This window comes from Cellulosimicrobium sp. E-16, from assembly GCF_049913115.1.
Lineage (GTDB): Bacteria > Actinomycetota > Actinomycetes > Actinomycetales > Cellulomonadaceae > Cellulosimicrobium.
Map to the genome: position 1 here is coordinate 4,508,297 of NZ_CP183974.1, position 55,015 is coordinate 4,563,311.

The 55,015-nt window shown below is 74.0% G+C and carries 55 protein-coding genes, 1 pseudogene and 1 riboswitch (2 of these 57 cut by a window edge); of the genes and pseudogenes, 24 read left to right on the forward strand and 32 right to left on the reverse strand.

Annotated elements, in window-relative coordinates; all coding sequences use genetic code 11:
• Window positions 1-874, reverse strand: partial view of a BTAD domain-containing putative transcriptional regulator gene (locus ACN9MS_RS19805; RefSeq protein ID WP_426310090.1) — the 5' portion only. 1,073 nt of this gene lie to the left of the window's left edge; 874 of the gene's 1,947 nt are visible here — the first part of the coding sequence; it begins with the start codon at window positions 872-874; the stop codon falls past the left edge of the window.
• A gap of 167 nt (window positions 875-1,041) precedes the next feature.
• On the opposite strand from ACN9MS_RS19805, the gene ACN9MS_RS19810 reads away from it, so the two are divergent.
• Window positions 1,042-1,914 (forward strand): alpha/beta hydrolase, encoded by an 873-nt coding sequence (locus tag ACN9MS_RS19810; protein ID WP_426310091.1) that lies wholly within the window; start codon window positions 1,042-1,044, stop codon window positions 1,912-1,914.
• Window positions 1,915-1,950: 36 nt separating this feature from the next.
• On the opposite strand, the gene ACN9MS_RS19815 is transcribed toward ACN9MS_RS19810, so the two are convergent.
• Together ACN9MS_RS19815 and ACN9MS_RS19820 are read right to left on the reverse strand one after the other, a co-directional pair.
• The gene (locus tag ACN9MS_RS19815; protein ID WP_426310092.1) at window positions 1,951-2,715 is read right to left on the reverse strand and encodes an SAM-dependent methyltransferase; all 765 of its coding nucleotides are present in this window, start codon (window positions 2,713-2,715) and stop codon (window positions 1,951-1,953) included.
• Between the two features lie 32 nt (window positions 2,716-2,747).
• Window positions 2,748-3,272 carry a carboxymuconolactone decarboxylase family protein gene (locus ACN9MS_RS19820; protein WP_426310093.1) on the reverse strand — a complete coding sequence of 175 codons (525 nt, stop codon included), beginning with the start codon at window positions 3,270-3,272 and terminating at the stop codon, window positions 2,748-2,750.
• Here ACN9MS_RS19820 and ACN9MS_RS19825 point away from each other — a divergent pair.
• Window positions 3,271-3,513 (forward strand): annotated as a pseudogene (locus ACN9MS_RS19825) (GntR family transcriptional regulator); the annotation flags it as partial. The gene ACN9MS_RS19820 and the pseudogene ACN9MS_RS19825 sit on opposite strands and share 2 nt — an antisense overlap.
• A 148-nt stretch (window positions 3,514-3,661) precedes the next feature.
• The gene (locus tag ACN9MS_RS19830) at window positions 3,662-4,864 is read left to right on the forward strand and encodes a PLP-dependent aminotransferase family protein (protein ID WP_426310094.1); all 1,203 of its coding nucleotides are present in this window, start codon (window positions 3,662-3,664) and stop codon (window positions 4,862-4,864) included.
• On the opposite strand, the gene ACN9MS_RS19835 is transcribed toward ACN9MS_RS19830, so the two are convergent.
• Together ACN9MS_RS19835 and ACN9MS_RS19840 are read right to left on the reverse strand one after the other, a co-directional pair.
• Window positions 4,779-5,444 (reverse strand): flavin reductase family protein, encoded by a 666-nt coding sequence (locus ACN9MS_RS19835; protein WP_426310095.1) that lies wholly within the window; start codon window positions 5,442-5,444, stop codon window positions 4,779-4,781. The two genes, ACN9MS_RS19830 and ACN9MS_RS19835, sit on opposite strands and share 86 nt — an antisense overlap.
• Window positions 5,445-5,520: 76 nt before the next feature.
• A complete protein-coding gene (locus tag ACN9MS_RS19840; protein ID WP_426310096.1) occupies window positions 5,521-6,150 on the reverse strand; it encodes a PAS and ANTAR domain-containing protein in 630 nt (209 codons plus the stop codon).
• Window positions 6,151-6,348: 198 nt separating this feature from the next.
• Between ACN9MS_RS19840 and ACN9MS_RS19845 the strand changes: the two genes are divergently transcribed.
• Window positions 6,349-7,056, forward strand: coding sequence for an ANTAR domain-containing protein (locus ACN9MS_RS19845; RefSeq protein ID WP_426310097.1), 708 nt, complete (start codon window positions 6,349-6,351; stop codon window positions 7,054-7,056).
• Window positions 7,057-7,149: 93 nt separating this feature from the next.
• Window positions 7,150-8,166, forward strand: coding sequence for a zinc-binding dehydrogenase (locus tag ACN9MS_RS19850; protein WP_426310098.1), 1,017 nt, complete (start codon window positions 7,150-7,152; stop codon window positions 8,164-8,166).
• 27 nt (window positions 8,167-8,193) lie between these two features.
• On the opposite strand, the gene catA is transcribed toward ACN9MS_RS19850, so the two are convergent.
• Window positions 8,194-8,847 carry a type A chloramphenicol O-acetyltransferase gene (gene catA, locus ACN9MS_RS19855; protein ID WP_426310099.1) on the reverse strand — a complete coding sequence of 218 codons (654 nt, stop codon included), beginning with the start codon at window positions 8,845-8,847 and terminating at the stop codon, window positions 8,194-8,196.
• A 147-nt stretch (window positions 8,848-8,994) separates the two neighbouring features.
• Window positions 8,995-11,157: a hypothetical protein gene (locus ACN9MS_RS19860; RefSeq protein WP_426310100.1), complete on the reverse strand. Its 2,163-nt coding sequence runs from the start codon at window positions 11,155-11,157 to the stop codon at window positions 8,995-8,997.
• Window positions 11,158-11,325: 168 nt separating this feature from the next.
• Between ACN9MS_RS19860 and ACN9MS_RS19865 the strand changes: the two genes are divergently transcribed.
• From ACN9MS_RS19865 to ACN9MS_RS19895, 7 genes are all read left to right on the forward strand, one after another.
• A complete protein-coding gene (locus tag ACN9MS_RS19865; RefSeq protein WP_426310101.1) occupies window positions 11,326-12,435 on the forward strand; it encodes a sensor histidine kinase in 1,110 nt (369 codons plus the stop codon).
• Window positions 12,432-13,085: a response regulator gene (locus tag ACN9MS_RS19870; protein WP_426310102.1), complete on the forward strand. Its 654-nt coding sequence runs from the start codon at window positions 12,432-12,434 to the stop codon at window positions 13,083-13,085. The genes ACN9MS_RS19865 and ACN9MS_RS19870 overlap by 4 nt, the downstream gene beginning before the upstream one ends.
• Before the next feature lie 66 nt (window positions 13,086-13,151).
• Window positions 13,152-13,652: a hypothetical protein gene (locus ACN9MS_RS19875; protein ID WP_426310103.1), complete on the forward strand. Its 501-nt coding sequence runs from the start codon at window positions 13,152-13,154 to the stop codon at window positions 13,650-13,652.
• Window positions 13,649-14,878, forward strand: coding sequence for an NRAMP family divalent metal transporter (locus ACN9MS_RS19880; RefSeq protein WP_426310104.1), 1,230 nt, complete (start codon window positions 13,649-13,651; stop codon window positions 14,876-14,878). Before ACN9MS_RS19875 ends, ACN9MS_RS19880 begins: the two co-directional genes overlap by 4 nt.
• Window positions 14,875-15,312, forward strand: coding sequence for a hypothetical protein (locus ACN9MS_RS19885; protein ID WP_426310105.1), 438 nt, complete (start codon window positions 14,875-14,877; stop codon window positions 15,310-15,312). Before ACN9MS_RS19880 ends, ACN9MS_RS19885 begins: the two co-directional genes overlap by 4 nt.
• Window positions 15,309-15,755, forward strand: coding sequence for a PRC-barrel domain-containing protein (locus ACN9MS_RS19890; RefSeq protein ID WP_426310106.1), 447 nt, complete (start codon window positions 15,309-15,311; stop codon window positions 15,753-15,755). Before ACN9MS_RS19885 ends, ACN9MS_RS19890 begins: the two co-directional genes overlap by 4 nt.
• Window positions 15,756-15,892: 137 nt before the next feature.
• Window positions 15,893-16,498 (forward strand): flavodoxin family protein, encoded by a 606-nt coding sequence (locus ACN9MS_RS19895; RefSeq protein WP_426310107.1) that lies wholly within the window; start codon window positions 15,893-15,895, stop codon window positions 16,496-16,498.
• 10 nt (window positions 16,499-16,508) lie between these two features.
• On the opposite strand, the gene ACN9MS_RS19900 is transcribed toward ACN9MS_RS19895, so the two are convergent.
• The 7 genes from ACN9MS_RS19900 to ACN9MS_RS19930 form a co-directional block, all read right to left on the reverse strand.
• Window positions 16,509-16,829 carry an ArsR/SmtB family transcription factor gene (locus ACN9MS_RS19900; protein WP_426310108.1) on the reverse strand — a complete coding sequence of 107 codons (321 nt, stop codon included), beginning with the start codon at window positions 16,827-16,829 and terminating at the stop codon, window positions 16,509-16,511.
• Entirely contained in the window at window positions 16,826-17,311 is a 486-nt protein-coding gene (locus ACN9MS_RS19905; RefSeq protein ID WP_378230172.1) for an SRPBCC domain-containing protein, read from the reverse strand. Before ACN9MS_RS19905 ends, ACN9MS_RS19900 begins: the two co-directional genes overlap by 4 nt.
• 105 nt (window positions 17,312-17,416) lie before the next feature.
• Window positions 17,417-17,791 carry a fluoride efflux transporter FluC gene (locus ACN9MS_RS19910; protein WP_426310109.1) on the reverse strand — a complete coding sequence of 125 codons (375 nt, stop codon included), beginning with the start codon at window positions 17,789-17,791 and terminating at the stop codon, window positions 17,417-17,419.
• On the reverse strand, window positions 17,788-18,234 hold the full coding sequence (locus ACN9MS_RS19915; RefSeq protein WP_426310110.1) for a fluoride efflux transporter FluC: 447 nt from the start codon (window positions 18,232-18,234) through the stop codon (window positions 17,788-17,790). Before ACN9MS_RS19915 ends, ACN9MS_RS19910 begins: the two co-directional genes overlap by 4 nt.
• Window positions 18,222-18,770, reverse strand: a complete 549-nt coding sequence (locus ACN9MS_RS19920) for a universal stress protein (protein ID WP_426310111.1) — start codon at window positions 18,768-18,770, stop codon at window positions 18,222-18,224. The genes ACN9MS_RS19915 and ACN9MS_RS19920 overlap by 13 nt, the downstream gene beginning before the upstream one ends.
• A 42-nt stretch (window positions 18,771-18,812) precedes the next feature.
• Window positions 18,813-18,887: riboswitch (Fluoride riboswitch) on the reverse strand.
• Window positions 18,888-18,911: 24 nt separating this feature from the next.
• The gene (locus ACN9MS_RS19925; protein WP_426310112.1) at window positions 18,912-20,222 is read right to left on the reverse strand and encodes a hypothetical protein; all 1,311 of its coding nucleotides are present in this window, start codon (window positions 20,220-20,222) and stop codon (window positions 18,912-18,914) included.
• A 94-nt stretch (window positions 20,223-20,316) separates the two neighbouring features.
• Window positions 20,317-21,057 (reverse strand): SDR family oxidoreductase, encoded by a 741-nt coding sequence (locus ACN9MS_RS19930; protein ID WP_426310113.1) that lies wholly within the window; start codon window positions 21,055-21,057, stop codon window positions 20,317-20,319.
• Window positions 21,058-21,104: 47 nt separating this feature from the next.
• Between ACN9MS_RS19930 and ACN9MS_RS19935 the strand changes: the two genes are divergently transcribed.
• Window positions 21,105-21,758 carry a TetR/AcrR family transcriptional regulator gene (locus ACN9MS_RS19935; RefSeq protein ID WP_426310114.1) on the forward strand — a complete coding sequence of 218 codons (654 nt, stop codon included), beginning with the start codon at window positions 21,105-21,107 and terminating at the stop codon, window positions 21,756-21,758.
• A gap of 148 nt (window positions 21,759-21,906) precedes the next feature.
• Window positions 21,907-22,344 (forward strand): hypothetical protein, encoded by a 438-nt coding sequence (locus ACN9MS_RS19940; protein ID WP_378230187.1) that lies wholly within the window; start codon window positions 21,907-21,909, stop codon window positions 22,342-22,344.
• Between the two features lie 36 nt (window positions 22,345-22,380).
• Here ACN9MS_RS19940 and ACN9MS_RS19945 read toward each other — a convergent pair whose 3' ends face one another.
• Window positions 22,381-23,037 (reverse strand): GntR family transcriptional regulator, encoded by a 657-nt coding sequence (locus ACN9MS_RS19945; protein ID WP_426310115.1) that lies wholly within the window; start codon window positions 23,035-23,037, stop codon window positions 22,381-22,383.
• 145 nt (window positions 23,038-23,182) lie between these two features.
• Between ACN9MS_RS19945 and ACN9MS_RS19950 the strand changes: the two genes are divergently transcribed.
• Together ACN9MS_RS19950 and ACN9MS_RS19955 are read left to right on the forward strand one after the other, a co-directional pair.
• On the forward strand, window positions 23,183-24,301 hold the full coding sequence (locus ACN9MS_RS19950) for a 3-keto-disaccharide hydrolase (protein WP_426310116.1): 1,119 nt from the start codon (window positions 23,183-23,185) through the stop codon (window positions 24,299-24,301).
• A 45-nt stretch (window positions 24,302-24,346) separates the two neighbouring features.
• A complete protein-coding gene (locus ACN9MS_RS19955) occupies window positions 24,347-25,147 on the forward strand; it encodes an SAM-dependent methyltransferase (RefSeq protein ID WP_426310117.1) in 801 nt (266 codons plus the stop codon).
• A 25-nt stretch (window positions 25,148-25,172) separates the two neighbouring features.
• Here the strand turns inward: ACN9MS_RS19955 and ACN9MS_RS19960 are convergent, their stop codons facing one another.
• The 3 genes from ACN9MS_RS19960 to ACN9MS_RS19970 all read right to left on the reverse strand — a co-directional run bounded on the left by ACN9MS_RS19960 (window position 25,173) and on the right by ACN9MS_RS19970 (window position 30,044).
• Window positions 25,173-25,766, reverse strand: a complete 594-nt coding sequence (locus ACN9MS_RS19960) for a hypothetical protein (protein WP_426310118.1) — start codon at window positions 25,764-25,766, stop codon at window positions 25,173-25,175.
• Window positions 25,767-25,875: 109 nt separating this feature from the next.
• Window positions 25,876-29,304 carry a GH36-type glycosyl hydrolase domain-containing protein gene (locus ACN9MS_RS19965; RefSeq protein ID WP_426310119.1) on the reverse strand — a complete coding sequence of 1,143 codons (3,429 nt, stop codon included), beginning with the start codon at window positions 29,302-29,304 and terminating at the stop codon, window positions 25,876-25,878.
• Window positions 29,301-30,044 carry a TetR/AcrR family transcriptional regulator gene (locus tag ACN9MS_RS19970; RefSeq protein WP_426310120.1) on the reverse strand — a complete coding sequence of 248 codons (744 nt, stop codon included), beginning with the start codon at window positions 30,042-30,044 and terminating at the stop codon, window positions 29,301-29,303. Before ACN9MS_RS19970 ends, ACN9MS_RS19965 begins: the two co-directional genes overlap by 4 nt.
• Window positions 30,045-30,185: 141 nt before the next feature.
• On the opposite strand from ACN9MS_RS19970, the gene ACN9MS_RS19975 reads away from it, so the two are divergent.
• From ACN9MS_RS19975 to ACN9MS_RS19990, 4 genes are read left to right on the forward strand one after another with little or no spacing between them, the layout of a single operon-like run.
• Entirely contained in the window at window positions 30,186-31,475 is a 1,290-nt protein-coding gene (locus tag ACN9MS_RS19975; protein WP_426310121.1) for an extracellular solute-binding protein, read from the forward strand.
• A gap of 15 nt (window positions 31,476-31,490) precedes the next feature.
• On the forward strand, window positions 31,491-32,414 hold the full coding sequence (locus ACN9MS_RS19980) for a carbohydrate ABC transporter permease (protein ID WP_426310122.1): 924 nt from the start codon (window positions 31,491-31,493) through the stop codon (window positions 32,412-32,414).
• Between the two features lies 1 nt (window position 32,415).
• Window positions 32,416-33,309: a carbohydrate ABC transporter permease gene (locus ACN9MS_RS19985; protein ID WP_378215696.1), complete on the forward strand. Its 894-nt coding sequence runs from the start codon at window positions 32,416-32,418 to the stop codon at window positions 33,307-33,309.
• A gap of 23 nt (window positions 33,310-33,332) precedes the next feature.
• Window positions 33,333-34,502 (forward strand): glycoside hydrolase family 1 protein, encoded by a 1,170-nt coding sequence (locus ACN9MS_RS19990; protein ID WP_426310123.1) that lies wholly within the window; start codon window positions 33,333-33,335, stop codon window positions 34,500-34,502.
• Window positions 34,503-34,602: 100 nt separating this feature from the next.
• On the opposite strand, the gene ACN9MS_RS19995 is transcribed toward ACN9MS_RS19990, so the two are convergent.
• From ACN9MS_RS19995 to ACN9MS_RS20020, 6 genes are read right to left on the reverse strand one after another with little or no spacing between them, the layout of a single operon-like run.
• Window positions 34,603-35,250: a transaldolase family protein gene (locus ACN9MS_RS19995; RefSeq protein WP_426310124.1), complete on the reverse strand. Its 648-nt coding sequence runs from the start codon at window positions 35,248-35,250 to the stop codon at window positions 34,603-34,605.
• Between the two features lie 21 nt (window positions 35,251-35,271).
• A complete protein-coding gene (locus tag ACN9MS_RS20000; protein WP_426310125.1) occupies window positions 35,272-36,747 on the reverse strand; it encodes a xylulokinase in 1,476 nt (491 codons plus the stop codon).
• A gap of 2 nt (window positions 36,748-36,749) precedes the next feature.
• On the reverse strand, window positions 36,750-37,409 hold the full coding sequence (locus ACN9MS_RS20005) for a KpsF/GutQ family sugar-phosphate isomerase (RefSeq protein ID WP_087470396.1): 660 nt from the start codon (window positions 37,407-37,409) through the stop codon (window positions 36,750-36,752).
• A 32-nt stretch (window positions 37,410-37,441) separates the two neighbouring features.
• The gene (locus tag ACN9MS_RS20010) at window positions 37,442-39,001 is read right to left on the reverse strand and encodes a sugar ABC transporter ATP-binding protein (RefSeq protein ID WP_426310126.1); all 1,560 of its coding nucleotides are present in this window, start codon (window positions 38,999-39,001) and stop codon (window positions 37,442-37,444) included.
• 1 nt (window position 39,002) lies between these two features.
• Entirely contained in the window at window positions 39,003-40,007 is a 1,005-nt protein-coding gene (locus ACN9MS_RS20015) for a substrate-binding domain-containing protein (RefSeq protein ID WP_426310127.1), read from the reverse strand.
• Window positions 40,008-40,033: 26 nt separating this feature from the next.
• Complete coding sequence (locus ACN9MS_RS20020) at window positions 40,034-41,038, reverse strand: ABC transporter permease (RefSeq protein WP_426310128.1); 1,005 nt, start codon at window positions 41,036-41,038, stop codon at window positions 40,034-40,036.
• 151 nt (window positions 41,039-41,189) lie between these two features.
• On the opposite strand from ACN9MS_RS20020, the gene ACN9MS_RS20025 reads away from it, so the two are divergent.
• The 3 genes from ACN9MS_RS20025 to ACN9MS_RS20035 are packed head-to-tail and all read left to right on the forward strand — an operon-like array spanning window position 41,190 to window position 43,809.
• The gene (locus ACN9MS_RS20025; protein WP_204538474.1) at window positions 41,190-42,140 is read left to right on the forward strand and encodes a sugar-binding transcriptional regulator; all 951 of its coding nucleotides are present in this window, start codon (window positions 41,190-41,192) and stop codon (window positions 42,138-42,140) included.
• Window positions 42,137-42,796, forward strand: a complete 660-nt coding sequence (locus ACN9MS_RS20030) for a hypothetical protein (RefSeq protein WP_426310129.1) — start codon at window positions 42,137-42,139, stop codon at window positions 42,794-42,796. Before ACN9MS_RS20025 ends, ACN9MS_RS20030 begins: the two co-directional genes overlap by 4 nt.
• Entirely contained in the window at window positions 42,793-43,809 is a 1,017-nt protein-coding gene (locus tag ACN9MS_RS20035) for a LacI family DNA-binding transcriptional regulator (RefSeq protein ID WP_426310130.1), read from the forward strand. The genes ACN9MS_RS20030 and ACN9MS_RS20035 overlap by 4 nt, the downstream gene beginning before the upstream one ends.
• 158 nt (window positions 43,810-43,967) lie before the next feature.
• On the opposite strand, the gene ACN9MS_RS20040 is transcribed toward ACN9MS_RS20035, so the two are convergent.
• The 3 genes from ACN9MS_RS20040 to dnaB form a co-directional block, all read right to left on the reverse strand.
• Entirely contained in the window at window positions 43,968-45,893 is a 1,926-nt protein-coding gene (locus tag ACN9MS_RS20040) for a glucoamylase family protein (protein ID WP_426310131.1), read from the reverse strand.
• A gap of 188 nt (window positions 45,894-46,081) precedes the next feature.
• On the reverse strand, window positions 46,082-47,743 hold the full coding sequence (argS, locus tag ACN9MS_RS20045) for an arginine--tRNA ligase (RefSeq protein WP_426310132.1): 1,662 nt from the start codon (window positions 47,741-47,743) through the stop codon (window positions 46,082-46,084).
• Window positions 47,744-47,951: 208 nt separating this feature from the next.
• Complete coding sequence (gene dnaB, locus ACN9MS_RS20050) at window positions 47,952-49,319, reverse strand: replicative DNA helicase (RefSeq protein WP_313662838.1); 1,368 nt, start codon at window positions 49,317-49,319, stop codon at window positions 47,952-47,954.
• A gap of 473 nt (window positions 49,320-49,792) precedes the next feature.
• Between dnaB and ACN9MS_RS20055 the strand changes: the two genes are divergently transcribed.
• Window positions 49,793-51,088 (forward strand): MATE family efflux transporter, encoded by a 1,296-nt coding sequence (locus tag ACN9MS_RS20055; RefSeq protein WP_426311937.1) that lies wholly within the window; start codon window positions 49,793-49,795, stop codon window positions 51,086-51,088.
• A gap of 63 nt (window positions 51,089-51,151) precedes the next feature.
• Here ACN9MS_RS20055 and rplI read toward each other — a convergent pair whose 3' ends face one another.
• The 5 genes from rplI to ACN9MS_RS20080 form a co-directional block, all read right to left on the reverse strand.
• Entirely contained in the window at window positions 51,152-51,598 is a 447-nt protein-coding gene (gene rplI, locus ACN9MS_RS20060; RefSeq protein ID WP_047230914.1) for a 50S ribosomal protein L9, read from the reverse strand.
• Between the two features lie 19 nt (window positions 51,599-51,617).
• On the reverse strand, window positions 51,618-51,854 hold the full coding sequence (rpsR, locus tag ACN9MS_RS20065; RefSeq protein ID WP_021481584.1) for a 30S ribosomal protein S18: 237 nt from the start codon (window positions 51,852-51,854) through the stop codon (window positions 51,618-51,620).
• A gap of 101 nt (window positions 51,855-51,955) precedes the next feature.
• Entirely contained in the window at window positions 51,956-52,501 is a 546-nt protein-coding gene (locus ACN9MS_RS20070) for a single-stranded DNA-binding protein (RefSeq protein WP_021481583.1), read from the reverse strand.
• Between the two features lie 145 nt (window positions 52,502-52,646).
• Window positions 52,647-52,937 carry a 30S ribosomal protein S6 gene (gene rpsF / locus ACN9MS_RS20075; protein WP_172819989.1) on the reverse strand — a complete coding sequence of 97 codons (291 nt, stop codon included), beginning with the start codon at window positions 52,935-52,937 and terminating at the stop codon, window positions 52,647-52,649.
• 153 nt (window positions 52,938-53,090) lie between these two features.
• Window positions 53,091-55,015 carry the 3' portion of a transglycosylase domain-containing protein gene (locus ACN9MS_RS20080; protein WP_426310133.1) on the reverse strand. The gene runs 481 nt beyond the window's last position, so 1,925 of the gene's 2,406 nt are visible here — the last part of the coding sequence; the start codon falls outside the window, past its right edge; the stop codon is at window positions 53,091-53,093.

Consider the following 55,015-nt stretch of genomic DNA (forward strand, 5'->3'; position numbering starts at 1 on the left):
CGAGCGTGCGCGCGACGTCGACGGTGGACCGCAGGTGCGTGCGCGAGGTCGGGGCCGTGACCGCGAGGCGAGGCCCCGGCGTCGGGCCGTCGAGCGACGGCGCCCGGTCGAGCACGTCGCGCTCGAGACGCACGAGCTCCGGTCCGGGGTCGAGGCCGAGCTCGTCGGCGAGCCGGCGGCGCGCCCGGCGCACGACGTCGAGCGCGTCCGCCTGCCGCCCGTCGCGGTACAGCGCGAGCGCGAGCAGCGCCCACGCGCGCTCGCGCCACGGGTGCGCGGCGGCGTGCGGGTCGAGCGCGGCGACCGACTCGCCGGGGCGCCCGTCCGCGAGCAGCGCCTCCGCGAGCCGCTCGACCGCCCGCGCGTGGACCTCGGCGAGGTGCCGCCGCTCCGCCCGCACCCACGCGCGGTCCGGCAGGTCGGCGTACGGCTCCCCGCGCCACGCCGCGACCGCGTCCCGCAGCGCACGCGTGCCCGACGGCGCGGCGGCCGGACCGGTCGTCGTGCGTCCACCGGCCGGGGCGACGGCCGACTCCAGCCGCGCCGCGTCGAGCGCGCCGTCCGGGAGCCGCAGCGCGTAGCCGCCGTGCTCGGTAACGAGCACGCGCGGCCGCGCGCGCGGTGCGCGCTCGGGTTCCAGGCGGCGGCGCAGGTCGCCGACGAACGTCGCGAGAGCGCCGCGCCGGGCACGGAGGTCGTGCTCCGTGGCGTCGTCCCACAGGTCTGCCGCGAGCCGCTCGAACGACACCGGACGACCGCGCGCGGCCGCCAGCCGTGCCAGGAGCTCGCGCTGACGGGGCCCGCCCGGGTCGACCTCCGCGCCACCGCGCAGCAGCCGGACCGGCCCGAGCACCTCGACGCGCAGCTCCACCACCCCGCCATTCTCGCTGCGCCGTGACACGGCGACGAATGCGGCGACGCGTGCGGCGACGCGGCGGCACGCGGCACTGATCGGACGCTGATCCGCCCCTTTGAGGATGGTCACGAGCCGCCCGGGCACGACCTGCGGCGGCCCGCGCCACCCCGAGAGAGGACCCACCCATGCACATCCCCGGCTTCGAGACCCGCACCGTCGAGGTCGCGCCCGGCGTCGCGCTGCGCGCCGAGACCGCGGGCGAGGGCACGCCCGTCGTCCTGCTGCACGGCTTTCCCCAGACCCGCCACATGTGGCGCCACGTCGCGGCCGACCTGGCGCGCGACCACCATGTCGTCGTGCCCGACCTGCGCGGGTACGGCGAGAGCGCCAAGCCCGCCGCGACCACGCCCGACGTCTACGCCAAGCGCACCATGGGCGCCGACGTCGTCGCGCTCGCCGACGCGCTGGACGTCGACCGGTTCGTCCTCGTCGGCCACGACCGGGGCGCGCTCGTCGCGTTCCGCGCCGCGCTCGACCACCCGGACCGCGTGAGCCACCTGGGCATCCTCGACGTGGTCCCCACGCTCGACACGTGGGGCGTGCTGCACGGGGTGGACGCCGCGGTCGCGTTCCACCTCTACCTCATGGCCCAGTCCCCGGGCCTTCCCGAGGTGATGATCCGCAGCAGCGCCGACGCGTTCTTCGGGTCCTTCCTCGACGCATGGACCCGGAACCCCGCGGCGATCCCCGACGACGTCCGCGCGCACTACCTCGCGGCGAGCCGGGACGCCGTCGACTCGATCGTCGCCGACTACCGCGCCACCGCGACGATCGACGTCGAGCACGACCAGGCGTCGCTCGACGCCGGTGACCGGCTCGCCATGCCGGTCACCGTGATGCAGCAGGACTGGGGTGCGCAGCTCGGGTACGACGCCGCGGGCGTCTGGCGCCGCTGGGCACCGGACCTGGAGCACCTCACGACGACGGCCGGGCACTTCATGGCCGAGGAGGCACCGTCCGACGTCGCGGCGGTCGTGCGGGCGCTCGGCCGGCGGTGACCTCCCCGCCGCGCGGCCCGTCCCGCGCCGGCCCGCTCAGCCGCCCGTCACGGCGGCGCGGCCCGGGTGCAGGAGCAGCGTGACGAACCCGAGCCCGCCCCGGTACCCGTGGAGCCAGCCGTCGCGGTGCTGCTCGACCGCGGCCAGCACCTCGCGCGCCTCGGGGTCCTCCGGGTGCTCGACCGCCCACCGCGCGGGCGCCCCCGTCCAGGCCCACTCGTAGTCGTCCCACTCCTCCTGCGTGCTGACGTGCCCGTGCACCGTCGCCCACCCGTGCTCCGTCACGAGGTCGACGGTGCCGGGCAGGTCGAGGTACTCGTCCGCCGACGCCCCGCCCAGGCCGTCGAGCACGGCCTGCGTCGGGGGCGCGGGCCAGAAGCAGTCGCCGAGCAGGAGGAGGCCGTCGGTCGCGAGGTGACCCCGCGCGGCGTCGAGCGTCGGGCCGAGTCCCCCGAACGCGTACGCCGCGCCCACGCTGAGCACGGCGTCGAACCGCGCGTCGCCCGCGTACTCCTGCGCGTCGCCCTGGACCAGGGTCAGCCGGTCCGCGACGCCCGCGTCGGCCGCCTGGGCGAGCGTCTGCTCGAACCCGACGTCGGACGTGTCCACCCCGACCGCGGTGAGCGCGGGGTTCAGCCGCAGCGCCCGCAGGAGCCAGGTCCCGTCGCCGCACCCGAGGTCGAGGACGGACCCCCGCGCCCCGACCGCCCGCCGGAGCAGGTCGTCGACACGCGCGTCGCTCAGCGGCGACGCGATCGGGTGGTCGGAGTGCGCGAGCCGTACGAGCGTGGTTCGTCCCATCGACGCACCGTAGGCCGGACGCGGCACGGTCGTCAGCGGGTTTTCCGCTCCGGGGCCCACGTGCGGGAGGCCACGGCGAGCGCGTTCCACGCGTTGATCGACACCAGCAGCGCGAGCACCGCGGCGGTCCCCTGCTCCCCGAGCGCGTCGAGCGCGACCCGCGCGACGTCGTCGGGCACGTGCGTCTCCGAGAGCCGTGTGACCGACTCGGTGAGCTCGAGCGCCGCGCGCTCGCGGGCCGTGAAGAAGCCCGACTCGCGCCACACCGCGACCGCCTGGAGGAGCTGCTCGTCCGCGCCCGCGCGGCGCGCGGTGCGCGTGTGCAGGTCGACGCAGTACGCGCAGCCGTTGAGCTGGGAGGCGCGCAGGCGCACGAGGTCGGCGAGGACCGGGGAGATCCCCGCGCGCTCCGCCTCGGCGACAGCCGCCTTGTCGACCGCGGCGACGGCGGCGTAGAAGTCGGGCATGAGCGCCTCGACGTCGAACCGGGCGGGGACGGCGACGGGGGTGTCGGCAGGGACGTCGGCAGGGATGGCGGTCGTGGTCGTGGTCGTCATGCCTCTCACGCTACGGAGCAGAGGCCCAGGACTACAGTGCAATGTCGTGGCAGAAACCTGGGCCAATCCGTCGCTCGTGGGTGCGCTCGACCTCCACCTCGCGCTCTCACCGACGCGGCCCGCGCGGTCGCTCCAGGACGCCCTGCGCGCGGCCGTGCTCGACGGCCGCCTCGTCACCGGCACGCGCCTGCCGGCGGCGCGCGCGCTCGCCGCGGACCTCGGCATCGCGCGGGGGACGGTCGCCGACACGTACGCCCAGGCTCGCCGCGGAGGGCTGGCTGGAGTCCCGCGTCGGCGCGGGGACGTGGGTCGCGCGCCCCGTCGTCGGCCCGACGACCGCACCCTCCTCCCCCGGTCGGCCACGCCTCCCGCTCGACCTGCGGGCGGGCGTGCCCGACCCGTCGTCCTTCCCGCGCGGCCCGTGGCTCGCCGCCGCGAGACGCGCGCTCGCCGACGCGCCGGACGCCGCGCTCGGCTACGGCGACCCGCGGGGTGCGGAGCCGCTGCGGGCCGCGCTCGCCGCCTACCTCGGCCGCGCCCGGGGGGTCCGGACAGACCCCGACCGGGTCGTGGTCACGCACGGGTTCGCCGACCTGCTCTCCCTCGTCGCCCGCGCCCTCGTGGCTGGAGGCGCCCGCCGCGCCGCCGTCGAGCAGTACGGGCACGCGGCACACCGTGCGATCCTCGCCGCGGCCGGCCTCGAGGTCGTCGCGCTCCCCGTGGACGACGCCGGTGCGGACGTCTCGGTCCTCGTCGACGGCGCGCCCGGCCGCGAGCGCCCGGTGGACGTCGTCCTGCTCACCCCGGCCCACCAGTTCCCCACGGGCGTGCCCCTGTCCCCCGCGCGCCGCGGGGCGCTCGTCGCGTGGGCCGCGCGGACGGGCGCGACGGTCGTCGAGGACGACTACGACGGCGAGCTCCGGTACGACCGCCGCGCGGTCGGTGCGCTGCAGGCGCTCGCCCCCGACCACGTCGTGTACGCGGGGACCGCGAGCAAGGCGCTGGCGCCGGGCGTCGGGCTCGCGTGGGGCGCGGTCCCGGCGAGACTCCTGGACGACGTCGTCGCGCAGCGCCGCGCGCTCGGCGGGTCGCCGGACGCGATCGGCCAGCTCACGCTCGCCCGCTTCCTCGCGGACCACGAGTACGACCGCGCGGTGCGCCGGGCGCGGGCCCGCTACCGCGCCCGGCGCGAGCGGCTCGCGGCGCTCGTCGCAGAGCACCTGCCCGGCGGCCGCCTGCTCGGCCTCTCGGCCGGGCTCCAGGCGGTGCTCGAGCTCCCGCCAGGCACGGACGAGGACGCGGTCGTCGACCGCGCCGCGCGGAGCGGCGTGGAGCTGCTCGCGCTCGGCGCCTACGCCGTCGACCCGGTGCTCCCGGCGGCGGGCGCCCCGACGGACGCGGCTCCGCTCCCCGCCCGCGCTCCGGCCGTCGTCGTCGGCTACGGCGCCCCGCGCGACCACCAGGTCGAGCAGGCGTTCGCCACCCTCCTCCGCGAGATCGGCCCGCTCAGCGGTACCAGTCCTCGTCGATCGTCGCGAGGCGCGACGGGTGCGCCTCGCGCCCGAGGCCGTAGAACCGCTGGAAGCTCATGAGGAGCGGGCGCCACCGGTCGGGGTCGACGCGGTGCTCGGTCCCGGGCATGCGGATGCTCTCGTGGACGTGGACCCGGGTCACCCGCACCTCGAACGCGACGAGCGAGCCGGCGCGGGCGCCGTCGTCGCGACCGAGCGGGTGGGCGTGCACGAGCCGCGCCTCGACCGCGACGGGGCACTGCGCGGCGCGCGGCGGCACGACCGTGTCCGAGGCGACGGGCGTCAGCCCGGCGCGGGCGAACTTGTCCGGCTCGTGGCGGTAGCCCACAGACGCCTTGCGCTCCGGGACCGGGTCCCGCCCGGTCGTCAGGGCGAGGCGGTCGACGGCGTCGACCTCGGCCGTCGAGGGCAGGTTCACCACGACCTCGCGCGTCGCACGAAGGTTGAGCGCCGTCTGCGAGCGCGCGCCGAGGCCGAGCACCGCTGTCCGGCCCAGCCAGAACACCGACGACATCGGGGCGAGGTTCACGCGGCCGTCGGCGCTCACCGTGCTGAGCAGCGCGACGGGTGTGCCGAAGTACAGGATCCCCGGGTCGATGACGACGTGCGACGGCGCGGGGCGGGTCGAGGTGCTGGTCATGGACCCAGCCTCGCCACGCGCCGCCGCGGCGTCTGGCGGGCGTCGGACGTCGCGTCCGAGCTGCCGTCGACGGCGTCTACGACAGCAGCGCGGCGACCCGGTCGACGCGGTCGGCGTCGGGCCGCGTGCCCTCCTCCACCACCTGCCGGGCGAGGTCGCGCAGGCGGACGTTGCGGTCGTTCGACACGCGCTTGAGGACCGCGAACGCCTGCTCGGGCGCGACGCCGAACGCGGCGGCCACGACGCCCTTCGCCTGCTCGATCGGGCGTCGGCTGTCGGCCGCGGCGGCGATGTCACGCTGCGCCTGCCGCCCGGCCTGCGTCCGGACGGGCCGCGTCACGTCGACGAAGTACCCGAGCAGCTCGACGACCTGTCCCGTGTCGCGGTCGCGCCTGCCCTGGCCGACGGCGACGAGGACGCGCTCCCGACCGCGGGCGTCCATGATGCGGTGCAGGGTCGAGAAGGGCGCGCCGTCGCGACGCGCGCGCTCCAGGACGTCCCGGACGCGGTCCCGGTCGTCGGGGTGCTTGTGGGCCAGCACGAGCGCCGTCGTCGGCACGACGTCGCCCGGCTCGAAGCCGTGCAGGCGATACGTCTCGGCCGACCACCACCAGGTGTCGGTCGCGAGGTCGACCCGGTACTGCCCCAGGGTCGTGTCGTCGCCGAGGGACAGCGGGTGCAGCGTTGCGTGGTCCTCCAGGGACATGGGTCGTCTCCGTCGTCGTTCAGCGGGTCGTGAGCCAGGTCCAGACTCAGACCGGGACTCTAGTCCGGCGCGGCGTTTCTGCAACCCGCCGCCTGCGCGTGCCCTGACGGGCGCAGGTCGCGTCGCCGAGCGAGCGCCCGAGGTGGTGGAAAACTGGACGAGGAGCACGAGGAGCACGAGGACCGGACGGAGGCGGACGTGGGCGCGTCGGAGCTGCTGAGCCTCCTGGCCCGCGCGCTCACCGACGCCGACGACGCCCTGTCGATGCCCGCACGCATGTGCCAGGCGTGCGCCACGGTGCTCGGCGCAGAGAGCGCCGCGCTGACCGTCGCCGCGACGGCGGACGACCGCCTCACGGTCGCCACGTCCGACGGCGTCGCGGCGCGCATCGAGGACCTCGAGGAGATGCTGGGCGAAGGGCCGGCCCAGCTGGCGCTCGTCGAGGACCGGGTCGTGGTGAGCCAGGTCGACGGGAGCCGCAGCGGCGCCGCCTTCCCCGTGTTCTCCCGCGTCGTCGGGGCGATCACGGGTACCTCGACCTACCACGCCGTCCCCATGCACGCGGGGGGCCAGGTCGTGGGGGTGCTCAGCCTCCTCACCGCCTCGGCCAGGCTCGAGCGCGAGCCGGACGACGTGCAGTTCCTGGCGGACGTCGTCGGGCTCGCGCTGCTGGCCGACCTGGACTCGCTCGACTGGTCGACACGCGCCGAGGTGCACCAGGCGACGGGCATGGTCACGGCCCAGCTCCGCGTGGCACCCCTCGACGCGCTCGCCGTGCTCCGGGCGCACGCCTTCGCCCGGTCGACGACGCTCGAGGACGTCGCCGAGGAGGTGGTCGGACGACGGTTGAGCTTCACCTACGACGCGAGCAACGCCGTCCAGACACGGCGGACGGAAGAACCCTGACGCCCTCGCCCCGGACGCGACTCCCCGCGCGGGCCGGGGCGGCCGCACGGCCGTAGGCTCGACGGCGTCCCGTCCACCCCCGAGGGAGCCACCGTGCGCGCGACCGTCATCCATGCCCCGTACGACGTCCGCGTCGAGCAGCGCGACGACCCACGCCTGCTCGCGCCCACCGACGCGATCGTGCGCGTCGAGGCGGCGTGCGTGTGCGGGTCGGACCTGTGGACGTACCGCGGCGTCAACCGGATCGAGCACCCCGTCGCGATGGGCCACGAGTACGTCGGCACCGTCGAAGAGGTGGGCGACGACGTCCGGGCCGTGCGCCCGGGGCAGCTCGTCGTGGGGTCGTTCTTCGCGTCCGACAACACGTGCCCGATCTGCCGCGCCGGCTACCAGACGTCGTGCGTCCACCGCGAGCCCGTGCGCGGCGCCCAGGCCGAGCTGCTGCGCGTCCCGCTCGCCGACGGGACGCTCGTCGCGACGCCCGAACGTCCCGACGACGACCTCCTGCCCGGGCTGCTCACCGCGTCCGACGTCCTGGGCACCGGCTGGTTCGGCGCCCGCGAGGCGCAGGCGGGACCGGGTCGGACGATCGTGGTGGTGGGCGACGGCGCCGTCGGCCTGCTGGCGGTCCTCGCCGCCGCGCAGCTCGGTGCCGAGCAGGTCATCGCCATGAGCCGGCACGCGGCCCGCCAGGAGCTCGCGCGCGCGTTCGGCGCGACCGAGGTCGTCGCGGAGCGCGGCGACGAGGGCGTCGCGCGCGTCCTGGACCTCACCGACGGGCTCGGCGCGCACGGCGTGGTCGAGGCCGTCGGCACGCCGGAGTCCGTGGCGCAGGCGCTCGGGTCGGTGCGTCCCGGCGGGCACGTCGGCGTCGTCGGGCTGCCGCACGGGGTGGAGCTCCCCGTCGTCGACATGTTCTACCGGCACGTGCACTGGTCGGGCGGCCCGGCGCCGGTCCGGCAGTACCTGCCCGAGCTGATGGACCTCGTCCTCGACCGACGCATCGACCCCGCGCGCGTGTTCGACCTCGAGCTGTCGCTCGACGACGCCGCCGAGGGCTACGCCGCGATGGACGAGCGCCGCGCGATCAAGGCTCTTCTGCGCCCCTGAAGCCAACCCCCGCGAGAGGGTCCGGCGTCAGCCGAGCCAGGACGGGTCGTCGACGAGCTCCTGGAGCTCGTTCACGAGGCGCGCGGTGTGGAACCCGTCCGCCGCGGCGTGGTGCACCTGGACCGCGAGCGGGAGGAACGTCCGCCCGTCCCGCTCGACGTACCGCCCGAGCGTGACGATCGGCGCGAGGTGCCGCCAGCCGTCACGGATCGCGAGCGTGAAGCCCGTGAACGACGCCCAGGGCAGGCTCGACACGTCGAAGGCGTTCGGCGGTGGCGCGCCCTGCGGGAAGAACGTCGTGGCGGTCCGGTGCTCGGCGAGCAGCGCCGACGCCGCCGCGTGGAACGCGTCGAAGTCCGCGTCGTAGGGCGTCCACACGGCCGAGAACGTCTCGCGCTCCGGGTTGAGCACGGTGAACGCCGGGTGCACCACCGGCCAGACCGCCGGGGCGCCCGCGTCGTCGAGGCACAGGCGGAACTCCTCGTGCCGGTTCACGACGGTCGCGAGCGCCCAGACCTGTGCGACGTACGTCTTCCGGGACGACCCGGCCAGCGCGGCCGCGAGCGCCGTCACGTCCAGCTCGACGGTCATCGCGTACGTGCACGGCGACGCGTGGAGGAAGTGCTCGAAGTGCTCGCGGCGCGGCCAGGTCTCGAGGTCGATCGGCACGGGGTGGTCCACGCCCCCAGCATCACAGCGCCGCGGGCGGCGAGCACGGCCTTTTCGGCCGCGGGAGGTCCACCGTCGCCGACCGGACCGCGCACGACGACGCCCGGTCCCGCACCGTGGGTGCGGGACCGGGCGCGCGGGCCGAGGGCCGTGCGGTCGTCAGCGCGCTTCCGTGGACCGACGGCGACGCGAGGCGAGGACGAGACCCGTGCCGGCGAGGACGATGAACGCTCCTGCGGCGAGGACGCTCGCGTCCGCGCCCGTCGTCGCGAGCGCGTCACGCTGCGCCGCGGCCTGCTCGACCTCGGCGACCGGCTGCGCGTCCGTCAGACCGAGGTTCACCGGGTCGGCCGACGCCACGGTCGTGATCACCCGGCCGGTGCCGTCGGCGTAGATCGGCGCCGTCGGCCCGGTGGGCCGACCCGGGTCGGCGGGGTCGGTCGGCTCGACCGGCTCCGTCGGGTCGGTCGGGTCGGTCGGGTCGACCGGGTCGGTCGGGTCGACCGGGTCGACCGGAGCCTCGGGCTCGTCCGCGAGCGTCACGCCGATCCAGTCCCAGGCGGTCGACGGGCTGTCCAGCTCGCCGAGACCGATGAACCAGTGCTGGAACGTCGACGGCGTCCACTCGCCCGTCTCGGGGTCGACGGTCCCCTCGCCGTGGTTGTTGTGGTCCAGGCCCGTGTAGAAGTGCGGGCTGCCCTGCTGGGTGCCCTGGGCGGAGCCCCAGAGCTGGAACTGGGGCAGGTCCGCGACGCTCATTCCGGCGGGGACCCGGACGAAGACCTTCTGGCCCGGCGTCACGCTGTCGACGACACGGCCCTGGGCGTCGACGAGGACGACCCCGGCCGGCATCGGCGCACCGCCCGCGGTGCGGAGCTCGACGTGGACGTCACCCGTGCCGCCGACGAGCGACGCGGTGAAGCCGTAGTCGGTCGAGCCGTCGGCCCGGCGCACGTAGCCGTCGGAGACGAACCCCGGCTGCGGCATGACGACGTTCGTGGTCAGGGCCTCCTCGATGAGCCATGCCGCCGTCTGCAGCGTCGCCATCCGGTCGCTGTGGTAGGCGGTGGCCCAGTCGCGGGTGTGGTCGTACCCCTCCCAGTTACCGTCCTCCGGGTACGGCATGGCCTCGAACTGCTGCAGCGCCTTCTGCGACAGCGTGACGTGGTTGTCCGCGTCCACGTCGAAGAGCAGCCCCATGACGTCGTGCCCGGTGGAGAAGTACCACACGGCGAACTGCGTCGCCTCGTAGGCGGTGTAGTCCAGCGAGCGGTTGAGGTACTGGTCCTCCCACATCTCCCGGACCTGGTCCTCCGTGTAGCTGCCCTGGTCGATGCTGCCCTGGTACCAGCTCAGGAACGTCGCCCAGGCCGTGGTCGGCGTCACGGTGACCCCGGCCCGGTCGAAGAGCCGCTGCGCGTCCGCCGCGCGGGCGGTCATGTCGTTGCCGCCCTTGTACCCGTTGACGAGGATCGTCTGCTGCGCGGACGTGTTCTCCCAGTGGATGCCCTCGGGGTCCGGGGCGACCTTCTCGTCGCCGGACCACGCGTGGTACCAGTACCCGGCGATGTCCCGGTCGTAGACCATGTGCACCGTGCCGTCGTCGTCCACGAGCGTGTGGTGGAGGATGTGCAGCTGCGGCGTCCCGCCCCAGCCGGACCAGTCCTTGCCCGACCCGCCCTCAGCAGGGTCGAGGAAGTACCAGTAGTCGCAGCCGAAGCCGTCCTGGCCGCCGTCGTGCCAGTGCGGCTCGTACTCGGCGTCGGGGTAGGCGGCCTGCGTCGCGCCGAGCAGCCCGGCCGCGGTGGTCGTGGCGAGCGTGACAGCGTCCTCCGAGGTCGAGGTCTCCTCGGCCGCCTCGACCGGGGCCTCGGACTCTGTGGCGGTCTCGGTCCCGGTCTCGGTCCCGGTCTCGGTCCCGGTCTCGGTCCCGGTCTCGCTCTCGCTCTCGCTCTCGCTCTCGCTCTCGCTCTCGGCGGCAGGCTCCGCCACCGGCTCGCCAGCCTCGGAGTCGGTCCCGGTCTCGGCAGCGGGCTCGGTGACCGGCTCCGCCGTCTCGGGGGCGGGCTCGACGGCGGCCTCCTGGGCGGCAGGGGCGACGACCGGGTCGACCGGCGCGGGAGCCTCGTCCGTCGCCGGCGCGGCGGATGCCTCGGGCGCGGGGGCCGCTACCGCCTCGGCGGGAGCGTCGGCGGCGGAGGACTCGGGGGCGGTCGCCTCGGGAGCCGGCGCCTCTGCGTCGTCCGCGAACGCGGCGAGCGGAGCGGCGAGCACGAGGGCGGCGGAGACGGCGGTCGTGGTGGCGGTGCGAAGAACCTTCATGGTGGAGCTCCTCTGTCTTCCTGGTGGGTGTTTCCCGATGACTCCACGTTCCGCCTCGGCAGGGTCCCTCCGGCACGCCCGTTCGGAGGCCATCACTACCTCCGAAAGTCGACTCCTCACGGCGGTGTCCGCCGAGCCTGCCGGTCCGCACGTGGCTAGCCTGGGCGCGTGGGGGTCCAGGTCTCGCGGGCCGACGTCCTCGTCACCGCGTCCAGCGCGCTGGCCGGGACGCTCCTCGTCGTGCTGCGCGCGGCGTCCGGGTTGGGATGGGCCCCGTCCGGGGCGGAGGCCGCCGCCCAGGTCGCCGCGGCGGCGCTCCTCCTGATCCGACGGCAGCACCCCCTCGCCGTCCTGGGCGCGTGCGTCGCGCTCTCGTTCGTCTCGCCCGCCGTGGCGACGCTCGCCGCCCTCTACACCGTGGGGGCCGAGGTCCGGTCGGTGCGCACCAGCGGGGCCGCGGTGCTCGGCGTCGTCGCCGCGACGTGGCCGGCATGGCGCGTCACGGCCGAGCCGTCGGGGCCCACCACGCTCTGGGCCGCGACGCTCATGGCACTCTTCGCGTACGTCGCCGGGCGCGCCGAGCGCTCCCGCGCCGAGGCGGACCGGCGGGCCGCGGCGAGCGCCGCGGAGGCCGCGCGCGCGGCGGAACGCGCGCGGCTCGCGCGCGAGCTGCACGACGTGGTCTCGCACCGTGTGAGCTTCGCCGTCGTCGAGGCGGAGGTGCTCGCGGCCTCCACCCACGACACCGAGGTCCGCCGCGTCGCGGACGAGATCGGCGCGAGCGGCCGGGCGGCGCTGGCCGAGATGAGGCAGGTGCTCACGGTGCTCACCGCGGACGGGGCAGAGCCCCGGGCGGGTTCCGCGTCCGGTCGGGACGAGCGCCACGACCCTCCCGACCGCACCGAGGTCGACGACCTCGCCGCAGAGGCGCGCGCCACGGGACAACCCGTCGACGTCCGGGTGTCGGCGCCGTCGTCCTCGCCGCCGGACCTGGTGGACCGGACGGTGGCGCGCGTCGTCGCGGAGGGGCTGACGAACGCCGTCCGCCACGCGCCGGGAGCGGCGACCACCGTGGACGTCTCCCCGGTCGCAGGCGGGGTCCGCGTCACGGTCGACAACGGCCTGCCCCCCGCCCCGCCGACCGGGCTCACGACGGGAGGCTTCGGTCTCACCGGGCTGCGCGAGCGCGTCGAGCTCCTGGGCGGCACGCTGGAGGCCGGACCCACGCCCCGGGGCGGCTACCGCCTGCGGGCGACGCTCCCGAGGAGGACGCCATGATCCGGGTTGTCGTCGTGGACGACGAGGCGCTCCTTCGCGCCGGGGTCGTGCGGCTGATCGGGACGGCGCCGGATCTCGAGGTGGTCGGCGAGGGCGGCGACGGTGCTCGCGCGGTCGAGCTCGTCCGGGAGCTGACCCCGGACGTCCTCCTGCTCGACATGCAGATGCCCGTCATGGACGGGCTGGACGCGCTCGTGACCGTCCACCGCGAGCACCAGGAGACGGTGGTCGTCGTCCTCACGAGCTTCCTCTCCGACGAGTACGTGCTGCCCGCCCTCCGAGCCGGTGCGGTCGGCTACCTGCTCAAGGACTCCACCCCTGAGGAGCTGCATCACGGCATCCGGGCGGCCGTCGCGGGCGACGCGATCCTCTCCCCCGCGGTCGCGCGCCACCTGCTCGCCGCCGCGGGCGAGGATCTGTCGGCCCGACGCGCCGACGCGCGACACCGGCTCGACGCGCTGGCACCTCAGGAGCGCGAGGTGGTCAGGGCGCTCGCGGACGGTCTCTCGAACGCCGAGATCGGCCGCCGGCTCTTCCTCGCGGAGTCCACGGTGAAGGCCTACCTCGCGCACGCGATGACGAAGCTCGGCACCAGCAACCGCACGCAGACCGCGATCCTCGCCCACGAGGCCGGCCGCGGCGCCTCCTGAGGACCCGCGAGGCGCGGCGCGCGCGTCCGCGTGCGGGCACCGGCGCGGCGCGCGAGCATCACTGACGTGGGACGTCGCACGCGCATCACCCGCGCCGGGGCCGTGCTCGGCCTCGTGCTCGCGCTCGGGACGACCGCGGGCTGCACCGTGAGCCGCCAGGACCCCGGGCAGGCGACCGCCGCCGTGGCCGACGCGCTCGCGCAGGCCGGGTCGGCGGTCGAGACGACGCGGCTCACCGTGCGGCTGCTCGACGCCGACCGCGTCACGACGCCGGTCGCGGACGCGGCCGTGCTCGACCAGGTGCGCGTGCTCGAGGAGTCGACCACCGCGCTGACGACGCTCGTGCCGCCCGACGACGTCTCGTCCGCGCAGCGCGACGCCGGTCTCGTGGCCGTCGCGGACGCGACGCGCGAGGTGGTCGCGGCGCGCGCGTGGGTCGCGCGCGAGGCGGGCGGCGACCTCTCGGAGGCGGGCGCCGTCCCGCTCACCGCGTCCGAGCTCGAGGCCGACCTCGCGCGCGCCGCCGACGACGTGGACACCGCGCTGGCCCGAGCGGGTGGCGCGTGAAGCAGCTCCTCGGCGTCGCGCTCGGCATCCTCACGGCGATCGGCGGCTTCGTCGACATCGGCGACCTGGTGACCAACGCCGTCGTCGGGTCGCGCTTCGGGCTGTCGCTCGTGTGGGTCGTGGTCGTCGGCGTGGTCGGCATCTGCCTGTTCGCGTCGATGTCCGGCCGCGTCGCGGCGGTGAGCGGGCGCGCGACGTTCGAGATCATCCGCGAGCGCCTCGGCCCGCGCGCCGCGGGCGCGAACCTCGCGGCGTCGTTCGCGATCAACCTGCTCACGCTCACGGCCGAGGTGGGCGGCATCGCGCTCGCGCTGCACCTCGCGAGCAGCGTCGAGCCGCGTCTGTGGATGCCGGTCGCGGCCTTCGCCGTCTGGCTCGTGCTGTGGCGCGTGAAGTTCCAGGTCATGGAGAACGTCGCGGGGCTGCTCGGGCTGCTGCTCGTCGGTTTCGGGGTCGCGCTCTTCCTGCTGGGCCCGGACTGGGGCGAGCTGCTGCGCCAGGCGGTGCCGCCGTCGCCGCCCGCGACCGAGCACGTCGCGACGTACTGGTACTACGCCGTCGCGCTGTTCGGCGCCGCGATGACACCGTACGAGGTGTTCTTCTTCTCCTCCGGCGCCGTCGAGGAGGGGTGGACCGCGAAGGACCTCGCGCAGAACCGGGTCAACGTGCTCGTCGGGTTCCCGCTCGGCGGGCTGCTGTCCGTCGCGATCGCGGCGTGCGCGGCCGTGGTGCTCCTGCCCGCGGGGATCGAGGTGTCGTCGCTGTCGCAGATCGTGCTGCCCGTGGCGGAGGCCGGCGGGACGCTCCTGCTCGCGCTCGTGATCGTCGGGATCGTGGCGGCGACGTTCGGCGCCGCGCTCGAGACCGCGCTGTCGAGCGGGTACACGCTCGCGCAGTACCTCGGCTGGTCGTGGGGCAAGTTCCGCCGCCCGGCGCGTGCCGCGCGCTTCCACGTGACGATGGTCGTCGCGCTGCTGCTCGCCGTCGCGATCCTCATGACGAGCGTCGACCCGGTGGCGGTCACCGAGATGTCGGTCGTGTTCTCGGCCGTCGCGCTGCCCCTCACGTACGTGCCGATCCTCCTCGTCGCGAACGATCCGGAGTACATGGGCGAGCACGTCAACGGGCGCGCGACCAACGCGCTGGGCATGGTGTACCTGGTGATCGTGGTCGCCGCGGCCGTCGCGGCGATCCCCCTGATGATCGCGACGGGAGCGGGGTCATGAGCCGCGACGACTCCACGCCGACCGGGGTGCGCGTCGTGGACGCGCGCCTGCACCTGCTGAGCCGCCAGGTGCTCGACGTCGACGGCGAGCCGGTCACGACCGTCGACGACCTCGAGCTCGTCGCCGCGGACCGTGCCGACGGCACGGACGGCACCGCCCGGGACGACGGGCCGCGCGACGCGGTGCCCGGCGAGCCGGCGGAGGTCGGCGCGCTCCTCACCGGCCCGGTGCTCGTGACGCGCCTGCTCGGCGGCCGGCCCCCCGCGTCGCGCTGGGAGCGCGTGCCGTGGTCCGACGTCGGGCACGTGGGGACGGCGATCGAGCTCACCGTCCAGGCGGACTCGCTCGACCTGCACTGGACCGAGGACTGGCTGCGCGAGCACGTCGTCGGGCGTATCCCCGGCGGCCGGCACGACCCCGAGGAGGCGTCGTGATCCTCGGCGACCTGCTCGACGCGCGCGTCCTCGGGCCCGGCGGCGAGAACCTCGGCTTCCTCGTGGACGTCCGGCTCGCGCTCGACACGCTGCCCGACGGCGGTCCCGCCGCCCGCGACGGGCGGCACCGACCCGGTGGGGCGGCGGGCGAGGCCGACCCCGACGACGCCCACCCCGACGACCGGGCGCTGAGCACGAGCGTCCGCCGCCGGGACCGGGTGGGCCGGGCGCGCGTCGTCGGCGTCCTCGTGAGCCCGCGCACGGGTGCGTCGTTCCTCGGGTACGAGCGCACGGACGTCACGGCGCCGTGGCCGGTCCCGCAGCTCGTCCGCCGCCGCCACCGCGGGACGTTCCTCGTGCCGTGGGACGACGTCGCCGCCGTCGCGCCGGGCGAGGTGCGCCTCGCCGCGGGGTACCGGCGCGAGGACGCAGCCCTGCCCTGACCCGCGCCGCCGCTCGGCGCGTTGCGAGCGGGTCGCGGCCCCGTGACGCTGGACGGGACGGTGAAGCCACCCGCCGTCGGCCGCCCGGGCGGAGGCACGTGAACACCGTCGCGCCGTCCGGCGACACGGGAGGACCCATGAAGGCGCTGTTCGTGAGCTGCACGCTCAAGAAGTCCCCGGAACCGTCCAACACCGAGGCGCTCGGGCGCGTGGTCGCCGAGGCGCTCCAGGACCGCGGCGTCGAGGTCGAGCACGTCCGGCTCGTCGACCTCGACGTCCCACCGGGCGTCGTCACCGACGTCGGCGAGGGCGACGGGTGGCCGAGCGTGCACGAGCGGCTGCTGGACGCGCAGATCCTCGTGGTGCTCACGCCGACGTGGCTCGGTCGCCCGTCGTCGCTCGCGCAGCGCATGCTCGAGCGCATGGACGCGATGATCTCCGAGGAGGGACCCGACGGTATCCCCGTCGCCTACAACCGGGTCGCGGGCGTGGTGGTCACGGGCAACGAGGACGGCGCGCACCACGTCATCAGCGAGGTCAGCGGCGCGCTCGCCGACATCGGGTACACGATCCCCGGTCAGGCGTGGACCTACTGGAACCAGGGCCCCGGCCCGGGCCCCGACTACGTGCAGACGGGGCACGGCCACGAGTGGGCCCGGGAGACGGGCCGCCTCATGGCGCACAACCTGCACGCCGTCGCGACGGCGCTCGAGGCGCACCCGGTCCCCGCCCCCGGCTCCTGACCGACGACCGCTACGACTCCGCGATGCGCTTGATCGCCGCGAGCCGGCGGTCCCACGCCGCGCCGATGGCCTCGAGCGCACGCGCGGTCTCCTCCAGCCGGGCGCCGACGGCGCGGTAGCGGATCTCGCGGCCGACCCGCACGGACTCGACGAGCCCGACCTCCGCGAGCACGGCCAGGTGCTTCGCGATGGCCTGGCGGCTCACCGGCAGGCGCTCGGCGAGCGCCGACGCCGAGAGGTCCGCGCTGCCGAGCTCCTGGAGGATCCGCCACCGGGTGTCGTCCGCGAGGGCCGAGAACACGGGGGCGAGCTCCGTCGCGGGTGCGGTCACGCGCGACCGCCCTCGGCCGCGAGCGCCCCCTCGAGGAGCGCGACGAGCTCGTCGAGCTCGCTCGTCCACCCCTGCTGGTGGCTCTCGAGCAGGCCGTCGGGGTCCGCGACGAGGTCGAACCCGGTCTCGACGACGCGCAGCACGGTCGTCGGCCCCTGGGGCTCGAGCGTGAAGCGCGCGACGGTCGAGCTGGTCTCGTCCATGACCTGCCCCACCGGGGTCCCCCACCGGAAGGCGAACGCCGTCGTGGGGTCGTACTCCTCGATGCGCACCTGGACGTCGGGCGCGTCCGGCCAGCTGAATACGCCCTCGCCGCCGACGCGCAGGTCGGGCAGCTCGGTCCGCTGGCCGAACCAGCCGCTGATGAGGTCCTCCTGGGTGAGCGCCGCCCAGACGCGTGCCGCCGGGGCGTCGATGGTCACGGTCCGGGACACGGTGTACGACTCGCGGTCGACGACGGCCGGCTCGTTGGTGGTGGTCATGGTGCTTCCTCTCCGCTGGGAAGGAGTACTGACTGCAACCCCAGAGTTGCACACTGCCTCCGGCAGCGCAACCCCTGAGTTGCTTCGTGTCGATGCCGCACCCGCTCACGCGCCCCCGAGCGCGATCCCCGCCACCGCGGCCGCGAGGCACACGGCGAGCATCCCGAGCGCGTGCAGGAGCGCGACGGCGCCGCGGCCCGCGAGCAGCAGGCGCGCGCCCTCGACCGACGCGGTGGAGAACGTGGAGTAGCCGCCGAGGAACCCGACCCCGAGCACCGCCGCGACGTCGCCGTGCCCCGGGTGCGTCACTCCCCAGCCCGTGAGCAGCCCCAGCAGGAAGCAGGCGGTGACGTTCACGACGACCGTGCCCAGCGGCGTCGACCACCGGTTGTGCCGGGCCACGAGCGTGTCCAGCAGGAACCGCGACGCCGCGCCGAGCCCACCGGAGAGGGCCACGAGCGCGAGCTCCGTCCCGCTCACCGAGCACCACCGCCCCGGGCGACCAGGCGCCGTCGGACCGTCGCGGCGAGCGTGATCCCGCCCACCGCCGCCGCGACGCCGAGCGCGACGCTCCCCAGCGCGTACGCCGCGCCGAGGGCGATGTGGCCCCCGCTCGCCAGCCGCTCGACCTCGACGGCGAACGTCGAGTACGTCGTGAACCCGCCGAGGACGCCCGTCCCGCAGCCGAGCCGCACGCCCCGCCGCCACCCGGCGTCGGGACCCGACCGGAGCAGCGTCTCGAGCAGCGCGCCGAGCACGAACGACCCGGCGAGGTTGATCCAGAACGTCGTCCACGGCCACGACCCGGGCACGGGTGCGAACGCCTGCTCGAGCAGCGCGCGCGCCGTCGTGCCGACCGCTCCGCCGAGCGCGACGAGCCCCGCGAGCGCGAGGAGCGGGGTCCGCCGTCTCACCTCTCCCACGGCGTGCGGAGCTCCTTCCAGTCCACGACCGCGAGCGGCACCGTGAGCACGGGGCGGTGCTGGTGGTGGGCGAGGTGCGCGGCGACGGACCCCTCGACGAGCTCACGCAGGTGCGCCGCGGACCCGGGCGCGCGCGTCCCGACGACGATCACCGCGGCGTCGACCGCCCGCGCGAGGTGCGTCAGCGCACGGTCGGGCCGGCCCGCGAGGTAGTGCAGGTCCCACGCCACGCCCGCGCCCCGCAGCCCCTCGTCGACCTCGGCCCGCAGCCGGGCCTCGACCTCCTGCCAGGAGTCGTCGGCGGAGTCCGGGTCGAGCGGCGCGTGCGTCACCGAGCCGTCGGGGCGCTCCTCGACGACGTGGCGGGCGGTGTCCGCGTAGGCGGCGACCACGCGGGAGCCGACGACGCCCGCCCAGGCGGCGGCCGCGCGGACCACGAGCGGGTCCCCGCCGGGGACCACCCCGACGACGACGGGGTGCCCGGCGAACGGGACCATGCGGTCGAGCGCGGGCTGGGGCACGGGTCTGGCTCTCATGCGGACCTCTTCCCGCGGGCAGCACCCTGCCCGCCGACGTGCGACGAGACAGGAACCATCAGCCCTGGCGGCGGTTCGGGCGGCTATGCCCCGGCGGGATCCATCACCGCCCTCAGCGTACCCAGCCCGGCCGACCCGCGCTCAGCCCGCCTTCGTGTCCAGCCACTTCTTCTCGCCGAACGACTTCGCGAGCTCGTGGTCCGTGATGACGAACCCGACGGCCTGCGCGACGGGCAGGATCTGGTCGCGCTCCAGCCCGTCGTCGATGCCGAGCCGGTACAGCATGACGACGGTCCCGGTGTTGAGCATGACCCCCGGCGAGTCACCGTCGTCGAGCAACGCGTACGTGCCCTGGAAACCCGGCTGCGGCACCGCGGCGGCGAGCGTCGGGTGCGCAGGTCCCGAGGTGTCGGCGACGGGGTCGCCCTCCGGTGCGTCGTTGAAGGCGGCGGCCACGCGCTCGGCCTCCTCCTCCGACCCGACGTCCACCAGGACCAGGTCGAGCGCGAGGGTCGGGCCGTCGTCGGACACGACGCGCGCCTCGAACCCGGCCTGGCACGAGCCCGCGAGCGCCTCGATCGCGGGGATCGCGGGCAGGTCGTCGCACGCGAAGTCGCGGCGGGCCGTGAGCGCGATGCGGTCCTCGTTGACCAGGTAGTCGTTGTCGGAGAAGTAGTCCCACGACATCGGCGCGAGCGCGGGGCCCGACTCCGGGTCCATCTCCGCCCCCGCGCGGTACTGCTGCTCGAGCCACGGCTCGTCGTCCGTGACGTCGGTGTCCACGGGCTCCTCGGACGCCTCGGGCTCCTCGGACGCCTCCGGCTCCACCGGCGCGTCCGTCGCGGGCGCCTGCTCGGCGGTCGTCGGCCCCGGGGCGGGCGGGGCGTCGTCGCGCACCGCGAGCCACACGCCGAGGCCGCCCGCGACGACGACGAACGCACCCACGCCCGCGAGGACGGGCACGAGCCACTTGCGCGAGCCGCGGCCGGGCGGCGTCGCGTACGGGGAGAAGCCGTAGGGGTCCGACGGCGGTGCAGGCGGCCCCGGCACGACCGTCGCGTCGTCGGGCGCGCCGTAGACGGAGCCCGGCGGGGTCGCGTACGGAGCCGTGGGGGTGCCGTACGGGGCGCCGGGCACGGGCGGACCCGCGGGGGGACCGGGCGGCGGGGGCGGCGGCGCGTACCCGGGCGCCGTCCCCGCGGGCGGCCAGGTCGCCCCGGTGTCCGCGGGCGGGAGCGTCGCGTGCGGGTCGCCGGGTCGGCCGTGGCCCCCCCGACCTCCCGTGCCGTACGGGTCGGTGTCGTACGGCGCCTGCGCGTGCGGGCTCGCGTAGCCCGGCGCCGGGGCGCCCGGCCCGCCCGGGTTCGTCCCGCCCTCCTCCCCGTACCGTCGCGGCGGCCGCATGACGGTGTGGTCGTCGACCGGCTCGTACGGGTCGGTGGGGTGGGACATCGGGCGGGTCCTCTCGTCGCGGGCGGCTCGTGCAGGGTAACGGAGCACCGGTCCGCCCGGGGGCACCCGCCCGGTCCGCGCGACCCGCGGAGGTTCAGCGCACCTGGGCCGTGGGCCGCAGCAGGATCTCGTTCACGGACACGTGCGGCGGGCGGCTCACGGCGAAGAGCACGGCGTCGGCGACGTCCTGGGGGTCCAGGACGCGGATCTCCCCGGCGATCTGCGCGGCCAGGGCGCGCATGGCGGGATCCGTGAGGTGGCTCGCGAGCTCGGTGTCGACCATTCCGGGCTCCACGACGACGACGCGCACGCCCTGCGCGGCGACCTCCTGGCGCAGCGCCTCGGAGAACGCGTTGACGCCGTGCTTCGTCGCGGCGTAGACCCCGGACCCCGCGGACGCCGTCCGCCCCGACGTCGAGGACGTCTGCACGAGCGTGCCGCGGCTCGCGAGCAGGTGCGGCAGCGCCGCGTGCGACACGTGGAGGGTCCCGAGCAGGTTGGTGCGCGTCATGCGCTCCCACTCGGCCGGGTCGGCGCCCTGTACCGGGCTGCTCAGCATGACGCCCGCGTTGTTGACGACGACGTCGAGCCCGCCGAGCCGTCGGGCCGCCTCGGCGACGCCGGCACGCGCGGAGGTCTCGTCCGCGACGTCGAGCACGAGCGCCTCCACGCTCCCCCGCGAGCCCGCCGCACCCGCGACGACCTCCTCCAGCCGGTCGAGGCGGCGGCCCGCCGCGACGACCCGCGCCCCGGCGTCGGCGAGGGTCCTCGCCACAGCGGCCCCGATGCCGGACGACGCCCCGACCACGAGCGCCCTGCGTCCTGTCATGTCCATGTCGGTCTCCTCGTGCGGTAGCGGCTCGTGAAAGTGACCCTGTGGTCATGTTCGACCGTACCACCAAAGATGACTACGTGGTCATCTTCCGTGCTACCGTCGCCGGCGAGGAGGTGGTCCACGTGCGCGCAGACGCCGTACGCAACCGCGAGTCGCTCGTGCGTGCCGCGGGGAGCGTGCTGGCCGAGTCGGGGCTCGACGTCCCCGTCGCCGCGATCGCCGACCGCGCGGGCGTGGCCAAGGGCACGGTGTTCCGGCACTTCGCCTCCAAGGACGAGCTCGTCGTCACGGTCGTCGCGAGCCTGATCGACGACCTCGCCGTGCGCGCGGAGGCCCTCCTCGCCGAGCCCGACGCGCTGTCCGCGCTGCGCGCGTTCGTCGCCGCCGGGGTCGAGCTCCAGGCACGCGACCTCGCGTTCTGCCAGATGGCGGCCACCGCGGAGCAGCAGGTCCCCGGGCTGACCGACCGGCGCCGGAGGCTCGAGCAGATCGCGGACCTGCTCGTCCGCCGGGCCCAGGACGCCGGGGTGGTGCGGGCGGACCTCACGGGTCGGGACGTCGTCGGGCTCATGACCGCCGCCTACCAGGGCGCGTGCGCCACCGGCGACCCGTCGCGGTGGCCCTACTTCCTCTCGCTCCTGGTCGACGGGCTGCGCCCGACAGACCCGCAGGAGGCCCGCCGCACGGCGGACGTCGTGTGACGTGACCGTCGGGTGATCTCCTCCTCAGGGTGGACACGCCCGTGGGGCGGGCAGCGTACGCTGCGGGTGGGTCACCGGACGGCGGGCAGGGGGAACTACCGCTCGACCGACGAGAGACCGGACCGCCGTCCGACCCGCACCAGCGCTCATGAACACACTCACCTGGACTGCCGAAGACGACGCGACCTGGCGCGCCCGCAGCGCGTCGCGCGAGTACGTGATCCGGCGCGACGACGCCGACGGCTGGACGCTCGACGGGCCGGAGCGCACCTGGGTCGCGCTGCCGAACCTCGAGGTCGCCAAGGAGGTCGCCGCGCTCGCGGACGACGTCCACCACGACGACGACAGCATGACCCGCTACCGCGTGGTCACCGCCACCGGCGCGCGCCGCGGCGAGCCGTTCGGCGCGGACAGCGACGAGGACGCGATCGACGTGCTCCGCGCTCGCCGCCGCGCCGGCAACCTCCCGCTCGCGCCGTTCCGGCTCGAGACGAGCGACGGGCGGCTCGTCGGGTCGTGGCAGAAGGCCACCGAGATCCCCGCCCGGCCTGCCACGTCGCACGACGGGACCGCCGGCCCCGTCTGAGCCCGGGCGAGCCCACGGCCCCGACGACGGGCGAGATCAGCCCTCCGAACGCAGCGCCGCGACGTGCGCGGCGCGCTGGCGACGGCTGCTGTCGACGTGCGCCTCCGCCAGGGCGGCGGCCCGCTCGCCGTCCCGCGACGCGACCGCCTCGAACAGCTCCGCGTGCTCCTCGGTGACGTGCGCGAGGTCGTCGTGCTGCGACAGCGCCCAGCGCACGCGGCTGCGGATGCCCTGCATCATGTCCCGCAGGAGCTGGTTGTCGGCGAGCTCGGTCACGATCTCGTGGAAGTCGGCCGCGGACCGGCGCGACCCGACGCTGTCGGCGGTGCGCGCCCCTTCCTGCTCGCTCGCGAGCGCGCTCCGCAGCCGGTCCAGCCCTTCCGGGCCGTGCCGCTCCGCCGCGAGGCGGAACGCGAGCGGCTCCAGCACCTCACGGACCTCGTCGAGGTCGGCGAGGTCCGCGTCGGAGAACTCCCGCACCACGGCCCACGTGTGCGGCCGCAGCACGACGAGCCCCTCCCCCTCGAGCGCCTTGAGCGCGTCGCGCACGGGGATGCGGCTCACGCCGAAGTCGGCCGCGAGGTCCCGCTCGACCAGCCGGGACCCCGGGCGTCGCACCCCGTCGAGGATCTCGTCGCGCAGCGTCGCTGCGACCCGGGCGGACTCCAGCACTCGCTCCTCGGCTCCGGACACCGGTCGATTCTCCCACCGCGCCCGACGCGCGCACGCGGGTGCGGACGGCGTGCGGCCCCGGGTGCGTGCTCGCTCCCCGTGCCGTGGAGAGCGCCCGGCATCCGTGCGAGGGTGGAGGGGACACGCGTCGAACGAGGGAGTTCTGATGTCGAGCACCACCCGTCCCCCCGTCCTCCGCCGGGCGCACCGCGCCCGCCTCGCGGGGGCGGCCGCGCTCGCCGTCGGGGTCGCGCTCGCGGCGCCGGCCGCGGCGGTCGTGCCCGCGGCACCGGGGACCACGGCCGCCGAGGCCCCGACGGCCCTGACCGCCGCGCCCGACGACGGGTACGACGTGATCTTCGACGGCACCGCCGAGTCGTTCGACGCGTGGGAGTACGCCGGCGACGGCGGTTTCGACCTGCTCGACGACGGCACGATCCGCTCCCGGGCGGGCGCGGGCGGCGGGTTCGGCACCCTCTGGTACCCGGTCCGGCAGTACGGCGACTTCTCGCTCGTCGTGCAGTTCCGCGACGACGCACCCGGGGACGCGCGCGCCAACAGCGGCGTGCAGGTCCGGTTCCCCGACCTGTCCGGTCCCGTCGAGGGGTGCCCGACGACGTTCAACGGCAACGAGACGGGCAACCTCTCGTGGATCGCGGTCAACTGCGGGCACGAGATCCAGGTCAACGACTCCCCCGAGGGCGGGTCGAACGACCCCCGCAAGACCGGGTCGGTCTACGGGTTCGCCGACATCGGCCTCGACCGCGCGCGCCCCACCGCCAAGGGCACGTGGAACGAGCTCGAGGTGCGCGTCGTCGGGCAGCACTACACGGTGATCCGGGACGGGGTCGTCATCAACGAGTACGAGAACCTGCCCGGCGTCCCGTTCCCCGACCGCCCGCTCGACCCGGACTCGAGCAGCCGCGGCCTCGTCGGGTACGTCGGTCTCCAGGCGCACGGCTCCGCGCCCGACGTCGTGTCCTACCGCGACGTGCGGATCCGGGAGCTCCCGCCCGTCCACGTCGAGGTGGACGCGCGGTGCCTGGCGGGGACGGCGCACGTCGCCGTGCGCGCGCTGAACGTCGGGGAGGACGCGGTGGACCTCACCCTCGGCACGGCCACGGGCGAGCGCTCGTTCGCGGACGTCCAGCCCGGCCGCAACGCGTACCAGTCGTTCAGCGCGCGGGCCGCGTCGGTCGAGGCGGGCACGGCCACGCTGACCGTGGCGACCGCCGAGGGCCCGGCCGTCGTCGAGACGCCGTACGCGGGGGTCGACTGCGGCTGAGAAAAGGGCGGGCGGCGACCGGCCCCCGTCTGTGAGGGTGGGGTCGTGCGCCCCTTCGACGAGCTGATCACCGAGGCCGAGCAGGCGGACGTCACCGGCTGGGGGTTCGGCTGGCTCGACGGCCGCGCCACCGAGGAGCGCCCGCCGTGGGGGTTCGTGTCGCTCCTGTCGCGGCACCTCGCGCGGGCGGACGCGGCGCTGGACCTCGACACCGGCGGCGGGGAGGTCCTGGCGGAGGCGCTGGGGGCCGCTGACGACCGGGGCGACCCCGTCCCCGCGACGCTCGTCGCCTCCGAGGGCTGGCCGCCCAACGCCGCCCGCGCTCGCTCGGTCCTCGCCCCGCGGGGAGGGCGCGTCGTCGTCCCGGTCGACGGCGTGCTCCCGGCCGACGACGCGTCGTTCGGGCTGGTCACCGCGCGGCACCCCGTCGCCCCGGCGTGGTCGGAGATCCACCGCGTGCTCCGGCCGGGCGGCACGTACCTCGCGCAGCACGTCGGGCCGGGCTCGGCGTTCGAGCTCATCGAGGCGTTCCTCGGGCCGCAGCCCGAGGCCCGCACGGGCCGCGACCCCGAGGACGAGGCGGCGCAGGCGCGGGCCGCGGGCCTCGACGTCGTCGACCTCCGCACGGCCACGTGCCGCATGGAGCTCCGCGACGTCGGGGCCGTCGTCTGGCTCCTGCGCAAGTGCGTGTGGTGGGTCCCGGACTTCTCGGTCGACCGCTACCGCCCCGTCCTCAAGGACCTCGACGCGCGGCTGCGGGCCGGCGCGCGCGACGACGGGACCACGTCCACCCCGTTCGTGGCGCACTCGACCCGCCACCTGGTCGTGGCGCGCCGGGCGGCTTGACGCCCGCGAGGTCCCGGAGCGATCGTCAGCCGGCGAGCTCCTGGAAGGTCCGGACGCCGCTGATCGCGCCGAGGATGAACCCGAGCGCCGTGCACGCGATCGCGATCCCGAGCGCGATCTTCGCCGTCTTCTCGTTCCGTCGGGCCGCGATCGCGGAGAAGACGATCGCGAGCACGCCGAACACGATCGGCAGGAAGAACACCGCGATCGGGCTGAACACGTACGCGAGGATCGTGCGCCACGTCATCGGCTGCGGGCCGACGGGGGCGTACGCGCCGTAGCCGGGCTGACCGCCGTAGCCGGGCTGACCGTAGGGCGCGCCGTACGGCTGCTGGCCCTGGGGCGGGTACGGCGCGCCGTAGGGCTGCTGGCCCTGCGGCGGGTAGGGCGCCACGGGCGGAGCCTGCGGCGCCATCTGCCCGTAGGCCGGCTGGTGCTGCTCGGGCTGCGCGGGCTGGCCGTAGGCGGGCTGACCCTGCCCGTACGGCGCCTGCGCCCCGTAGGGCCCGGGGGCGGCCGGCTGCCCGTAGGCGGGCTGACCCTGCCCGTACGGCCCGGGGGCCTGCGGGGGCTGCTGGGCGTCGCCGCCCGGGTGCTGCTGGTACGGAGGCTGGCTCACGGCGTGTTCCTTCGTCGCGGGTGACGCCGTCCCGACGGCGGCGTGGTCCGAAGGCTAGCGCCTCCGACCCACGCGCGGGGAACGGCTCGGGACGGCGAGATCTCGCGGTCTACGACCCCGCGGGCACCGTGATCTCGACGAGCGCCGCGTCACCCAGGTCCCCCGTCGCGACGGCGACGCCGCGCTCGCGGTAGTCGCCCGCCCGCGGGGACGTGGCGACGTCGACGAGCGCGCCGAGGTCGGACCCCGCGCGCACCCGGACGCCCTGGCCGGACTCGACGACCCGGTAGACGACGCGACGCGTCCGCCCGGCGAGCTCGAGGTCCGCGGCGAGCCCGTCGGCCGTCGCGGGCAGCACGGGGTCGGCGACGAGGGTCCCGGGCTGCTCCGTGAGCCCGAGCACGCCCTGGACGAGCTGGCGCAGGTAGATCCCGGGGCCGCTCGAGTACACGCGCCACCCGCCGCGCACGCCCACGGTCCCGTCGCGCAGCCGGTCGAAGTCGCGCGCGAAGCTCTCGCGGTCCGGGAAGTCGGCGTCGCTCGACGAGAAGTAGGCGTTGCGCTGCCGGGGCGCGGCGTGCGCGAGGCGGCGGCCGAGGTCGACCGGGCTGATGCGCAGCAGCTCGTCGAGCGCGCGGCCGCGGCCCAGGGCCGCGAGCGCCTCGACGTAGCGGATGTGCGCGTGCACGTACATGAGGCCGATCTCGCGGCCGACGTTCGCCGCCTGCTCGGCCCGCAGGAACGTGTGCGGGATCCCCTCGTCGAACGCGGCGGGGTGGTCCATGAGGCGCACGCCGTCGGGGAAGTGGAGGTGCTCGACCACGAGGCGCTCGTGCTGCTCCGCTTCCTCGGGCGTGAGGATGCCCGCGATGATCGACTGCGTCATGGGGATGAGGCGGTACCGCATCCCGGAGACCGTGTCGGACGGGTGGATGACGAGCTCGTCGCCGTCGGCACCGTGGCGCACGTACCCGGCCATGACGCCGTCGACGAGCGCGCGCTCGCGCAGGTCGGCGCGCACCTCGGCCGCCAGGGCGCCGGCACGCTCCGAGAGCGCGGCGTGGTCGTCGCTGCCGGACGTGGTGCGGGCGAGCAGCGCGGCGGCCTGCACGAGCAGCGCGGACGTCCACGTGGACGCGAGGTCCGTGCGCATCCGCGGGTCGGCGGGCTGGAGCGTGTCGTCCCAGTCGCCCTCCCCGTACGCGGGCAGGGCGGTGCCGGGCAGGCGGTCGCGGTCGAGGTGGTCGAGCAGCCGCGCGACGTGGTCGCGCACGGTCGCCGCGGCGTCGGGCCCGGACGCGGCGGGGCGCCGGTGCGCGTGGTCCCAGAACGGGACCGGCTCGTCGAGCACCGCGAGGTCGCCGCTCGCGTCGAGGTACTGCGCGAGCGCGAACAGCGGCCACACCACGACGTCGCCGTGCGAGGAGTCGTTGTAGCGCTCGCCGTACGCGTCGAACATGAACCACTGCGGGAACTCGCCCCACGTGTGCTGGTGGGCGAGGACGCGCAGCACGATCGCCCGCGCGACGTCGTACCGACCGCCCGCGAGCGCGAGCTCGAACGGCCCCTGGCACACGTCGCGCGTGCCCCACGCCGCGCCCGAGTACTGCTCGAGGCCGTGCGGGACGAGGAAGTGGATCAGGGCGTCGTGGGCGTACCAGGGCACGAGGAGGTCGAGCTCCTGCGTCTCGAGCTCCGCGTGAGGCGCGAACCGCAGTCCCCGCACGACCCCGCGGACGGTCGCGAGGTGGCCCGCGAGCGTCCCGTCGAGGTCGGCGAGCGGGTCGTGGGTCGACACGGCGAGCGCGAGCGCGGCGTCGGCCCCGTCCAGCGAGCCGGTGATCGCGAGCCGGAGCGCACCGGTGTCGGTCGCGCTCGTGAGGCGGTGCGCGGTCCCGGTACGTGCGCCCACGGAGCTCTCGGGGTCGAGCACGACGGGCGCGCTCGACGACACGACGTACCGCAGGTCGGGGTAGTGCGCGTCGACGTCGCCGCCCGGGACGGGGTGCACGACGACGGCCTCGCCGGCGTCCGACGTCGGGGCGACGTGCTCGACGACCCAGCCGCCGGCCTCGTCGTCGAGCTCGAGCGTCGCCGTGACGTGGAGGGGCCGCTCGCAGCGCACGTCCACGTCGATGCGGTTCTCGCGGTGGTGCGCGACGGTCCGCACGTCGACGCGGCCGAGCGGCGTCTCGTAGACCCAGCGGACGCCGCCGACGTCGAGGACGAGCGCGGACGGCAGACCGAGCAACCGAGGTCCGCGGCCGTCGTCGACGAGCACGCGCAGCCCGCTGCTGCGCAGGAGGTTGAGGTGGTGCCGGTGCACCGTCGCGAGCCGGTTGGCCGTGGTGTTGCCGAGCACGACGTGCGACGCGAAGACGCCCGGCGCGAACGCCGTCGTGGAGAGCACGTCGTCCGTGGGCAGCACGTCGTCGCCCGCCTTGAGCACGTGCCCGTGCGAGCGCTCGGTGACGGTGTCCTTGCGCGCGTCGACGACGTGCGTCCCGGCGGCGGTGAAGAACGACAGCAGCGTGCCGTCGGCGTCACGCTCGGGCAGCAGCACGTCGTCGGCACCGAGCCCGACGGCCGCGAGCAGGTCGGCCTCGCCGAGCTCGTCGCCCGCGAGGAGCGGGGCGTCGCGCAGCACGGACGCGGTCCGCGGCAGCGGGGTGGTCGAGCGCTCGTCGGCGGCGGCGGCGACCGCGTCCGCCGCCCAGCCGGCCACCTCGTCGAGGTGCGCGGCGAGCGGTCCGGGCGCGTCGGGGTCGACGACGGTGACCGCGTGCACGCGGGCCGCGCCGCCCGAGAGGTCGAGGGGGCGGGACACGAGGGTCGGCATCGCGTACTCGTACTGGAGCACCGCGGAGTCGACGGTCCCGAGCAGTCCGTGCGGGACGCCGTCGCGCCGCGACCGCGCCGTGAAGACCTGGAGCGAGTCCGTGAGGTGCGCGACGGCGCCCTCGACGAGGAACGCGACGGCGAGCGGGAGGCGCGGCTGGGCGGACATGGTCTGCCGGCTGACGAGCACGGTGCCCGCGTCGGGGTGCTCCATCGCGCGGTGCAGCAGGTACTGGCACACGTACGGCTCGCTCGACAGCGCGGCGGCGGGCGGCGCGAGCGCGAGGTCTTGCGCGTGCACGACGTCGTAGCGCGCGTCCGCCGGCGTGCTCGCGCCCGCCGTGAGGTCGACGCGCCAGACGAGCGTGCGCCCGTCGAGCGTCAGCGCGACGCGCGTGGCGAGCCCGAGCGCCTCGCCCGCCCACACGACGCGGTCGGTGCCGACCTCGACCGACGTCACCGCGGGCGCCGACCCGGTGAGTCGCGCGACCTCGACCGCGCCGTCCGCGCGGGTCGCGCGCAGCAGGATGCCGCCGGGCATGCGGTCGTGCTCGCCCGGCAGGTACTGGTTGACGAGCAGGCCGCCCGTGCTGACGGCGCGCACGTCACCGCCGCCCGTGAGCTCGACGGTCAGCTCGCCCGAGGCGAGCGTCGTGCCCGCGAGGGTGGTCGTGCCTGCGGGGCTGGCGGTGAGGGTCACGCGGTCTCCTGCTCGGTGGTGCGGTGGGCGGGCGCGGCGGGGGTCGAGCCCTCGGGGCGCAGCAGCGCGAGGAACTGGTCGAAGAGGACGACCATGTCGACGTTGTCGGGGTCCAGCAGCCACTGGAGCTGGAGGCCGTCCATGACGGCGGAGAAGAGCTGGCCGATCGCCTGGGGGTCGACCTCGGGGCGCAGCTCGCCGCGCGCGACGGCGTCCTGGAAGCGCGTGTCGTCCTGGTGGCGCAGCGCGCGGTAGCGGTCGCGCACGACGTCGTGGGCCGGGTGGGCGGCGTCCGTCGCCTCGGCCGCGACGACGACGTGGAGCGAGACGAGACCGGGCGTCTCGGCGTTGCGCCGCACCTGGTCGCGGATGGTCGTGAGGAGGTCCGCGCCCGCGGCCTCGTCCTCGGTGCGCCGCACGAGGTCGCGCCGGTCGCGCTCCTCGAGCGTCGCGGTCAGGAGGCCCGCCTTGCTGCCGAAGTGGTGCAGGAGCCCGGCCTCGGAGATGCCGACGCGCGCGGCGATCTCGCGCAGCGAGCTGCCGCGGAAGCCCTGCTCGCCGAACACCTCGACGGCCGTGCGCAGGATCTCGCGGCGGCGCTGCTCGCCCCGGACGATGCGTCGGTCCGGCAGGCCGGCCGCCGTCGTGCCGCGGGTCGCGGTCGTCGTCGCCACTCGGCTCCCCGCTGCCCCCGCCGTCCCCGTCGTGGCGTCGCCACCTGCGGAGTCGCTCTCGTTCATCACCGTCTCCTTCGCCAGTCCCTCGGCGCCAACGGTACGGCCTGGACGCCCCGGTTGAAAATACTAACCGAGCGCACGCTAAGGTAGTTTCCACAGCGGCTCACACCAGACGAGCCGACTGCTCGATGAGGAGGATTGCTCATGAAGCTCGGACGCAAGGCGGTCGCCATCGGCGTCGTCGGACTCCTGGCCCTGACCGCGTGCGGTCGCGCGGACGACGACTCGACGGGTGGCGAGAGCGCCGCCGGGTCCACGACGACGGTCGACGACTCGCCCGCGGAGGGCGACATCACGATCTGGGCGATGGGTGAGGAGGGCGAGAAGCTGCCCGACTTCGTCCAGGGCTTCACGGAGGAGAACCCCGACGCGAACGTCGAGGTGACCACGATCCCCTGGGCCGACGTCATGACGAAGTTCCAGACCGCCGTCGCCGCGGGCACCGTGCCCGACGCGATCATGATCGGCTCGTCCTTCATGCCGACGATGGTCGCCACCGGCGGTCTCGCGCCCGTCCCGGACGGCCTCGTCGACAGCGCGGACTTCGTCGAGGGGGCCGCAGCCTCGACCGTCGCGGACGGCGTCGACTACGGCGTGCCGTGGTACGTCGAGACCCGCGTCCTGTACTACCGCTCCGACCTGGCCAAGGCCGCCGGGGTCGAGGCGCCCACGTCGTGGGAGGAGCTCACCTCGTTCGCCGAGGCGATGAAGGCCAACGGCTCGACCTACGGCCTCCAGCTCCCGATGGGCGACGCGGAGGACTCCACGCAGGTCATCCTGCCGTTCTACTCGCAGGCCGGCGGCTCGGTCCTCAACGAGGCGGGCGACGCGTTCGACCTCGACAACCAGGCGATGGTCGACGCGCTCGACTACTACGCGTCCTTCTTCACCGAGGGGCTGTCGCCGCTGTCCGGCTACGGCGACTCGCAGAACAGCGCGTTCGTCGACGGCTCCGACCCGGCCTTCATCTCCGGCCCGTGGATGGTCAACGTGCTCGCCGACCTCCAGGGCGAGGACTGGGTCGAGCAGAACGTCGCCACCGTCCCGGTGCCCGCGGGCTCCGCGAACAACGACTCGTACATCGGCGGCGCCCACCTCGGCGTCTTCGCCGAGGCCAAGAACGCCGACGGCGCCTGGAAGCTCGTGCGCTGGCTCGCCCAGCCCGAGACGCAGCAGGCCTGGTTCGACGCGACGAGCGACCTGCCCGCCCTCACCACCGCGTGGGACTACGAGCCGCTGACGTCCAACCCGCGCACCCAGGTGCTCCAGCAGCAGCTCGAGAACACGATCGCCCCGCCGACCGTGCCGAGCTGGGACGAGCTCTCCGCGACGATCGAGACCGAGGCCGAGAAGGTCGCGAACGGTCAGGTCACGTCCGAGGACGCCGCCAAGGCGATCCAGGCCAAGGCCGACACGCTCGGGCTCGGCTGGTAACAGGGCCCGTCAGTCATGACCACCACCACCGAGGGACGGCGCCGGCGTACGGCCGGCGCCGTCCACCGGCGACGGCAAGCGCTCGTCGCCTGGCTGTTCGCTCTCCCGTTCGTCGCAGTCTTCGCGGTCTTCATGCTGGGGCCGCTGCTCGCGTCGTTCGGGATGTCGTTCTCGGACCTCACGATCCGTGACATCAAGACGCCGTTCGCGGTGAACTTCGTCGGGCTCGAGAACTTCACCAGCGTCTTCCAGGACGAGCTGTTCCGCAAGGCGCTGCTCAACACGTTCTACTTCGTCCTCGTCGGCATCCCGCTGACGATGGTGCTCGGGCTCGCACTCGCCGTCGCTCTCAACTCGGGCATCGAGAAGTTCCGCAGCGTCTTCCGCGTCGGCTTCTACACGCCCGTCGTGACCTCGATCGTCGCAGTCGCCGTCGTCTGGCGGTTCATCCTCCAGGACTCCGGCCTCGTCAACACCGTGCTCGGCTGGGTCGGCATCGACGGCCCGGACTGGCTCAACGACAGCGCGACGGCGATGCCGTCGATCATCGTCATGGCGGCCTGGCGCAACATGGGCACGCTCATGATCATCTTCCTGGCAGGCCTCCAGGCGATCCCGCGCGACGTCTACGAGGCGGCCGAGGTCGACGGCGCTGGCTCGTGGCGCCGGTTCCGCTCCATCACGGTCCCGCTCATGCGCCCCACGCTGCTGCTCGGCGCGGTGCTGCTGTCGGTCGGCTTCCTCCAGGTGTTCGAGGAGCCGTTCGTCATGACCAAGGGCGGCCCGGTCAACTCGACGCTGACCATCAGCTACTACGTCTACAACCAGTTCGGGTACGGCAACTACGCGTTCGCCTCCGCGGCCGCGTACGTCCTGTTCGCGCTGATCGCCGCGCTGGCCGCCGTCCAGTTCCGCCTGCTGCGGTCGAAGGAGGATTGACATGACCGTCACGTCCTCGCGGACCACCCCCGCGACGTCGACGCCGGAGGGTGCGCCGCGCCGTCGGCCGCGCCGCCCCGTGCGCTGGTCGCGCGGCGCCACGTACACGGCGCTCGTCGTCGGGCTGCTCCTGACCCTCATGCCGTTCATCTGGATGGCGCTCGGCAGCTTCAAGACGCAGGGCGAGCTCCTGCAGCGCCCCATCACGTGGTGGCCGCAGAACCCCACGCTCGACAACTACGAGCGGTGGCTCTCCCAGCTCAACTACGGGCAGTACTTCACCAACTCGATCGTCGTCGCTGTCGCCGTCGTGCTCGGCAACATCGTCTTCTGCTCGATGGTCGGCTACGCCCTCGCGAAGATGAGCTTCCCCGGCAAGCGGGTGCTGTTCGCCCTGGTCATGCTCACGCTCATGGTGCCGGGCGTCGTCACGCTCGTGCCGATGTTCGTGCTCGTGTCCAACATGGGTCTCGTCAACACCTACCCGGCGCTCATCCTGCCGTTCCTGGCCGGACCGCTGGGCGTGTTCCTCATGCGGCAGTTCATGCTCGGCATCCCCGACGCGCTCATCGAGGCCGCCCGGATCGACGGCGCGGGCGAGTTCCGCGTCTTCTTCCGCATCGTGCTGCCCCAGTGCGGGCCGCCGCTCGCGACGCTGAGCATCCTCACGTTCCTCGGGTCGTGGAACAACTTCCTCTGGCCCCTGGTCGTCGCGCAGACCGAGAACATGTACACCCTCCCGGTCGCGCTCTCGCTGTACTCGGTCGGCTCGAACGGCACCTACTACGGCCTGCTCATGGCCGGGTCCGTGCTCGTCGTGACGCCGATCCTCATCCTGTTCCTGTTCCTGCAGCGCTACTTCGTGCAGGGCATCGCCATGACCGGCATCAAGTGACCGGCGACCGACGAGGAGTACCTGTGTCGATCACCTTCCCCGAGTCCTTCGTCTGGGGCGCCTCGACGGCGGCCCACCAGATCGAGGGCAACAACGTCAACAGCGACTGGTGGGCGCGCGAGGTCGACCCGGCCTCGACGCTCGCGGAGCCGTCGGGCGACGCCGCCGACTCCTACCACCGGTACGCCGAGGACATCCGGCTGCTGGCCGAGTCCGGGCTCACCTCGTACCGGTTCTCGATCGAGTGGGCGCGCATCGAGCCCGCCGAGGGCCGCTTCTCGCGCGCCGAGCTCGACCACTACCGCCGCATGGTCGACTGCTGCCTCGAGCACGGCGTCACGCCGCTCATCACGCTGCACCACTTCACGTCGCCGCGCTGGTTCGCGGAGGACGGCGGCTGGACGGACCCGCGGTCCGTCGAGCGGTTCGCGCGGTACGTCGAGCACGTGCTGCCGCTGCTCGACCGCGCGTCGCACGTGTTCACCATCAACGAGCCGAACATCCTCGCGATGATGATCACGGCCGCCAAGGGTGCCGAGCAGCTCCAGGCGGGCACCATGCACGCGCCCGACCCGGTCGCGACCGAGCACCTGATCGCCGCGCACCGCCGGGCCGTCGAGCTCGTCCGGACCGTCGGGGTGCCCGTCGGGTGGCCCGTCGCGCCGCAGCAGTTCTTCGCCGACCCGGGCGCCGAGGAGGTCCTGCGCGAGTACGCCTACCCGCGCGAGACGGTCTTCCTGGAAGCCGCGAAGGGCGACGACTTCATCGCCGTCCAGGCCTACACGCGCACCCGCATCACGGTGGACGGCCCGCTGCCCGCACCGGAGGACTCCGAGAAGACGCTCACGGGCTGGGAGTACTACCCGGCCGCCATCGCGGAGGCCGCGCGCCTCGGGTACGAGATCACCGGCCTGCCCGTCCTGGTCTCCGAGAACGGCATCGCGACGGCCGACGACGCGCGGCGCATCGACTACACGCGCGACGCCCTGCGCGCGCTGCACGCCGAGATGGAGGCCGGACTGCCGCTGTTCGGCTACCTCCACTGGTCGCTGCTCGACAACTACGAGTGGGGCTCGTTCGCCCCGACGTTCGGGCTCGTCGCGTGGGACCCGGAGACGTTCGAGCGCACGCCCAAGCCCAGCCTCGGCTGGCTCGGCGGCGTCGCCCGCGGGACCGTCTCGCTCGACGACTGACGCGCCGCGGTCACGACCGCGCGCCGCACCCCCTCGCAGGTCACGACGCGGGGCGGGGACACCGTCCCCGCCCCGCGTCGTCGTCCGTCCGGAGGTGTCGTCACCCTGCCGCGCGCGCGTCCGTCTCGAACTGCGCCGCCGCGGCGACGGTGTCCGGGTTCTCCAGGAGCGCCGCGCAGAGCGCGGTGGACAGCGTGAAGTCCTCGACCCCGCGGGCTGCGAGCGCCGCGACCTGGGTCGTGTCGCGCAGGCTCGCGGCGAGCACCCGGCATCCCTGACCCGAAGCGTGCAACGTCGCGTGGAGGTCGGCGGTCTGCTCGACGCCGTCGAGTCCGAGGTCCCCCATCCGTCCCACGTAGGGCGCGACCCAGCCCGCGCCGGCCGCGTCCGCGAGGAGCGCCTGGGACGCGTGGTAGACCGCCGTGACCAGCACGGGCACCCCCTCGCGGGTCAGTCGGCGGGAGACGGCGAGGCCTTCGCGCGTCGCGGGCAGCTTGACCACGACGTCCGGCCCGAGGGCGACGAGCTCCCGGCTGTGCGCTTCGAGCGCTGCCTCGTCCGGGCCGACGCCCTGGAGGAACACCGTCCCAGCCCCGGCCGCGCGCGCCCACCGGTGAACGGCGGGGACGTCGTCGACCGTGAGCCCCGACCGGTACAGGATCGTGGGGTTCGTGGTGACGCCGGCGAACAGGCCGGTCGCGAGGAGCCGCTCGACCTGGTCGCGGTCGGCGGAGTCGATGTACAGCATGCGTTCTCCCTGGTGGTGCGGTCAGGTCGCGGTTGGCCGGGGCCGGTCCGCGACCGTGGCGAGCAGGTCGTAGTAGGGGGCGTCGATCGTCGCGGGGTGTTCGCGGGGCGGCACGACGTCGAGCACGGGCGGCGTCCACGACGCGGCGACGCCCGCGACGGTGGTGCCCTCGAGGACGGCGACGGCCTGGACGCACGCCCCGCGCGCCGTCGCCTCGGGGGCCGCGCGACGCACGACGGGGCGGCCGAGGGCGTCAGCGAGGACCTGCCGGTACGCGAGCGAACGGGCGCCGCCGCCGTTGACGACGACCTCGCCGCTCGTGTCGACGCCCACCCGCTCGAGCGCGCGGGCCGCTCCGACGAGGCCGGCGACGACACCCTCGAACGCGGCCAGCGCGAGGTCTTCCCGGGTCGTCTCGCCGGTGATCCCGCCGAGCACGCCGGTCGCGCCCGGTCGCCGCGGGGTGCGCTCGCCGTCGAGGTAGGCGACGAGCGTCGGCCGTTCCCCCCGGACGGGCGCGGCGAGGGCGAGGCGCTCCAGGGTCGCGTGGTCGACGTCGAGGAGCCGCGCGAAGGTGTCGGTGACCTTGGCGGCGTTGAGCGTGCAGGCGAGGGGCAGGTACCCGCCGGTCACGTCGCACACGGAGTCGACCGTGCCGAGCGGGTCGACGACGGACGTGCGGCGCGGGCTGAGGACGACGCCGGAGGTGCCAAGAGAGACCCCGAGGTCGCCCTCGACGAGGCCGAGCCCGACGGCGGCGAGGTGCTGGTCTCCCCCGCCCGGCCCGACGACGACCCCCGGCCCGAGCCCGAGCTCGGCCGCGACGTGCGGGTGCACGGTCCCGGCCGGGGTGTCGGGCCCGAGGACGGTCGGGAGGACGTCCGCCCAGCCGATCTCCGGCGAGACGAAGCGCTCCAGGAGCTCGGGCCGCCAGACGCCGCGGTGGACGTCGAGGTAGCCGGTCCCGGCGGCGTCGGACCGGTCGGTGACCGTCGCCCCGGTGAGCCGGTAGGTGAGGTAGTCGTGCGGCACGAGGACGTGCGCGACGCGCTCGAGGAGCGTGGGGTCGGTCTCCGCCACGTGCGCGAGCTTCATGATCGTCAGCGCGGACGACGGCGCCATCCCGACGTCCTGCATCCACGGCTCGAGCCCGTAGTCCTCCGCGATCCGCGCCGCCGCGGGGCCCGCCGTCGTGTCGTTCCACAGCGGCGCGGGAGCCAGTGGCTCGCCGCTCCGGTCCAGGAGCACGAGCCCGTGGCACTGGGCGCCGACGGCGAGCGCGACGACCTGCGCCGGGCCGGCGTCGGCGTCGCGCAGGGCGCCCGAGAACGCCGCCCGGAACGCGGCCCACCAGTCCCGCGGGTCCTGCCGGCTGACGGGGGGCACGGTCCGGGGGTGGGGGGCCGACGCGGTCCCGACGAGCGCGCCGTCGTCCCGGCGGCGCAGCTCGACGGTGCAGGACTGGGTCGACGAGTCGACCCCTGCGACAAGGTCCATGACTACTTCCAGTAGGGCTCGAGGGGCGGCAGCTCCTGGGGCGCCTCGTCGATCTTGCCGACGGCCCCCGACGGGTGCGAGTGCAGGACGTTCGCCCACGAGTACCCGCGCATCCGCATGAGGACCACGGCGAGCGCGTCGCCCCACGCTGCCGTCACGAGGGTAGAGCCCATCGCGATGACCTCGCCGGGGTCGATCCCGGGGATCATCGTCAGCTCGACCACGACGTCCGCGTTCCGCGCGAGGCGCGAGGACGCGTCCGCCGTGACCGCGACGACCGTGTCGACGCCGCGCTCCTTGGCGCGCACGACCAGGTCGTTGATCTCGTCGCTCCCGCCCCCGCGGGAGATCGCGACGAGGATGTCGCCCGGGGCCATCGCGCCCATCGTGCCGTGCAGCGCGTCCGCGCCCGAGATGAACACCGACGGGGTGCCGGACACGGAGAGCAGGTGCGCCATGCGGCGCGCGACCGCGCCGGACGTGCCGGCCCCGGTGACGAAGACCTTGCCCGTGCACTCGTACACCCGCTGGACCACGTCCAGGAACACGTCGCCCAGGTCGGTCACGCTCGCGGCGACCCCCTGCGCCTCGTGCGCGACGACGGCCCGGGCGGTCTCGAGCACGGCGGCACGGCGTCGCGTCGTGGTGTCGGGGATGGTCATGGGTACTCCTCGTCCAGGGGTTCTCGGTGTGGTCACGCGGCGCTCCAGGCCGCGTGCCGCAGGTCCACGGAGGACAGGTCGCCGGCCGCGACGACGTCGCCGTCGCACCGGCCCTCCGTGAGGGTGACGACGTCGTCCGCGAGCTCGAGGATCTCCTCCTCCTCGCTCGACACGACGACGACCGTGAGCCCGTCGTCGTGCGCGAGCGAGCGCAGGAGCCGGTGGATCTCGGTCTTGACGCCGATGTCGACGCCCTTGGTGGGCTCGTCGAGCAGCAGCACGCGGGGCGCCTGCGCCAGGACCCGGGCGAGCAGCACCTTCTGCTGGTTGCCGCCGGACAGGCGCTCGACGGGTCCCTCGCGGTCCCCGCGGACCTGCATGCGGTCCATGAGGGCCGTCGCCTCGCGGCGCATCCGCCGCTTGTCGAGCAGGCCGAGCCGGCGGTAGCGGTCGAGGACCGGGAGGACGACGTTCGTCGTCGCGTCCAGCCCGCCGACGATGCCGTCGACCTTGCGCTCCTCGGTCAGGTAGACGAGCCCGCGCCGCTGCGCCTCAGCGGGGGTCGCGGGCCGGTACGGCGCGCCGTCGAGCTCGATGCTCCCGGCCAGGACCTTGTCGAGGCCGACGAGCGTGCGCAGCAGCTCCGTGCGGCCGGCGCCGATGAGCCCGTAGACCCCCAGCACGCGGCCGGGACGGGCCGTGAGGCTGACGTCGGCGAGCGCGGGCGTGCGCAGGTTCCGCACCACGAGGGACGGGCGCGAGCCCGCGTCGAGCGGGACGACGTCGGTGCGGTGCGCGGCCTCCGTGACCCCATCCGTCGAGGCGACGGCCTCGTCCCCGGCGATCGCGTGCACGACCGCCTGCCGGTCGACCGTGCCGGCCGGGCCGGCGATGCGGACCTCGCCGTCGACGAGCGCGACGACGTGGTCGGCGACCGCGTACAGCTCGTCGAGCTTGTGGTCGACGAGCAGGATCCCCAGGCCCTCGGTGCGGGCCAGGTCGCGCACGGTCTCGAGGAACCGCTCGACCTGCCCGCCCTCGAGGCTCGTCGTCGGCTCGTCGAGCAGCAGGTAGCGCGCGTCGCGCGCCACGGCCACCGCGATCTCGAGGAGCTGGCGGGTCGCGACGGGGTAGGCGCCGAGCTTGCGGTCGACGTCCACCGCGAGCCCGAACCGGTCCGCGAGCGCGCGGGACTGCTCGCGCATGGCGCGGCGGTCGAGCGCTCCCCCGCGCGTCAGCTCACGGCCGAGGAACACGTTCTGCGTGACCGTGAGGTTCGCCAGGAGCGACAGCTCCTGGTAGACGGTCGAGATCCCGGCGTCGAGCGCAGCGGTCGGCGAGCCCTGGGGCAGCGCGCGGCCGTCGACGGTCACCGTGCCCTCGTCGGCAGGGTGCGCCCCCGCGAGGACGCGGAGCAGCGTCGACTTGCCGGCGCCGTTGTGCCCGACGAGCCCGGTCACGGTCCCCGCCGCGAGCGTCAGGTCGATGCCCTTGAGCACGCGCACGTGCGAGAAGCTCTTGACGATCCCGCTGGCCCGCAGGGCGCCGCCCTCGGCGGCGCCCCGCGGGACCGACGTCGTGACGTCGGTCATGTCAGCCGACCTCCCCCGGCGCAGGGGTCTCGCCGACGGTGAACGCCTTGAGCGGCAGGAGGATCTCCGGCTCGACGTCCTCGCCGTCCACGTACGCGCGGATCTGCTCGGTCACCTGGGTGCCGTAGCTCTCCGGCTCCTGCGCGACGCAGCCGCGGTACACCTCGGTGAGCGGCTCCTCCGACGCGCAGAACCCGTAGAGCGCGACGTCGGTGCGGTTGCCCAGGGCCTGGAGCGCGCCGTAGACAGCGGGGCCGGTCGAGGCCCAGATGACGTTGATGTCCTGGTTGCCCTGAAGCATCTCGCCGGTGACGCGCAGCGAGTCGTCGGGCTTGACGTTGCCGTCGACCTTGGCGACGACCTCCGCGTTCGGGTTGGCCGACACCGCGTCGGTGAAGCCCTCGTCACGGATGACGACCGGGCGCTCGTCGGGTTCGGTGATGAAGCCGATGCTCAGCGCGGCGTCGGCGCCGAGGTCCTCGAGGACCTTCTCGCCCATCGCGCGGCCGCCCGCCTCGTTGTCCGCGCCGAGGTACTGGACGATCGTCGCCCCCTGGGCGGCGAGCGCGTCCTCGTCGACGATGACGTTCACGGTGAAGACCGGCACACCGGCGTCGTTCGCCGCCTTGACGATCCCGGCGGCGGGCTCCGACTTCACGGGGTTCAGGGCGAGCGCGCACGGGTCCTTCTGCAGCATGGCCTCGACCTGGGCGAGCTGCTGGGCGTCGTCGTCGTTCGCGACCTGGACCTCGACGTCGAACCCGTTGGCGGTGCCGCCGTCCTCGAAGCCCTGCTTCATCGCCACGTAGTACGGGTTGGTGAGGTTCGGGAGGCTGACCGCGACGTACGGGTTCTCCCCGTCGCACGACGCGGGCAGCGTGGTCTCGGCCTGGTCGGTCGAGCCGCTCCCGCTCGTGTCGCCGGTGCCGGTGTCGACGGCGGAGCAGGCGCCCGCGAGGGCGAGGGCGGTCACGGCGAGGGCCGAGACGATGATCTTGCGTCGCATGAGTACTCTCCTTCGAGCGGTGGGGGTCAGGACGTGGCGCGCGAGGCGCGACGTGGTTGCAGGAGCTGGAGGAAGAGGCGGCCTCTCCCCCCGGTGGTCGAGAGCGAGCGGCGGTAGGTGTCGAGGCTGACGCCGGCGAGGATGATCACGCCGATGACGAGGGGCTGCCAGAAGCTGTCGACGCCGACGACGTTCATGCCGTTCGAGACGGTCGCGATGAGCACCGCGCCGAGCAGGGCGCCGCCGATCGAGCCGACCCCGCCGAACAGGCTCACCCCGCCGACCACCGCGGCGGCGATCGAGTAGAAGAGCTCGTTGCCCGACCCGGCGGACGGGTACCCGACCATGAGGCGCGAGGTGGTCACGACGCCGGCGAGCGCGGCGCACAGGCCCGAGATCGCGTAGACGAAGAGGGTCGTGCGCCCGGTGTGGATGCCCGCGAGGCGCGCCGTCTCCTTGTTGCCGCCGAGCGCGTAGATGTGGACGCCCGTGCTCGTGCGCGCCAGGAGGACGCTGAAGACGACGGCGACGAGCGCGACGATGAGGATCGGCGTCGGGATGCCGAAGACCCCGCCGCGCCCGAGGAAGGCGAACATCGGGTCGCGCACCGTGACCGACGCCGCGCCCGTGAGGATCATGGGGATGCTGCCGGCGATGCCGAACATCGAGAACGTCGCGATGAACGGGGGCAGGCGCAGGTAGTGCACGAAGATCCCGTTGACGAGGCCCACCGCGACGCCGACGGCCAGCGCGAGGATCGTGGCTGCCCACCAGGGGAGGCCGGCCTGCATCCCGAGCGCCGCGGCCATGCCCGTGAGGGCGAGGTTGGACCCCGTCGAGAGGTCGATGCCACCGGTGAGCAGCACGAAGGTCTGTCCCAGCGCGAGCAGCGCCACCACGGCACCGTTCAGCAGCAGGACCTCGAAGTTCCCGGCGGTGCGGAAGTTCGGGGACAGCAGACTCATCACCACCACCACGAGGACCAAGATCCCCGCGATCCCGACCTCGTCGGGGACGCGTCGTCGCGACATGTACTTCTCGCCTCCTTGCGGGTGCTCATATGAGCACGCTGTTGCTCGTATGTCGATAGTATGAACACCACGAGGCCACAAGCAACGCGCCTCGATCACAGATCGGTAACACATGCGCAGACGAGCGCTCAGATGAGCAAGAATGGGTGACATGACGGACTTCTCGCGCCACGAGCTCGCACACGTGGCCCGCCGCTACTACGTGGACTCGGCCTCCAAGGTCGAGATCGGCGAGGAGCTCGGCGTCTCACGGTTCAAGGTCGCCCGGATGCTCGAGCAGGCGCTCGAGGCCGGGATCGTGACCATCACCATCGACGACGCCGGCGTCGTCGACCCGGCCCTCTCCGCGCGCCTGCGCTCGCACCTCGGTCTGGACGAGTGCCTCGTGGTCCAGGGCCGCGACACCGTGTCCGAGCTGCGCGAGGACGTCGGCGCGGCCGCCGCGGAGCTGCTCACCCGGTCCCTGCGCCCGGGGAACACCCTCGGGTTCGCCTGGGGGCGGACGCTCACCGCCATGACGGAGCGCCTCACCGCGCTGCCCCCCGTCACCGTCGTCCAGCTCACGGGCGCGGTCGGCTCCGACCTCTCCGACTCCCCTGTCGAGGTGATCCGCCGCGTCTCCCTGCGCGCCGGGGGCGACGCGCACGCGATCTTCGCGCCCCTGGTCGTTGAAGACGCCGCGACGGCCGCGACGCTGCGCCGCCAGCCCGACATCGCCCGCGCGCTCTCGCTCTTCGACCGGGTCGACGTCGCGGTCGTCGCGATCGGCTCGTGGGACCCGCCGATCTCCCAGCTCCGCGAGGTCCTCGGGCGCGACGAGCGGGACGACCTCACCGCGCGCGGGGTCCGCGCCGAGATCGCGGGCATCCTCCTCACCGCCGAGGGCGACCTCGTCCCCGACTTCGCCGAGCGATGCCTGTCGATCTCCGCGCGGCAGCTCGCCCGGGTGCCCAAGGTGATCGCCGTCGCCGCCGAGCACGAGAAGGCGGCCGCCGTCCACGCCGTCACGCGGTCCGGCCTCGTCTCCGCCCTCGTCACCGAGCAGCGCTGCGCCGAGGCGTTGCTCGACCTCCCGCCCGTCGCGCGCGGCACGGACCGATGAGCTCCCCCCGCACCCGTGTCGCCGCGTCGTTCTGGTCCACGCCGCGCGACCGCGTCGCCGCGGAGGCCGACCGGCTCGCCCGAGCCGGGCTCCGCACCGCCCACTGGGACCACACCGACGGGCGGTACGCCGCGGCGGGCGGTTTCACCGCCGCGGAGGCGGCGGCCGTGACCGCCGACAGCGGGCTGGGCGCCGAGGCGCACCTCATGGTCGAGGAGCCGCTCCGCGAGGTCGACCGCTGGACCGACTTCTGCGAGCTCGTCGTCGTCCACGCCGGGACGCGCGACTGGCGCGCCGCCCTCGACCGCGTCCGCGCGCGGGGCGCGCGCGCCGGCGTCGCGCTCTCGCCCGGCGTCGAGGTGCCGGAGGTCGAGCCCGGGACGGACGTCCTCGTCATGTCGATCACCCCCGGCCTGGCCGGCTCGACGTTCCAGGGCGATGCGCTCGCCACGGTCGGGCGCACCGCCGGCCCGGGCCACGCCGTCGGCCTGGACGGTGGCGTCACGCGCTCGATCGTCCCGCAGGCGCTCCACGCCGGCGCCACCTGGCTCGTGTCCGGGACGGACCTCGTCGCGAGCGAGGACCCCCACGGCTGGCTGATGGCGGCGCGCGCCACGGGGGTCGGTCCGCACGGCACGCCCGAAGGAGCCGGATGACTGCCTCGCATGCAGGCCGACGGAACGTCCCCCTCGCCGCCGTCGCGGCCGAGGCCGGGGTCTCCGTCCCGACGGTGTCGAAGGTGCTCAACGCGCGGCCCGACGTCTCGGCGACGACGCGCGAGCACGTCGCCGACGTCCTGCGCCGGCACGGCTACGAGGTCCGGCCCCGCACGGCGAAGCGGACCGGGCTGGTCGACGTCCGGATCGTCGACCTCGAGGGGCCGTGGTCGGAGGCGGTCGTGCGCGGCGCGGTCGCCGAGGCACGGCGTCAGGGGCTGGACGTCGTGCTGTCCGTGGAGCTGGACCCCGACGACTGCGGGGCGTGGGTCCGGCACGCGCTCGCCCGGGGTACGGACGGGCTCGTGAGCGTCGTCGCCGTGCCCGACGCCGAGGCGCGCGCCACGCTGACCGAGGCGGGCGTGCCGCTCGTCGTCGTCGACCCGCGCCACCGCCTGCCCGAGGGCGTGCTCAGCGTGGGGGCGGTGAACTTCCAGGGCGCGTTCGAGGCGACGGCGCACCTGCTCGCGCTCGGGCACCGTCGCATCGCGACGATCACCGGCGTCCCGGAGCAGGACAACGCGATCGCGCGGCTCGCCGGCTACCGCGCCGCGATGATCCGGGCGGGCGTCCCCGTCGACGACGACCTGGTCTGCCTGAGCACGTACGGCGTCCCTGCGGGCTACGAAGGGGTCCAGCGACTCCTCGCCCTCGACGAGCCACCGACCGCCGTCTTCGCGTGCAGCGACGACACGGCCCTCGGCGCGCTGCGGGCGCTGCGCGAGGCCGGGCTGTCGGTGCCGGACGACGTCTCGCTCGTCGGGTTCGACGACCTCCCCATCGCGGCGTGGACCGACCCGCCGCTCACCACCGTCCGCCAGCCGCTCGTCGAGATGGGCGCCTCGGCCGTCGAGCTCGTGCACCGCGCCCGCACCGCGAGCGGGCACACGCTGCGCACCGAGCTCGCGACGAGCCTCGTCGTCCGCGAGTCCACCGCTCCCCCGCGCTCGTGAGGCGGTCCCGGCGCGGTCGCGGGCCCTGACGCACGGTCCTGACGCACGCACCCGGCGCACGCTCGGACCACGACGGACGGGAGGGGCGCGGTCCGCGCCCCTCCCGTCATGTGGTGCCGGTCGACCGGCGACAAGACATCCGTCGGCCGGTCGGCCGGTCAGCCGCAGGAGACAGCCGCGTAGCGGTAGGACAGCTCCTGGGTCGTCGACCCGTCGTCGGCCGTGACCGTCACCGTCGCGGTGCCGGACGGGATCTCCGCCGTGCGCGCCGCGAACGACTGGTAGGTGCTGCGGTGCGGGGCGACGTCGTCGAACGACCGCGTCCCGTAGGGCGTGGCGAGGGTGACGTCCGCGCGTCCGTCACCCGTGCTCGTCGCCCGGACGGCGACGTGGGCGCGGCCCGCGAGGCAGCGCGCCTGGACCTGGACGTCGGCCCCGACGCCGGGCGTGAGGTCGGCCGTGGCCGAGAAGGTCTCCGCCTCCATGAGGGGGCGCAGGCGCTGCTCGAGCTCGTCGTCGACGAAGTAGTCCTTGAGGCGCGAGTCGTCGAGGACGTTGCCGATCGCGGCGACGATCATCGCCTGGTCGAGCGACAGGTAGCGCTCGGCGACCGCGCCCGAGCGGACCGCGACGGAGTCGTAGAACCCGCCCGGCCCGTAGGCGCCGAGGTCGTCGGCGAGGTGGGCCAGGTTGTCGAGCACGCCGTCGGTGTCGTACACGAGCCCGAGGAACGACGCGTGCGGCGTCACGACGCCGTCACCGAACTCCGGCGCCGGGTTCGTCGCCTCGCGGCAGCCGTCGAACCCGAGGTCGACGTCGGTCTCGCCGTCGGACAGGTAGCCGTCCGAGCGCAGCCCGATCGCGTCGACGCCGTACTCCGCGTAGCCGCCGAAGGGGTTGCTCGCGGGCGAGAAGCCCCAGGCCCCGTAACCGGCCTCGTCGAGGCCGTGCTCCTTGTGCGCGCGCACGACGAGCGGGTGGTTGACGCCCCACGACGTCGAGCCCCACTCCGCCTCGGGCACGAGCATGTCCGGCATGAGCGCCTCGAACATCGAGCCGCCCCAGCCCGGCACGACCGCGAGGTCGCGGTACCGGTACGCGCCCTCGAATACCGGGACGCCGAGGTACTCGCGGGTCTCGCCGATCGGCTTCTGCTCCTGCCACGCCCAGTCGCACGTGTCGGGGAAGGTCCGGTGGCTCGCGTAGTACGCCTCCGGCGGCACCTCGCCCTCGGCGATGCCGAGGTAGGTCGCGATGCGCGTCTCGGAGACCGTCGTGTCGTAGTGGTGGCACGTGTAGTAGACGTCGGTCCCCGTGCCGAGGTAGTCGCCCGCGACCGAGCAGCCGGGCGGCTCCTCGTCCCAGAACCCGCCGCGCAGCAGCCCGACGCCGAGGTCCGGCCGCGCCTCCGGGTTGTAGAACGCGCCGAAGTGCATGTCGTCGTAGATCGCGCGCGCCTCGTCCGCGAGGCTCGGCTCGGCCTCCGCGACGACGCGCAGGCCCGCGGCCAGCCAGCCGTTGTCCACCGAGCTGAGGAACTGGTGGACCGTGTTCCCGTCGTCCGGCCACGTCTCGACCCGGTCGCCCGTCGCCGGGTCGTACCAGTTGTAGAACATGCCGCTCGCGTCGTGCCGGTCCAGCGACGCGACCGTGTCGAGCGTCGTCGCGAGGCGGTCGCGCGCCTCGGCGTCGTCGACCAGGCCCAGGTCGCGCGCCACGACGGTGGACCACAGCCAGCCGCCGATGTTCGTCGGCGACGTGTACGCGCTGCTCGACGCCGGGTCCAGGTCGCCCTCGATGTTGTCCGCGGGCAGGCCGGTCTCCTCGTCCGTCATCGCGACCAGCGAGGTGTAGGTGTCCTCCAGGTACGTCTCGAGCGTCGCGCGCTGCGCGCCGGTCAGGCCGTGGGGCCCGACGGCGGGCGCCGCCTTCGCGGGGACGCTCCCCGCCGGGACGCTCTCCGCCGCGGCGGGGGCGGCGAGACCGGCCGCAAGGGCCAGCCCGCCGGCGAGTCCGCCCGCGACGAGCGCGGCCCCCCGACGGCGGGGCGGCCCGCTCCGGTGGGGCGTGGTCGATGCATCCATCAGGCACTCCTTCGTGTCGTGATCCCCGAAATTTCGAGCGCACTTTCCGAATGGGGGCGCAGAGGGTAGCCCGGGCGCCGGAGCAGGTCAACGGGTCACGGCACGGGCATCGGGGCCTCGCGCGGCCCGTGGGACGACGCGCCGGGACGACGCGCGGTGGGGCGCGCGACGTCGTCGTGCCGGGGCGGTCAGAGGCGCTCGGGCGCAGCGATCCCGAGGAGGTCGAGGCCCGTCGCCAGGGTGCGGCTCGTGAGCTCGCACAGCGCGAGGCGGTTGCCGCGCGTGGCGCCCTCGGCCTTGAGGACGGGACAGAGGTCGTAGAACCGCGTGAACGCGGTGGCGACGTCGTAGAGGTACCCGCAGAGCCGGTGCGGCTCCAGGGTCGCGGCGACGTCGCGCAAGGTCGCGTCGAACGCGTCGAGCGTCAGGACCAGGTCCTTCTCGGCGGGGTGAGCGGGCGCGGCGCCGTCGACGTCCTGGGCCCGCTCCCCCGCCTTGCGCAGGATGGACCGCACGCGCGCGTGCGCGTACTGGAGATACACGCCCGTGTTCCCCGACGAGGCGACCATCCGGTCGACGTCGAAGACGTAGTCCCGGGTCCGGGTGGTGGACAGGTCGGCGTACTTGACCGCCGCCGTCGCGGCCGCGTGCACGACGGCGTCCCGCTCGGCCGGGGTGAAGTCGTCGCCCTTCTCCCGGAGCACGGCGCGGGCGGCCGCCTCCGCGTCGTCGAGCAGGTCGGCGAGGCGGACGGTCGCGCCGGACCGGGTCTTGAACGGCCTCCCGTCCGCGCCGAGGACCGTGCCGAACGGGACGTGCTCGGCGGACACCCCGTCGGGGAGCCAGCCGGCGCGGCGGGCGGTGTCGAACACCATCCGGAAGTGCAGCGCCTGGCGCGCGTCCACGACGTAGAGGATGCGGTCGGCCCGGTAGTGCTCGACGCGCAGGCGCAGCGTCGCGAGATCCGTCGCCGCGTAGCCGTAGCCGCCGTCCTTCTTGCGCACGATCAGCGGGACGGGGTCTCCGTCGGGGTCGTTCACGCTGTCGGTGAAGGTCACCACGGCGCCCTCGGACTCGACGGCGACGCCCGCGGCGAGCAGCTCGGCCACGATGCCGGGGAGCGCCGCGTTGTAGCGGGACTCGCCGTCGAGGTCCCCGGCGTCCAGCAGCAGGCCCAGGCGGTCGTAGACCCGCGCGAACGCCTCCTCCGACTCCTCGACCAGCGCGCGCCACGCGGCCACCGTGGGCTCGTCGCCCGCCTGGAGCGCGACGACGCGAGCGCGCGACCGGTCCGCGAAGGCCGGGTCGGCCTCGAACGCCGCGCGGGCCGCCCGGTACAGCGCGTCGAGCGCCGACATCGTCGCGACCCCCTGGCCCTGCCACGCCGCCTCGGGATGCTCGTCGAGGTACTGGATGAGCATGCCGAACTGCGTGCCCCAGTCGCCGACATGGTTCTGCCGGACGACCTCTGCTCCCAGGTGGTCGAGCACCCGCACGAGCGCGTCGCCGATGACCGTCGACCGCAGGTGACCGACGTGCATCTCCTTGGCCACGTTCGGCCCCGAGTAGTCGACCACCACCCGCTCGCCGCTCCGTGACGCCGCGACGCCGAGCCGCGCGTCCGCGAGGCGGGCGGCCACCGCGGTCCAGACGACCTGGTCCGGCACGGTGACGTTGACGAACCCCGGCCCCGACACCGCGACGGCAAGCGCACCGTCCGCCTGGAAGTCCGCCCGCGCGGACCGGCGGACCACCGGGTCCGCGCCCGCCAGGTCGGCGGGGAGCACCTCCGCCAGGGCGGCACGAACGGCCGCCTCCACCTGGGTAGAGATCGCGACAACGCCTGCCATGAGCCCTCATCCCCCAGAACGTGTCCCAGAGCGCCTCAGCCTACGAAGCGGCACCAGCGTTTATACCTGGGGACAGCCGCATGGTCAGAGGCCAGGCCTCCTGACTCCGCAGTCTCACGCTCCCGGGGCGCCTGGCGTGACGACGCGAATTGAACAGGCGTGCAGGTGTGGCGCCGACGCCGGTTCAACAGCGCGAAAACGCGAACGCCTACATCTGCATATCTGCAAAACGCTGGTAATGGCCCTGGAATGCGACCGTGATGGTGTCTGTGGGGCCATTTCTGTGCTTGGCGACAATCAGGTCCGCCTCGCCCGCACGCGGTGATTCTTTTTCATATGCATCTTCGCGATGCAAAAGGATCACGACGTCAGCGTCTTGTTCGATAGATCCACTTTCACGAAGGTCACTCATTTGTGGCTTCTTGTCGCCGCGCTGCTCAGGACCACGGTTCAGCTGCGAGATGGCGATGACGGGTACCTCGAGTTCCTTCGCAAGCAGCTTGAGCGCACGCGAGAACTCCGAGACCTCCTGCTGGCGCGACTCGACGCGCTTTCCAGAACTCATGAGCTGGAGGTAGTCGATCACGACGAGCTTGAGGTCGTGCCGCTGCTTGAGGCGGCGGCACTTCGCCCGGATCTCCATGAGCGACATGTTGGGCGAGTCGTCGATGAACAGCGGTGCCTCGGCGACCTTTCCCATCGTCGACGCGAGCTTCTGCCAATCCTGCTCGTCCATCTTCCCGGACCGCATCCGCGTCAACGGCACCCGCGCCTCCGCGGCGAGAAGACGCATGGTGATCTCGTTGCGGCTCATCTCCAGGGAGAAGATGACGGACGACATTTGGTGATGCACCGCGGCGTGCGTCGCAACATTGATTCCTAAAACGGATTTGCCGATGGCCGGACGCGCCGCGACGACGATCATCTGGCCGGGGTGCAGACCGTTGGTGAGCCGGTCGAAGTCGGAGTAGCCGGTCGGGACGCCGGTCATGCCCTCGCCGCGGCCCTGCGCGGCCTCGATCTCGTCGAACGTCGGGCCGAGGATCTCCGAGAGCGGGAGGTAGTCCTCGGTCGTGCGGCGCTCGGTGACCGCGTAGACCTCGGCCTGGGCGTTGTTGACGATCTCGTCGACGTCGCCGCCGTCGGTCGCGTAGCCGAGCTGCACGATGCGCGTGCCGGCCTCGACGAGTCGCCGGAGCACGGCACGCTCGCGCACGATGCGCGCGTAGTACCCGGCGTTGGCAGCGGTCGGGACGCCGGCCATGAGGTCGTGGATGTACGGGGCTCCGCCGATGCGCTGGAGCTCCCCGCGCTTGGTCAGCTCGGCGACGACCGTGATGGCGTCGGCGGGCTCGCCGCGGCCGTAGAGGTCGATGATCGACTCGTAGACGACCTCGTGCGCGGGCCGGTAGAAGTCGGAGCCACGGATCTGCTCGATGACGTCGGCGATGGCGTCCTTGGACAGCAGCATGCCACCGAGCACGCTCATCTCTGCCGCGACGTCCTGGGGTGGCGTCCGGTCGAAACCTGACGGCCCCGGTCCCCCGTAGCTCTCCTCGAGCTCCTCGATCGACATGCGCCCCTCGCTCCCCCGAGCCCGTCACGACCCACCGAGGGACCGCGCGACCGGGACAAACCTTCGTCGTACACGTGTTCTACAGCGGGCCACCCACACGACTGTCCCGGTGGCCGCGCCTCCCGCCTCCGACAAGCACGACCCCGCGACACTAGATCGCGGTTCCACACCCCGCAAACGGCCCTGTGCACGCCCGGTGGACAGGGACCCCCGAACCTGTGGACACACTCCCCCACACTGTGCACACCCGGTGGAAAACGGTGTGGACAACCTCACGATCTCCCTGTGTACATCAGCGTGAGCGGCCCCTGACCAGCCTCGTCACTACCCTCAGGGGTGTGGAAGAAAGAAAGTCCGACGACACGCCGACGACACGCCGGACACCACCCGGCCATCCCGGCGACACCCGGACGCCACCCGACCCCGCGCCGTCGTCCACAGGTCGCCGCACCCGCTCCCGGCTCGACCGCGAGATCCTCGCGCTCGCCGTCCCCGCCCTCGGTGCGCTCGTCGCAGAGCCCCTCTTCGTCCTCGTGGACAGCGCGGTCGTCGGCCACCTCGGCACCGCCCAGCTCGCGGGACTCTCCCTCGCCTCGACGCTCCTCGTCACGCTCGTCGGGCTGTGCGTCTTCCTCGCCTACGCGACCACGGCCGCGGTCGCCCGCCGCATCGGCGCCGGGCACGCGCGCGAGGCGCTCCAGTCCGGCGTCGACGGGCTGTGGCTCGCGGTCGGGCTCGGCGTCCTGCTCGCCGCCGCGCTGTGGGCGACCGCGCCCTGGGCCGTCGGCGCGATGGGCGGGACCGGCGAGGTGGCCGGGCACGCCGTCGTCTACCTGCGCTGGTCCGCCCTCGGCCTCCCCGGGATGCTCCTCGTGCTCGCGTCCACAGGCGTGCTGCGCGGCATGCAGGACACGAAGACACCCCTGTGGGTCGCCGCGGGAGGCGCGACGTTCAACGCCGTCCTCAACGTCGTCCTCGTCTACGGGGCGGGTCTGGGGATCGCCGGTTCGGGCATCGGCACGGCCGTCGCCCAGCTCACCATGGGCGCGGTGCTCGTCGTCGTGGTCGTGCGCGGCGCACGCCGCCACGGCGCGTCCCTGCGCCCCGCCGCCGGCGGCATCTGGTCGAACGCGCGCGCGGGCGCCCCGCTCTTCGTCCGCACCCTCTCGCTGCGCCTCGCGATCCTGCTCACCGTCTTCGTCGCGACCGGGCTCGGCGAGGTCACGCTCGCGGGCTACCAGGTCGTGAACTCCGTCTGGGGGCTCGCCGCGTTCGCGCTCGACGCGCTCGCCATCGCCGCGCAGGCGCTCGTCGGCTACGGGCTCGGGGCCGACGACGTCCCGCGCGTCCGCGCCGTCCTGCGGCGCACCCTGCAGTGGGGCGTCGCGGCGGGCGCGGCGATCGGGCTCGTCATGGCCGCGGGCGGCTGGTGGTTCGCGCTGCTCTTCACATCCGACCCGGACGTGCGCGCCGCCGTGGCGGTCGGCATGGCGGTGTGCGGGCTCCTGATGCCCATGGCGGGGTGGGTGTTCGTCCTCGATGGCGTCCTCATCGGCGCCGGGGACGGACGCTTCCTCGCCTGGGCGGGCATGCTCACGCTCGTGGTCTACGTGCCGTTCGCGCTCGCCGTCCGGCACTGGGCGCCCGACGGCGCAGCGGGCCTCGCGTGGCTGTGGCTCGCGTTCGCGGGGGTCTTCATGGCCGCACGCGCCGTCACCACGGGCCTGCGCGCCCGCGGCAGCGCCTGGATGGTCACCGGCACCACGTGAACTGCACGAAGGCCCGGCCCCTCCGAGGAGGGACCGGGCCTTCGAGGACTGCTCAGCAGCAGATCAGGCAGCGACGACCTTCACCGCGAGGGTCGCGGAGACCTCCGGGTGGAGGCGGACGGAGACCGTGTAGTCCCCCGTCGCCTTGATCGGCTGGCCGATCTCGATCTTGCGCTTGTCGACCGACGCGCCCGCGGCGGTCACGGCGGACGCGATGTCCGCCGTCGTCACGGCACCGAAGAGGCGACCGGCGGCGCCGGCCTTCGCCTCGACGACGACCGGCTTCGACTGCAGCGAGTCGCGGATCGCCTTCGCGTCGTCGAGCGACGCGATCTCGCGGGCCTTGCGCGCCTTGCGGATCGCAGTCACCTGCGACTCGGCGCCCTTGGACCACGGCGTGGCGAGCTTGCGCGGGACGAGGAAGTTACGGGCGTACCCGTCCTTCACCTCGACGACGTCGCCGGGCTCACCGAGACCGGTGACCTCGTGGGTCAGGATCAGCTTGGCCATGAGTTCTCTCCCTTCCCGCTCAGCGAGCCGTCGACGTGTACGGCAGCAGCGCCATCTCGCGCGCGTTCTTCACCGCACGGGCGATCTGGCGCTGCTCCTGGACGGAGACGCCGGTCACGCGACGCGCGCGGATCTTGCCGCGGTCGGAGATGAACTTGCGCAGCAGCGCGGTGTCCTTGTAGTCGACCGACTCGATCTTGGCCGACTTCAGCGGGTTGGACTTCTTCTTGGGCTTGCGCACCACAGGCTTCGCCATGGTGTTGCTCCTCTACAAGGTGCGATCCCCGCGCGCGGTCCGCGCCGACGAGCGGCGCGGCACCCGCGGGGACGGGTGTGTGTTCTGGGAGTGGCGGGCGATCAGAACGGGGGCTCGTCGGAGAACGAACCACCGGACGACGCGGGGCCAGCCGTGGCCCACGGGTCGTCGCTCTGCTGCTGACCGCCGCCGGAGCTGAATCCGCCACCGGAGGCACCGCCGGAGTTGGCGCCACCTCCGTAGCCGCCACCGCCGCCGAAGCCGCCGCCACCGCCACCCGAGCGCTGGGCCCGGGTGACCTTCGCGGAGGCGTAGCGCAGGGAGGGACCGATCTCGTCCACCTGCAGCTCGACGACGGTGCGCTTCTCCCCCTCGCGGGTCTCGTACGAGCGCTGGACGAGGCGGCCCTGCACGATGACGCGCATGCCCTTCGTCAGCGACTCCGCGACGTTCTCCGCGGCCTCGCGCCAGATCGAGCAGCGCATGAACAGGGTGTCCCCGTCCTTCCACTCGTTCGACTGGCGGTCGAAGGTCCGCGGCGTCGACGCCACCGTGAAGTTGGCCACCGCCGCACCCGAGGGGGTGAAACGCAGCTCCGGGTCTCCCGTGAGGTTCCCGATCACCGTGATGACGGTGTCACCTGCCATGGCCAGCTCCTTCGTGTGTCGTCAGCATCGTCGCGTTCGTGCTCGTAACGGGTCTCGCGTCGCTCATCCCATCACGCGGCGCCCACACGCGCTACGGCGTGCAGCATCCCGGTGCGGGACGGACGAACGGGGGACGCGGGGAGGATCAGCGAGCGTCCGTGCGCAGGATCTTGGTCCGCAGGACGACCTCGTTGAGGCCGAGCTGACGGTCCAGCTCCTTGGCGGTGTCGGAGGTCGACGTGAAGTCGACGACCGCGTAGATGCCCTCGGACTTCTTCTTGATGTCGTACGCCAGGCGGCGACGACCCCAGATGTCCACCTTGTCGACGGAGCCGCCGTCGGTCTTGATGACCGACAGGTACTTGTCGAGCGACGGGGCGACGGTGCGCTCCTCGATCTCGGGGTCGAGGATGATCATCAGTTCGTACTGACGCATGCGGATAACCCACCTCCTCTGGTCTTCGCGGTCACGGTCTCTCCGTGACAGGAGGGTTCATGCATTCGTGCTGCTGCCGCCCGACGAGCGGACGGCAGCTCCCCAGGGTACCCGCTCGGCGCTGGCCCCTGGAAATCTCCGGAACGACCGAGGTCAGGGGTTGTTGCCGTTCCCGCCGCCCCCGGGCCCGCCACCGGGGCCCCCGCCGCCCCCGTCGCCGGGGTCGGGCGTCTCGGTCGGTTCCTCGGTCGGCTCCTCCGTCGGCTGCTGTCCCGGGTCGACGCCCTTCGAGACCACGAGCGCGATCGTCGAGCCCGGCGGGACCTCAGCACCGGCGGAGCCCGCCTTGATGACGATGCCGCGAGGCTCGTTCGAGAACTCCTCGGTGACCGCCCACTTGAGACCGAGCGCCCTGAGGGCGGCCTTGGCGTCGTCGACGGTCCGGCCCTGGAGGTCGCCGGGCACCGTGACATTCTCCGGCTGCTGCGGCTCCTCGGGCTCCTCCGTCGGCGTCTCCTCGGTGGGCTCCTCCGTCGGCGTCTCGGTGGGAGTCTCCGTCGGCTTCGGCTTGGGCGGCGTGTACTGCAGGAACTCGCCGACCGGCAGGTTGGCGGTCGCCGCCTGCATGTACGACGTCCACGCCTCGACCGGCCACGAACCACCCGTGATCTCGGGGTTGCGCATGTCGGCCCACTTGCCGAACGGGGTGATCTGCTCCTGCTCGTTCTCTGGCCCGGTCTGGTAGAGGCCGACGACCGTCGCCAGGCCCGGCGTGAACCCGGCGAACCACGCGGACTTGTTCTCGTTCGAGGTACCGGTCTTGCCGGCCGCCGGCCTCCCGATCGCCTGGGCGGCCTCGCCCGAGCCCTGCTCCACGACCTGGGACAGCGCGTACTGCGTGGCCGCCATGGTCTCCGTGCTGAACTCCGGCGCGCGGTCCTCCGCACCGGGGGCCTCGTACTTGAGGTTGCCGCGCGAGTCGACGACCTTCGCGATGATGTGCGGGGTGGCCTTCTGCCCACCCGCCGCGATGGTCGCGTACGCGTTGGTCAGCTCGAGCGGCGTCACCGTCGCGGTACCGAGCACGTTGGACGCGTTCGGGGCGACCTTGTCCTTCGCGATGCCGAGGCGCGTCGCCACCTCGGCCGTCTTCTCGGGCCCGGTCTCGATGTTGAGCTCGGCGTAGACCGTGTTCACCGAGTTCGCCGTCGCCGTGACCAGGTCGATGTTTCCCCAGTCGTGGTCGCCGAAGTTGCGGACCTTCCAGTCCCCGCTCTCGTCGGCGCCCTCGAACGTCATCGGCGAGTTGCCGTCGTAGCGCTCGTCGAGCGTGTGGTCGTTCTCGAGCGCCGCGATGAGCGTGAACGGCTTGAAGGTCGAGCCGCCCTGGGCCGCGCCTTGGGTCGCGTCGTTGAACGGCTTGCTGAGATAGTCGGCGCCCCCGTAGAGGGCCCGGATCGAGCCGTCGTTCGGGTCGATCGACACGATGGCCGTGCGGAGGTTGGGCGAGACCGGGTTGTCGTCCCCGCGGGACTCCTGGGGCAAGGAGTCGGCGGTGTCCACCGCCGCCTTCTGCATCGCCGGATCGATCGTCGTCGTCACCTGGTAACCCCCGGTGAGAAGGTCCTCCTCCGTGATGCCCAGCTTGTCGAGCTCCTTCTGGGCCTCGGTGAGGAGGTAGCCGGTCGGACCGGCCAGCTTGTCCGACTTCTTGTACTCGATCGGCATCGGGAAGCCCGCCGCGATCGCCTCGTCGAACTGCGCCTTGTCGATGTGTCCGTCCTCGAGCATGTTGTCGAGCGTGCGGTCCCACCTGTGCGTCGCCTGAGCCAGGTCGTTGGCCGGGTCCCAGTAGGTCGGGTTCGGGATGATGCCCGCGATCATCGCGGACTGCGAGACCGTGAGGTCGGCGGCGTTCACCCCGTAGTACTTCTGCGCGGCGGCCTGGATGCCGTTGGCGCCGCGGCCGAAGTAGATGGTGTTGAGGTAGTTGCCGAGGATGACTTCCTTCTTCTGCCCCTGGGTGATCTTGAGCGCGAGGATCACCTCGCGGGCCTTCCCGACATAGTCGGTGACCG

Bases quoted from the DNA above. Each gene is read 5' to 3' on its own strand.
- ACN9MS_RS19810 (WP_426310091.1), top strand. From the start codon at position 1,042: ATGCACATCCCCGGCTTCGAGACCCGCACCGTCGAGGTCGCGCCCGGC.
- ACN9MS_RS19815 (WP_426310092.1), bottom strand. From the start codon at position 2,715: ATGGGACGAACCACGCTCGTACGGCTCGCGCACTCCGACCACCCGATC.
- ACN9MS_RS19820 (WP_426310093.1), bottom strand. From the start codon at position 3,272: ATGACGACCACGACCACGACCGCCATCCCTGCCGACGTCCCTGCCGAC.
- ACN9MS_RS19835 (WP_426310095.1), bottom strand. From the start codon at position 5,444: ATGACCAGCACCTCGACCCGCCCCGCGCCGTCGCACGTCGTCATCGAC.
- ACN9MS_RS19840 (WP_426310096.1), bottom strand. From the start codon at position 6,150: ATGTCCCTGGAGGACCACGCAACGCTGCACCCGCTGTCCCTCGGCGAC.
- ACN9MS_RS19860 (WP_426310100.1), bottom strand. From the start codon at position 11,157: ATGAAGGTTCTTCGCACCGCCACCACGACCGCCGTCTCCGCCGCCCTC.
- ACN9MS_RS19870 (WP_426310102.1), top strand. From the start codon at position 12,432: ATGATCCGGGTTGTCGTCGTGGACGACGAGGCGCTCCTTCGCGCCGGG.
- ACN9MS_RS19885 (WP_426310105.1), top strand. From the start codon at position 14,875: ATGAGCCGCGACGACTCCACGCCGACCGGGGTGCGCGTCGTGGACGCG.
- ACN9MS_RS19895 (WP_426310107.1), top strand. From the start codon at position 15,893: ATGAAGGCGCTGTTCGTGAGCTGCACGCTCAAGAAGTCCCCGGAACCG.
- ACN9MS_RS19905 (WP_378230172.1), bottom strand. From the start codon at position 17,311: ATGACCACCACCAACGAGCCGGCCGTCGTCGACCGCGAGTCGTACACC.
- ACN9MS_RS19920 (WP_426310111.1), bottom strand. From the start codon at position 18,770: ATGAGAGCCAGACCCGTGCCCCAGCCCGCGCTCGACCGCATGGTCCCG.
- ACN9MS_RS19925 (WP_426310112.1), bottom strand. From the start codon at position 20,222: ATGTCCCACCCCACCGACCCGTACGAGCCGGTCGACGACCACACCGTC.
- ACN9MS_RS19930 (WP_426310113.1), bottom strand. From the start codon at position 21,057: ATGGACATGACAGGACGCAGGGCGCTCGTGGTCGGGGCGTCGTCCGGC.
- ACN9MS_RS19935 (WP_426310114.1), top strand. From the start codon at position 21,105: ATGTTCGACCGTACCACCAAAGATGACTACGTGGTCATCTTCCGTGCT.
- ACN9MS_RS19940 (WP_378230187.1), top strand. From the start codon at position 21,907: ATGAACACACTCACCTGGACTGCCGAAGACGACGCGACCTGGCGCGCC.
- ACN9MS_RS19950 (WP_426310116.1), top strand. From the start codon at position 23,183: ATGTCGAGCACCACCCGTCCCCCCGTCCTCCGCCGGGCGCACCGCGCC.
- ACN9MS_RS19970 (WP_426310120.1), bottom strand. From the start codon at position 30,044: ATGAACGAGAGCGACTCCGCAGGTGGCGACGCCACGACGGGGACGGCG.
- ACN9MS_RS19975 (WP_426310121.1), top strand. From the start codon at position 30,186: ATGAAGCTCGGACGCAAGGCGGTCGCCATCGGCGTCGTCGGACTCCTG.
- ACN9MS_RS19980 (WP_426310122.1), top strand. From the start codon at position 31,491: ATGACCACCACCACCGAGGGACGGCGCCGGCGTACGGCCGGCGCCGTC.
- ACN9MS_RS19985 (WP_378215696.1), top strand. From the start codon at position 32,416: ATGACCGTCACGTCCTCGCGGACCACCCCCGCGACGTCGACGCCGGAG.
- ACN9MS_RS19995 (WP_426310124.1), bottom strand. From the start codon at position 35,250: ATGCTGTACATCGACTCCGCCGACCGCGACCAGGTCGAGCGGCTCCTC.
- ACN9MS_RS20000 (WP_426310125.1), bottom strand. From the start codon at position 36,747: ATGGACCTTGTCGCAGGGGTCGACTCGTCGACCCAGTCCTGCACCGTC.
- ACN9MS_RS20005 (WP_087470396.1), bottom strand. From the start codon at position 37,409: ATGACCATCCCCGACACCACGACGCGACGCCGTGCCGCCGTGCTCGAG.
- ACN9MS_RS20010 (WP_426310126.1), bottom strand. From the start codon at position 39,001: ATGACCGACGTCACGACGTCGGTCCCGCGGGGCGCCGCCGAGGGCGGC.
- ACN9MS_RS20015 (WP_426310127.1), bottom strand. From the start codon at position 40,007: ATGCGACGCAAGATCATCGTCTCGGCCCTCGCCGTGACCGCCCTCGCC.
- ACN9MS_RS20020 (WP_426310128.1), bottom strand. From the start codon at position 41,038: ATGTCGCGACGACGCGTCCCCGACGAGGTCGGGATCGCGGGGATCTTG.
- ACN9MS_RS20025 (WP_204538474.1), top strand. From the start codon at position 41,190: ATGACGGACTTCTCGCGCCACGAGCTCGCACACGTGGCCCGCCGCTAC.
- ACN9MS_RS20030 (WP_426310129.1), top strand. From the start codon at position 42,137: ATGAGCTCCCCCCGCACCCGTGTCGCCGCGTCGTTCTGGTCCACGCCG.
- ACN9MS_RS20035 (WP_426310130.1), top strand. From the start codon at position 42,793: ATGACTGCCTCGCATGCAGGCCGACGGAACGTCCCCCTCGCCGCCGTC.
- ACN9MS_RS20040 (WP_426310131.1), bottom strand. From the start codon at position 45,893: ATGGATGCATCGACCACGCCCCACCGGAGCGGGCCGCCCCGCCGTCGG.
- argS (WP_426310132.1), bottom strand. From the start codon at position 47,743: ATGGCAGGCGTTGTCGCGATCTCTACCCAGGTGGAGGCGGCCGTTCGT.
- dnaB (WP_313662838.1), bottom strand. From the start codon at position 49,319: ATGTCGATCGAGGAGCTCGAGGAGAGCTACGGGGGACCGGGGCCGTCA.
- rplI (WP_047230914.1), bottom strand. From the start codon at position 51,598: ATGGCCAAGCTGATCCTGACCCACGAGGTCACCGGTCTCGGTGAGCCC.
- rpsR (WP_021481584.1), bottom strand. From the start codon at position 51,854: ATGGCGAAGCCTGTGGTGCGCAAGCCCAAGAAGAAGTCCAACCCGCTG.
- ACN9MS_RS20070 (WP_021481583.1), bottom strand. From the start codon at position 52,501: ATGGCAGGTGACACCGTCATCACGGTGATCGGGAACCTCACGGGAGAC.
- rpsF (WP_172819989.1), bottom strand. From the start codon at position 52,937: ATGCGTCAGTACGAACTGATGATCATCCTCGACCCCGAGATCGAGGAG.